General features: G+C 60.4%; 60 protein-coding genes (1 of these 60 only partly in view). 29 read left to right on the top strand and 31 right to left on the bottom strand.

Going from position 1 to position 55,311, the window contains the following annotated elements:
* Both JFT44_RS09445 and JFT44_RS09440 read left to right on the top strand, forming a co-directional pair.
* Window positions 1-371, top strand: partial view of a PA3611 family quorum-sensing-regulated virulence factor gene (locus JFT44_RS09445; protein ID WP_198830588.1) — the 3' portion only. 64 nt of this gene lie to the left of the window's left edge; only the last 371 of its 435 coding nucleotides appear in the window; its start codon lies beyond the left edge, outside the window; the stop codon is at window positions 369-371.
* 355 nt (window positions 372-726) lie between these two features.
* Window positions 727-1,839 carry a TIGR00730 family Rossman fold protein gene (locus JFT44_RS09440; RefSeq protein WP_057439358.1) on the top strand — a complete coding sequence of 371 codons (1,113 nt, stop codon included), beginning with the start codon at window positions 727-729 and terminating at the stop codon, window positions 1,837-1,839.
* Between the two features lie 107 nt (window positions 1,840-1,946).
* Here JFT44_RS09440 and recX read toward each other — a convergent pair whose 3' ends face one another.
* The 23 genes from recX to JFT44_RS09325 all read right to left on the bottom strand — a co-directional run bounded on the left by recX (window position 1,947) and on the right by JFT44_RS09325 (window position 17,372).
* Window positions 1,947-2,414 (bottom strand): recombination regulator RecX, encoded by a 468-nt coding sequence (gene recX / locus JFT44_RS09435; protein WP_057439357.1) that lies wholly within the window; start codon window positions 2,412-2,414, stop codon window positions 1,947-1,949.
* Between the two features lie 8 nt (window positions 2,415-2,422).
* Complete coding sequence (gene recA, locus JFT44_RS09430) at window positions 2,423-3,481, bottom strand: recombinase RecA (RefSeq protein WP_029295312.1); 1,059 nt, start codon at window positions 3,479-3,481, stop codon at window positions 2,423-2,425.
* Window positions 3,482-3,564: 83 nt separating this feature from the next.
* Window positions 3,565-4,065: a CinA family protein gene (locus tag JFT44_RS09425; RefSeq protein ID WP_057958628.1), complete on the bottom strand. Its 501-nt coding sequence runs from the start codon at window positions 4,063-4,065 to the stop codon at window positions 3,565-3,567.
* A gap of 81 nt (window positions 4,066-4,146) precedes the next feature.
* Window positions 4,147-4,650 carry a lysis system i-spanin subunit Rz gene (locus tag JFT44_RS09420; RefSeq protein WP_057958627.1) on the bottom strand — a complete coding sequence of 168 codons (504 nt, stop codon included), beginning with the start codon at window positions 4,648-4,650 and terminating at the stop codon, window positions 4,147-4,149.
* On the bottom strand, window positions 4,641-5,192 hold the full coding sequence (locus tag JFT44_RS09415) for a glycoside hydrolase family 19 protein (RefSeq protein ID WP_198830587.1): 552 nt from the start codon (window positions 5,190-5,192) through the stop codon (window positions 4,641-4,643). The genes JFT44_RS09420 and JFT44_RS09415 overlap by 10 nt, the downstream gene beginning before the upstream one ends.
* 17 nt (window positions 5,193-5,209) lie before the next feature.
* Window positions 5,210-6,220, bottom strand: a complete 1,011-nt coding sequence (locus tag JFT44_RS09410; protein WP_057439356.1) for a contractile injection system protein, VgrG/Pvc8 family — start codon at window positions 6,218-6,220, stop codon at window positions 5,210-5,212.
* Window positions 6,221-6,229: 9 nt separating this feature from the next.
* Complete coding sequence (locus JFT44_RS09405; protein ID WP_057439355.1) at window positions 6,230-6,442, bottom strand: tail protein X; 213 nt, start codon at window positions 6,440-6,442, stop codon at window positions 6,230-6,232.
* A complete protein-coding gene (locus JFT44_RS09400; protein ID WP_115128871.1) occupies window positions 6,435-6,818 on the bottom strand; it encodes a phage tail protein in 384 nt (127 codons plus the stop codon). The genes JFT44_RS09405 and JFT44_RS09400 overlap by 8 nt, the downstream gene beginning before the upstream one ends.
* Window positions 6,818-8,182 (bottom strand): tail tape measure protein, encoded by a 1,365-nt coding sequence (locus JFT44_RS09395; RefSeq protein ID WP_198830586.1) that lies wholly within the window; start codon window positions 8,180-8,182, stop codon window positions 6,818-6,820. The genes JFT44_RS09400 and JFT44_RS09395 overlap by 1 nt, the downstream gene beginning before the upstream one ends.
* 128 nt (window positions 8,183-8,310) lie before the next feature.
* Window positions 8,311-8,877: a phage tail assembly protein gene (locus tag JFT44_RS09390; protein WP_057439353.1), complete on the bottom strand. Its 567-nt coding sequence runs from the start codon at window positions 8,875-8,877 to the stop codon at window positions 8,311-8,313.
* A gap of 169 nt (window positions 8,878-9,046) precedes the next feature.
* Window positions 9,047-9,553, bottom strand: coding sequence for a phage major tail tube protein (locus JFT44_RS09385; RefSeq protein ID WP_198830585.1), 507 nt, complete (start codon window positions 9,551-9,553; stop codon window positions 9,047-9,049).
* Entirely contained in the window at window positions 9,553-10,719 is a 1,167-nt protein-coding gene (locus JFT44_RS09380; RefSeq protein WP_128593208.1) for a phage tail protein, read from the bottom strand. Before JFT44_RS09380 ends, JFT44_RS09385 begins: the two co-directional genes overlap by 1 nt.
* 2 nt (window positions 10,720-10,721) lie before the next feature.
* Window positions 10,722-10,925, bottom strand: a complete 204-nt coding sequence (locus JFT44_RS09375; protein ID WP_057444703.1) for a hypothetical protein — start codon at window positions 10,923-10,925, stop codon at window positions 10,722-10,724.
* A gap of 90 nt (window positions 10,926-11,015) precedes the next feature.
* Window positions 11,016-11,252, bottom strand: coding sequence for a tail fiber assembly protein (locus JFT44_RS09370; protein WP_198830584.1), 237 nt, complete (start codon window positions 11,250-11,252; stop codon window positions 11,016-11,018).
* 11 nt (window positions 11,253-11,263) lie between these two features.
* Window positions 11,264-12,016, bottom strand: a complete 753-nt coding sequence (locus JFT44_RS09365; protein WP_198830583.1) for a hypothetical protein — start codon at window positions 12,014-12,016, stop codon at window positions 11,264-11,266.
* A 33-nt stretch (window positions 12,017-12,049) separates the two neighbouring features.
* Window positions 12,050-12,583, bottom strand: coding sequence for a phage tail protein (locus JFT44_RS09360; RefSeq protein WP_198830582.1), 534 nt, complete (start codon window positions 12,581-12,583; stop codon window positions 12,050-12,052).
* Complete coding sequence (locus JFT44_RS09355) at window positions 12,580-13,218, bottom strand: phage tail protein I (protein ID WP_057439349.1); 639 nt, start codon at window positions 13,216-13,218, stop codon at window positions 12,580-12,582. The genes JFT44_RS09360 and JFT44_RS09355 overlap by 4 nt, the downstream gene beginning before the upstream one ends.
* Entirely contained in the window at window positions 13,215-14,210 is a 996-nt protein-coding gene (locus JFT44_RS09350) for a baseplate J/gp47 family protein (protein WP_057439348.1), read from the bottom strand. Before JFT44_RS09350 ends, JFT44_RS09355 begins: the two co-directional genes overlap by 4 nt.
* On the bottom strand, window positions 14,207-14,539 hold the full coding sequence (locus tag JFT44_RS09345) for a hypothetical protein (protein WP_057439347.1): 333 nt from the start codon (window positions 14,537-14,539) through the stop codon (window positions 14,207-14,209). The genes JFT44_RS09350 and JFT44_RS09345 overlap by 4 nt, the downstream gene beginning before the upstream one ends.
* Before the next feature lie 9 nt (window positions 14,540-14,548).
* Window positions 14,549-15,160 carry a phage baseplate assembly protein V gene (locus JFT44_RS09340; protein WP_198792080.1) on the bottom strand — a complete coding sequence of 204 codons (612 nt, stop codon included), beginning with the start codon at window positions 15,158-15,160 and terminating at the stop codon, window positions 14,549-14,551.
* A gap of 4 nt (window positions 15,161-15,164) precedes the next feature.
* Window positions 15,165-15,677: a hypothetical protein gene (locus JFT44_RS09335; RefSeq protein WP_057439346.1), complete on the bottom strand. Its 513-nt coding sequence runs from the start codon at window positions 15,675-15,677 to the stop codon at window positions 15,165-15,167.
* A 21-nt stretch (window positions 15,678-15,698) separates the two neighbouring features.
* A complete protein-coding gene (locus JFT44_RS09330; protein WP_057439345.1) occupies window positions 15,699-16,043 on the bottom strand; it encodes a phage holin family protein in 345 nt (114 codons plus the stop codon).
* 600 nt (window positions 16,044-16,643) lie between these two features.
* Window positions 16,644-17,372 (bottom strand): XRE family transcriptional regulator, encoded by a 729-nt coding sequence (locus JFT44_RS09325; RefSeq protein ID WP_198830581.1) that lies wholly within the window; start codon window positions 17,370-17,372, stop codon window positions 16,644-16,646.
* A gap of 197 nt (window positions 17,373-17,569) precedes the next feature.
* Here JFT44_RS09325 and mutS point away from each other — a divergent pair, with 197 nt between their 5' ends.
* Both mutS and fdxA read left to right on the top strand, forming a co-directional pair.
* The gene (gene mutS, locus JFT44_RS09320) at window positions 17,570-20,161 is read left to right on the top strand and encodes a DNA mismatch repair protein MutS (protein WP_198818150.1); all 2,592 of its coding nucleotides are present in this window, start codon (window positions 17,570-17,572) and stop codon (window positions 20,159-20,161) included.
* Window positions 20,162-20,303: 142 nt separating this feature from the next.
* Complete coding sequence (gene fdxA, locus JFT44_RS09315; protein WP_003222178.1) at window positions 20,304-20,627, top strand: ferredoxin FdxA; 324 nt, start codon at window positions 20,304-20,306, stop codon at window positions 20,625-20,627.
* A 498-nt stretch (window positions 20,628-21,125) separates the two neighbouring features.
* Here the strand turns inward: fdxA and apbC are convergent, their stop codons facing one another.
* The gene (apbC, locus tag JFT44_RS09310; protein ID WP_057958615.1) at window positions 21,126-22,220 is read right to left on the bottom strand and encodes an iron-sulfur cluster carrier protein ApbC; all 1,095 of its coding nucleotides are present in this window, start codon (window positions 22,218-22,220) and stop codon (window positions 21,126-21,128) included.
* A 171-nt stretch (window positions 22,221-22,391) separates the two neighbouring features.
* Between apbC and metG the strand changes: the two genes are divergently transcribed.
* The 8 genes from metG (at window position 22,392) to JFT44_RS09270 (ending at window position 29,300) form a co-directional block, all read left to right on the top strand.
* Entirely contained in the window at window positions 22,392-24,443 is a 2,052-nt protein-coding gene (metG, locus tag JFT44_RS09305; protein WP_057958614.1) for a methionine--tRNA ligase, read from the top strand.
* Between the two features lie 105 nt (window positions 24,444-24,548).
* Window positions 24,549-25,100 (top strand): Rnf-Nqr domain containing protein, encoded by a 552-nt coding sequence (locus JFT44_RS09300; protein ID WP_057439341.1) that lies wholly within the window; start codon window positions 24,549-24,551, stop codon window positions 25,098-25,100.
* Window positions 25,097-26,305, top strand: coding sequence for an electron transport complex subunit RsxB (gene rsxB / locus JFT44_RS09295; RefSeq protein WP_198830580.1), 1,209 nt, complete (start codon window positions 25,097-25,099; stop codon window positions 26,303-26,305). Before JFT44_RS09300 ends, rsxB begins: the two co-directional genes overlap by 4 nt.
* Window positions 26,292-27,257, top strand: coding sequence for an RnfABCDGE type electron transport complex subunit D (locus JFT44_RS09290; protein WP_374067583.1), 966 nt, complete (start codon window positions 26,292-26,294; stop codon window positions 27,255-27,257). Before rsxB ends, JFT44_RS09290 begins: the two co-directional genes overlap by 14 nt.
* Window positions 27,254-27,859 carry an RnfABCDGE type electron transport complex subunit G gene (locus JFT44_RS09285; RefSeq protein ID WP_198799661.1) on the top strand — a complete coding sequence of 202 codons (606 nt, stop codon included), beginning with the start codon at window positions 27,254-27,256 and terminating at the stop codon, window positions 27,857-27,859. The genes JFT44_RS09290 and JFT44_RS09285 overlap by 4 nt, the downstream gene beginning before the upstream one ends.
* Window positions 27,852-28,355, top strand: a complete 504-nt coding sequence (locus tag JFT44_RS09280) for an Rnf-Nqr domain containing protein (protein ID WP_169989559.1) — start codon at window positions 27,852-27,854, stop codon at window positions 28,353-28,355. The genes JFT44_RS09285 and JFT44_RS09280 overlap by 8 nt, the downstream gene beginning before the upstream one ends.
* 16 nt (window positions 28,356-28,371) lie before the next feature.
* Window positions 28,372-29,010: an endonuclease III gene (gene nth / locus JFT44_RS09275; protein ID WP_057958609.1), complete on the top strand. Its 639-nt coding sequence runs from the start codon at window positions 28,372-28,374 to the stop codon at window positions 29,008-29,010.
* 107 nt (window positions 29,011-29,117) lie between these two features.
* Window positions 29,118-29,300: a PA3496 family putative envelope integrity protein gene (locus JFT44_RS09270; protein ID WP_057439336.1), complete on the top strand. Its 183-nt coding sequence runs from the start codon at window positions 29,118-29,120 to the stop codon at window positions 29,298-29,300.
* A gap of 61 nt (window positions 29,301-29,361) precedes the next feature.
* Here JFT44_RS09270 and JFT44_RS09265 read toward each other — a convergent pair whose 3' ends face one another.
* From JFT44_RS09265 to JFT44_RS09255, 3 genes are all read right to left on the bottom strand, one after another.
* Complete coding sequence (locus tag JFT44_RS09265) at window positions 29,362-29,994, bottom strand: response regulator transcription factor (protein ID WP_032858436.1); 633 nt, start codon at window positions 29,992-29,994, stop codon at window positions 29,362-29,364.
* Between the two features lie 629 nt (window positions 29,995-30,623).
* Window positions 30,624-31,841, bottom strand: a complete 1,218-nt coding sequence (locus JFT44_RS09260; protein WP_029295244.1) for an argininosuccinate synthase — start codon at window positions 31,839-31,841, stop codon at window positions 30,624-30,626.
* A 129-nt stretch (window positions 31,842-31,970) separates the two neighbouring features.
* Entirely contained in the window at window positions 31,971-32,879 is a 909-nt protein-coding gene (locus tag JFT44_RS09255) for an OmpA family protein (RefSeq protein ID WP_057439335.1), read from the bottom strand.
* 156 nt (window positions 32,880-33,035) lie between these two features.
* Between JFT44_RS09255 and pyrC the strand changes: the two genes are divergently transcribed.
* Together pyrC and rnt are read left to right on the top strand one after the other, a co-directional pair.
* Window positions 33,036-34,082, top strand: coding sequence for a dihydroorotase (gene pyrC, locus JFT44_RS09250; RefSeq protein WP_170044114.1), 1,047 nt, complete (start codon window positions 33,036-33,038; stop codon window positions 34,080-34,082).
* Window positions 34,079-34,750 (top strand): ribonuclease T, encoded by a 672-nt coding sequence (rnt, locus tag JFT44_RS09245; RefSeq protein ID WP_198830578.1) that lies wholly within the window; start codon window positions 34,079-34,081, stop codon window positions 34,748-34,750. The genes pyrC and rnt overlap by 4 nt, the downstream gene beginning before the upstream one ends.
* Before the next feature lie 70 nt (window positions 34,751-34,820).
* On the opposite strand, the gene JFT44_RS09240 is transcribed toward rnt, so the two are convergent.
* Entirely contained in the window at window positions 34,821-35,423 is a 603-nt protein-coding gene (locus tag JFT44_RS09240; protein WP_003172097.1) for a peroxiredoxin, read from the bottom strand.
* A 235-nt stretch (window positions 35,424-35,658) separates the two neighbouring features.
* Here JFT44_RS09240 and JFT44_RS09235 point away from each other — a divergent pair, with 235 nt between their 5' ends.
* Together JFT44_RS09235 and bfr are read left to right on the top strand one after the other, a co-directional pair.
* Window positions 35,659-35,877 carry a bacterioferritin-associated ferredoxin gene (locus tag JFT44_RS09235; protein ID WP_057958606.1) on the top strand — a complete coding sequence of 73 codons (219 nt, stop codon included), beginning with the start codon at window positions 35,659-35,661 and terminating at the stop codon, window positions 35,875-35,877.
* Between the two features lie 201 nt (window positions 35,878-36,078).
* The gene (gene bfr / locus JFT44_RS09230; protein ID WP_057439332.1) at window positions 36,079-36,549 is read left to right on the top strand and encodes a bacterioferritin; all 471 of its coding nucleotides are present in this window, start codon (window positions 36,079-36,081) and stop codon (window positions 36,547-36,549) included.
* A gap of 66 nt (window positions 36,550-36,615) precedes the next feature.
* On the opposite strand, the gene grxD is transcribed toward bfr, so the two are convergent.
* Together grxD and JFT44_RS09220 are read right to left on the bottom strand one after the other, a co-directional pair.
* Window positions 36,616-36,954: a Grx4 family monothiol glutaredoxin gene (gene grxD, locus JFT44_RS09225; protein WP_032858447.1), complete on the bottom strand. Its 339-nt coding sequence runs from the start codon at window positions 36,952-36,954 to the stop codon at window positions 36,616-36,618.
* Between the two features lie 103 nt (window positions 36,955-37,057).
* Window positions 37,058-39,166 carry a molybdopterin oxidoreductase family protein gene (locus JFT44_RS09220; protein WP_198830577.1) on the bottom strand — a complete coding sequence of 703 codons (2,109 nt, stop codon included), beginning with the start codon at window positions 39,164-39,166 and terminating at the stop codon, window positions 37,058-37,060.
* Window positions 39,167-39,601: 435 nt separating this feature from the next.
* Here JFT44_RS09220 and argF point away from each other — a divergent pair, with 435 nt between their 5' ends.
* Both argF and JFT44_RS09210 read left to right on the top strand, forming a co-directional pair.
* Window positions 39,602-40,522 (top strand): ornithine carbamoyltransferase, encoded by a 921-nt coding sequence (gene argF / locus JFT44_RS09215; protein WP_115128901.1) that lies wholly within the window; start codon window positions 39,602-39,604, stop codon window positions 40,520-40,522.
* Complete coding sequence (locus JFT44_RS09210; RefSeq protein WP_057958603.1) at window positions 40,519-41,628, top strand: ABC transporter ATP-binding protein; 1,110 nt, start codon at window positions 40,519-40,521, stop codon at window positions 41,626-41,628. The genes argF and JFT44_RS09210 overlap by 4 nt, the downstream gene beginning before the upstream one ends.
* A 159-nt stretch (window positions 41,629-41,787) precedes the next feature.
* Here the strand turns inward: JFT44_RS09210 and ybaK are convergent, their stop codons facing one another.
* Window positions 41,788-42,258 carry a Cys-tRNA(Pro) deacylase gene (ybaK, locus tag JFT44_RS09205; RefSeq protein ID WP_057438370.1) on the bottom strand — a complete coding sequence of 157 codons (471 nt, stop codon included), beginning with the start codon at window positions 42,256-42,258 and terminating at the stop codon, window positions 41,788-41,790.
* 371 nt (window positions 42,259-42,629) lie between these two features.
* On the opposite strand from ybaK, the gene JFT44_RS09200 reads away from it, so the two are divergent.
* The 11 genes from JFT44_RS09200 (at window position 42,630) to JFT44_RS09150 (ending at window position 55,127) form a co-directional block, all read left to right on the top strand.
* Window positions 42,630-43,484 (top strand): MIP/aquaporin family protein, encoded by an 855-nt coding sequence (locus JFT44_RS09200; RefSeq protein WP_057958602.1) that lies wholly within the window; start codon window positions 42,630-42,632, stop codon window positions 43,482-43,484.
* Between the two features lie 78 nt (window positions 43,485-43,562).
* On the top strand, window positions 43,563-45,068 hold the full coding sequence (glpK, locus tag JFT44_RS09195) for a glycerol kinase GlpK (protein ID WP_029295173.1): 1,506 nt from the start codon (window positions 43,563-43,565) through the stop codon (window positions 45,066-45,068).
* A gap of 95 nt (window positions 45,069-45,163) precedes the next feature.
* Window positions 45,164-45,919 carry a DeoR/GlpR family transcriptional regulator gene (locus tag JFT44_RS09190; protein WP_057438366.1) on the top strand — a complete coding sequence of 252 codons (756 nt, stop codon included), beginning with the start codon at window positions 45,164-45,166 and terminating at the stop codon, window positions 45,917-45,919.
* Window positions 45,920-46,188: 269 nt separating this feature from the next.
* Window positions 46,189-47,727 carry a glycerol-3-phosphate dehydrogenase gene (gene glpD / locus JFT44_RS09185; protein WP_057958601.1) on the top strand — a complete coding sequence of 513 codons (1,539 nt, stop codon included), beginning with the start codon at window positions 46,189-46,191 and terminating at the stop codon, window positions 47,725-47,727.
* A gap of 377 nt (window positions 47,728-48,104) precedes the next feature.
* A complete protein-coding gene (locus tag JFT44_RS09180) occupies window positions 48,105-49,037 on the top strand; it encodes a glutamate/aspartate ABC transporter substrate-binding protein (RefSeq protein WP_029295166.1) in 933 nt (310 codons plus the stop codon).
* A 192-nt stretch (window positions 49,038-49,229) separates the two neighbouring features.
* Window positions 49,230-49,976 carry an amino acid ABC transporter permease gene (locus JFT44_RS09175; protein WP_057958600.1) on the top strand — a complete coding sequence of 249 codons (747 nt, stop codon included), beginning with the start codon at window positions 49,230-49,232 and terminating at the stop codon, window positions 49,974-49,976.
* On the top strand, window positions 49,976-50,647 hold the full coding sequence (locus JFT44_RS09170; RefSeq protein WP_057958599.1) for an ABC transporter permease subunit: 672 nt from the start codon (window positions 49,976-49,978) through the stop codon (window positions 50,645-50,647). The genes JFT44_RS09175 and JFT44_RS09170 overlap by 1 nt, the downstream gene beginning before the upstream one ends.
* The gene (locus JFT44_RS09165) at window positions 50,644-51,378 is read left to right on the top strand and encodes an amino acid ABC transporter ATP-binding protein (RefSeq protein WP_057438360.1); all 735 of its coding nucleotides are present in this window, start codon (window positions 50,644-50,646) and stop codon (window positions 51,376-51,378) included. The genes JFT44_RS09170 and JFT44_RS09165 overlap by 4 nt, the downstream gene beginning before the upstream one ends.
* Window positions 51,379-51,539: 161 nt before the next feature.
* Window positions 51,540-53,441, top strand: a complete 1,902-nt coding sequence (locus JFT44_RS09160) for a sensor histidine kinase (protein WP_115128904.1) — start codon at window positions 51,540-51,542, stop codon at window positions 53,439-53,441.
* Window positions 53,438-54,778, top strand: coding sequence for a sigma-54 dependent transcriptional regulator (locus JFT44_RS09155; RefSeq protein WP_057958597.1), 1,341 nt, complete (start codon window positions 53,438-53,440; stop codon window positions 54,776-54,778). The genes JFT44_RS09160 and JFT44_RS09155 overlap by 4 nt, the downstream gene beginning before the upstream one ends.
* Before the next feature lie 10 nt (window positions 54,779-54,788).
* Window positions 54,789-55,127: a GlpM family protein gene (locus JFT44_RS09150; RefSeq protein ID WP_057438356.1), complete on the top strand. Its 339-nt coding sequence runs from the start codon at window positions 54,789-54,791 to the stop codon at window positions 55,125-55,127.
* Window positions 55,128-55,311 lie beyond the last annotated feature (184 nt).

Raw genomic sequence — 55,311 nt, 5'->3', positions numbered from 1 at the left:
GCGCCCAGGCAGCCTCCCTGGTGGAGCTGCAAATGAACAAGAAACTGCAAAGCGTCGCGGCAGAAAGCAACAAGGACCTGCCCAGGGAAATTGATGAACAAACCCTGGAAGTGGCCTACACCGTCGAAGGCATGCAAATGATTGACCACCTGAGCGTCCTGCCAGAGCGCGCCGAACAGATGCGCGCCAACCCCAAGGCCGTGTATTTCCAGCTGGGACAGAGCGTCTGCCTGAATAAAGGCTATCGCGAATTGATGGCCAAGGGAGCGGTGATGCGCTACGAAATCACCGAAAACAAGACCAACCGCCCGGTGGCGTCGGTCAAGTTCGTCGAAGCGGATTGCCCGGCTCCGGCCAAGAAGAAAAAGTAAGTCCCTCCCCAAGCGCCAACATGGCCCCTGTTGAGCTGTGCAGCAGCCCTGGAACCTGAGTTGTCGGCCTATCTGCCAGACCTCAGGGGGGCTGCTACGCAGCCCAACGGCAGACAAGCCTCCTTGCCACAACCCTTCCTGCAAAACCTTGATCAATCCCTATTAAGTTATTGCCAGACAAGACTTTAGGGGCTCATGATCGAGCCATCCGGTAACATTTCCAGGGCAAAAAAGGTTGCCCTCGCGCGACTTGCAGTGCAAAGGTTTTTAATCACAAGGAACATACAGAGCCTGTTTCGTCGCCGTCAGCAGCCTGCAATAAGACGCCGGGGCTCTGTAACGAAGGAGAAGCTGAATGCCTGATCAACCGAATGACCTGCTGAATCGTCATTTTCCAGGAAACGGGACCGACCTCGCCCAGCAGGTCGAAGCGCAACTCAACCTGATTGCCCCCAGTAGCCCGAATATTTCGCTGTATCGCGACATGATCCTCACCGTGCTGCGCATGGCCCAGGACGACCGTGACCGCTGGAACGCCAAGATCACCTTGAAAGCAATCAATGAACTGGACCACGCGTTTCGTGTGCTCGAACAGTTCAAAAGCCGCCGCAAGGTCACCGTCTTCGGTTCGGCCCGCACCCCAGTGGAAAGCCCCCTCTACGCCCTGGCCCGCGAAGTGGGCGCGGCCCTGGCCCGTTCGGATCTAATGGTCATCACCGGTGGTGGCGGCGGCATCATGGCTGCCGCCCACGAAGGCGCCGGGCTGGCCCACAGCCTGGGGTTCAATATCACCCTGCCCTTTGAACAGCATGCCAACCCGACCATTGATGGCACGGAAAACCTGCTGTCGTTCCACTTCTTCTTTACCCGCAAGCTGTTTTTCGTCAAGGAAGCCGATGGGTTGGTGCTGTGCCCGGGTGGCTTCGGCACCCTGGATGAAGCCTTGGAAGTCTTGACCCTGATCCAGACCGGCAAGAGCCCGCTGGTTCCAGTAGTACTGCTGGACGAGCCCGGCGGTGGATTCTGGCAAGGCGCCCTGGACTTTATTCGCAGCCAACTGGAGGCCAACCGCTACATCTTGCCCACCGACCTCAAGCTGGTGCGCCTGGTGCACAGCGCCGAAGAGGCAGTGAACGAAATCAACCAGTTCTACGCGAACTTCCACTCCACCCGCTGGTTGAAACGCCAGTTTGTGGTGCGCATGAACCACCCTCTCAGCGAGCGTGCGTTGGCGCATATACAGACGGCATTCGCTGACCTGCGGCTGAGTGATGACTTCCAGCAATTGGCCTATGGGGGCGAAGAGCACGATGAAGCGCACTTCAGCCACCTGACGCGACTGGTGTTCAACTTCACCGGGCGTAATCAGGGGCGGTTGCGGGAGTTGGTGGATTACATCAACTTGCCGGAGAACTGGGCCCAAGCCCAGGGTAAAACACAGCAACGCGTAGCGCCGGAACCGGCGTGAGGCCGTAAAACGCAAAAAAGGCCCGCTATTTTCATAGCGGGCCTTTTGTTTTAGTGCTGTTTTATGTGGGAGCTGTCGAGCCCCTTTGATCGCCGCTTGCCGAAGAATCAGTCGTCCAGATCTCGGCCGCTCAACAAGCGGCTGATCATCTCCATTGAAAACCCGCGATAGCTCAAAAAGCGCCCTTGCTTGGCACGCTCACGGGCATCAATCGGCAGATGGCCGGCAAACTTGCGACGCCAGGTGTCTTCCAGTTGCGTTTGCCAACTGATGCCACACTCACGCAACGCCAGTTCAATATCGGCGCGCTGCAAGCCCCGCTGACTCAGTTCCTCGCGAATCCGCGCAGGGCCGTAGCCCGAGCGTGCCCGGTAGGAAACAAAACTTTCGAGATAACGGGCTTCGGAAAGCAGCCCCTCTTCCGTCAAGCGGTCGAGGGCTGTTTCGATCATTTCGGGAGGGGCGCCACGCTGACGCAGTTTACGCGTCAGCTCGACACGACCGTGCTCGCGTCGTGCGAGCAGGTCCATTGCCGTACGCCGTACGGCAACCAGCGTATCGAGTACAACTGTCATAGTTGGACTCAGATATCAGCGTCGGCTTCTGCCATGTCATCAACAGGTTCGCGGTTGGCTGCTGCCTTGACGTCTGGCGCCGGGGTCAGCAGCTTGTCGCGGATCTGCTTCTCGAGGGTCGCCGCGATATCCGGGTTGTCCTGCAGGAACTTGGCCGAGTTGGCCTTGCCCTGACCGATCTTGCTACCGTTGTAGGCATACCAGGCACCGGACTTCTCGACAAAGCCGTGCAGCACGCCCAGGTCGATCATCTCGCCGTTCAGGTAAATACCTTTGCCGTAGAGGATCTGGAACTCAGCCTGACGGAATGGCGGAGCCACCTTGTTCTTCACAACCTTGACGCGGGTTTCGCTACCGACAACCTCGTCACCTTCCTTCACCGCGCCGGTACGGCGGATGTCCAGACGGACCGAAGCGTAGAACTTCAGCGCGTTACCACCGGTGGTGGTTTCCGGGCTGCCGAACATCACGCCGATCTTCATCCGAATCTGGTTGATGAAGATCACCAGGCAGTTGGCGTTCTTGATGTTACCGGTGATTTTACGCAGCGCCTGGGACATCAGACGGGCTTGCAGGCCGACGTGCATGTCGCCCATTTCGCCTTCGATTTCAGCCTTTGGTACCAGGGCTGCCACGGAGTCGACCACGATCACGTCGATGGCGTTGGAGCGCACCAGCATGTCGGTGATTTCCAGGGCTTGCTCGCCGGTGTCCGGCTGCGAAACCAGCAGGTCGTCGACATTGACGCCCAGCTTGCCAGCATATTCAGGATCCAGGGCGTGCTCGGCATCGACGAACGCACAAGTGGCGCCCATTTTTTGTGCCTGGGCAATCACCGACAGGGTCAGGGTGGTTTTACCAGAAGACTCCGGACCGTAGATTTCAACGATACGGCCTTTTGGCAGGCCGCCAATGCCGAGCGCGATGTCCAGACCCAGAGAGCCAGTGGAAATAGCCGGGATCGCCTGACGGTCGTGATCGCCCATACGCATTACGGCACCCTTGCCGAATTGACGTTCGATCTGACCCAGGGCCGCAGCCAAGGCTTTCTTCTTGTTGTCGTCCATTAAAGTCCTCACGTAATCAATAAGGCCTGACGGCCAACACCTGTATAAGTAGACAGTATTGTTCCATAAAGATCGGGGATCGCCTACCCCTGATTTTCTATTTCTGCTGCAGCTCGTCGCAACAGCCCCTCTAATGCGGCTTTTACCGTTTGTCGGCGGACCTCGTCGCGGTTGCCGGGGAAGTGCTCGCACTCAGCCGTAACCTCGTCACCGACACCCCAGGCCAGCCAGACAGTGCCCACCGGTTTGTCCGGCGAGCCGCCATCGGGGCCCGCCACGCCGCTGACCGCCACCGCAAACCGCGCCAGGCTTTTTTCCTGGGCGCCCCGGGCCATGGCCTCGACCACTTCACGGCTCACCGCGCCGACCTTGGGGAACAGCCCCTCCGGCACATTGAGCTGACGGGTCTTCTGGCGATTGGAATAGGTCACATACCCGGCCTCGAACCAGGCCGAACTCCCCGGGATACGGGTGATGGCTTCGGCGATGCCACCACCGGTGCAGGATTCGGCGGTGGTGACGTGGGCATTGAGCACCTGCAAACGTCGGCCAAGTTCGGCGGCGAGTTGGGTAATTTCCTTCACGGTCGTCTCCAGGAAAGTGCGGGGGTTTGCCTACCCTACAGGAGCCCATCGGCCACGCAAGCTGCAGACGGCTTCAACAGATTACCGGGTGATGGCACTTACATACGCCTGGCAGGCCCGCAACGCGATCAGTCCGTTATCGCCGGCATCGGTGATGCCGATAATTCGTTGAGCATGCGCCGGGTCAAGTCGACCTCGCGGGGCTCCATGAACCACGCTGCCGGCGGCGGTGGCCGGCATTGCGCGGCCATTGGCGGGGTCGGTGGCGTCGAGAAGGACTGACAAGCGCACATCAGCAGTGGCCAACCGATCGCGCAGATAAACCTGGTGACGCTGTGCATCGCTCAACTCCCGCGTGTGTTGTTGATCGCTGGCGTGAAGCTGTTGCTCCAACGCCCGACGCCTATCCTGTTCGGCCCGGTATTGGCCCTGTGCTTCCTGGCTTTGCCGGTTGAGCAGGGCTGAATGCCGTGCGGCCTGGCGCTCAAAGGCCAGGCCATGACGCCAGGCCTGGACCTGCCAACTGGCTGCCGCCGAGATAGCCATCAGCAGGGCAACCGCCCATATGCGCCCGCTCAACGGCATAACACCGCCCTCGCCTTTTCCCACAACTGTTGGCGGTGCTCCAGTCCGTTGAGGCCACCATTGATACGGCGGGTGATGGTGGTGAATTGGTCCTGGTCCGCCAATTCATTCAAGCCATTGCTGTGCCAGAACCAGGCGGCGGATTCGGCCGCCCATTGCGGCTGCTCCAGCAGTTCGGGGAAATGCAGCAGACGTTCATCGCCAAACAGCGCCCGGCTGCAGGCCAGGTAATTGCGTCGCCCGGTAATCTGGATCAAGCCGCGGCCCCGGTACTTCTGGCCGTCACCGTCGGCGTCGGGAGTGTTGCCCAGGCGTGCAGCCAAGGCGCCCGTGTCGTATTTGCTCAGGTAGCGCTCGCCGCCCAGTTCACGCACGTAACGCAGCTCGCCGGACTCGTGCCCGACCTGGGCGATAAAGGCCGCCATCCGCTTAGGCCCGGTGATGTGTCGATGGAGCATGGCGGCGTTCAGCGCCAGAATAAAAACGCCCGCTTGGGCGCGGGCGTTAGGCAGGATCTGTTGCAACTGCGTCAGCGTGATCATCCTTGATCTCCAACCATTTAAGAGGCCAATCCACGGGCCATGATCGAACTGCGATACCCCGTCGTCGTGTCGCCTACATGGGTCACCTTGTCAATCGACCAGCGCCCCTGCATATAGCCCGGCCAGGTTTCATCCAGCAACAACAGGCCTTCGGCGGACAGCAACGGGTTACCAGGGCAGTCGATGGTGATGCTCAAACCTTCACGCCCCACCCGGCGCAACTCGCCCTGTGCCACTGAGCGCGCTTCGGTTTCACTCTGGCACCGTTGGCGCAACGTCTTGAACGGCGCGATCCCCACCTCGACCACGCGCTGGCGAGAGGCCGCGGCATCCCACCAACTGACACGGCACCCCTGGTATTTAGCGCGTGCATTTTCATCAACCCGGGCACTGATAAACGCCTGCTCGCCGGGACGGTTGTCATGGGTCACCGACAGCCGCACATCCGGCAGTTGCTGGCCCGAGAGCGACTTGACCTGGCCGCTTTCCGCCAGCACATACAGCTCGTTGACCGGCTTGGTCACCGCGTTGTAACGCCCGGCCAGGCGGGTGATAAAGCCCATGTCCGTCTCGTTGGACTGGTCGATATGATCAATCGCAATCCCATCCAGCGACGGCGCCACCCTGGGCGAAAACCCATGCCGCGTCGCCAGTTGGCGAAACAGCGCTCCAAGGGTCGTGGGCCCATGGCTGGCGGAACGGCGCTGGCGGTAGCCACTCTGGTCCATCACGCTGAACGGCGCCGCCGTGGCCACGATCACCAGGCGCATAGGAAACAGGTAAGGCGTGCGCTGGGTAATCACAAACTCGCCTTTTTCCACCAGCCCCGACTCGCGGTAACCCACGCGCAAACCGATCTTGGCGCCCAGGCTCGGCAGGCCTTCCAGGCCCTCGATATTGATGGTCAGTTCGAGGCGGTCGGATTCGATCCCCGCCGCGTCGGTGTGCTTCCACTGCATCAGCCGTGGGTTGATCAAGGCCGCGTTGGCGCCATAAATCTCCACGACCGGGGTAAATCCCATTGCCATGTTGCCTCCTTAATCCCAGGCCGAAACCGGCTTTGCAACACCCGGTTGCGCGTCCATCTCGGGCACGATTACCCCGATGCCCGCCGGCAACACTGGGCCATACTCGGCAAGCCCGGGGTTCAAGCGCCAGAGGGTTTCTTCGGCCGCGTCATCGCACCGCCCCAGCTCACGGTAGAGCAGCAGGTTGACCGAATCACCGGCAATACTTCGGACTCTACGCATTGATAAATTCCTCAAGCACCAGCGTCCACTTGATCACCATGGCAGTGCCGTCATCAATCACACTGGCCTGGTTTTCCGTGACCGCCGTAATGCGCCACAACCCCCAATTGCGGCCGATGCCATCGACCAGCGGCAGCGGTGCCCGTGCATCCTGCAAGGCGCGCAATTGGTCCAGGCGCTGCATGCCGACGGCCGCCATGGCGGTTCCATTGAAGGTCAGTTTTTCCAGCTTCTGACCGTTCTGTCGCGACTGGGGCTTGCTGGCAATAATCTCCAGGTCGCCCCAGCCACCATCGCTGCTGCGCTGGAGCGCGGAATAGGCGAACCCTCGGGACAGCCCGAAAATAAAGTCGCCCAACACCATCTGCTGTCGCATCAATCACCTCCGTCGGTCAGTGCCGCATTGCGCCGAACCGCCAGTGAATCGCTGAGCATCGGCACGCATTGGTTTTGCAGGCTTTGCAGGACCCGGTCGACCACCTGCTGGGCGTCGGCAGGGTTGACGCCGGTGATCTGGATGCTCGGCGCCAGGGTGACCTGGACGTTGTCCGAGCGGGCGCTGTTGAGCTCTTTGCTCACGGCATCGGGCGATGGCAGGCGGTCACTGGGGCCGAACAATTTTTCACCGAGCCAGTTACCGCCCTCGCCGCCCAACAGGCCACCGATAACGCCGCCCACCGCAGTGCCCACGCCAGGGAATACCAGGGTGCCAAGGGCCGCTCCGGCAGAAGCGCCGGCCCATGCGGCACCGGCGGTACCGAGGCCGCTGCCGACGGCTCGCATGTTGCCGCTGCGCACGCCCTGGACGACGTTGATGGCGGCATCGGCGGAGCGCAATGGCGTCAACCTGCGCACGCCGATAGACCCCAGCCGGCTCAGGGTTGGGACCAGGCGGGAGGCTCGGGCCTTGCGCAGGCCGAGGGCTGATGCACTCTTTAATAGCAACGCCTTGCCTGCGCTCAACCCACGGGTAGAAACCCTTCGCAGGCTGGCGCTTACGGAAGTCACCTGCGCCAGGAACCCCGTTTTCAGGCCGTCAAACACCTTGCCTGCGCGCTCGCCCAGGCTCCTCATGATTGCCAGGGGCCCAGTGGCGCTCCTGCCGGTCCCTGAGGTTTTTCTCGGCATCGGTGGGCTGGTGCGGCCAGTTCCGTTCTGCCTCACCGTTTTTCTTGACCCTTTGGGCCCGTAACGAGCCCGCCCGGTCAAGGGTTCGCTGGCGCCAGGGCAGCAGCAGTCCTTGCTATCGTCCCGGAACAATTTCCCGACGTAGGGCAACTTGCCCAGCGTTGCATCGACTACCTTGCCCGATACCCGGCTCTTGACCGTATCAAGCAAGCTTTCACCCACCCATTTGGAACTCTTGCTCAACCAGGACTCAGTCGCCGAGGCCTTGCCTTCGGGCGCAGCTTGCGGCGCACTGGTCATGGTTTCAGCGACCGTGCCGCCCAGCGGCCCACCCGTGATAAACAGGGTGCCATTGAGGGTTTCCAGGCTCTCGCGCAGGCGCACCTGTTCCTCGGTCAACGCGTGGATATGCAGGCTGGCGTTGGCCAGAGCCAGGCTTAGCTCAGACGGCGGCTCGGTTGCGACGCCCACACTGGAGGCGCCAACCAGACTTTCGTCCTGTGCTTCAAGCAGGCCCGGCAGTTGCAAGGCGCCACTTTCGGCCAGTGCGGGAAAGGTCATCCAGCGTTTGTCTTCGTCGGCGAGCTTGAGCGTGTATCGAGGGTCTTGCATCTCGCTCTACTCCTATTTGACGCCAAGGCGATTGATCGCGATGTCGTAGCGGCGCAATGCTTTTGCGGCATCCCATTCGAGAATTTCCGCTTCGTTTACCGAGTAAACCAGCGGTACAACGTCGAGGATTACTTCGATGTCGCGCTGCGAAAGAAGTCCGCCGGTTTGTTTAAAAAATCGTCGATGCGCTCCTGCAATTCCGTCCAGTCCGGCACTGTCAGGCCGTCCAGATCGGGGATCATCAGGCCGGTGCAGTGCGAGGTGATGAACTCGGCGCGCTCTTTGTTGGTGGCGAGTTTTTTCATCACTTTGGTGGCACGCAGGGCAGGCATTTCCAGGGTGACGCTGGTCAATACGCGGCCGGCCACTTCCAGTGGCAGCAGCAGTTGCACCTCCTCGCCAGGCTCGGTGGAACCTTCCAGAAAGAACGAAGCCGGGCGCGTCGACAGGTCGTGCACGTACTGGACGATGCTCACGTAGTCCGGGCGCTTGAGTTGGTCGAGTTCCTTTTCCGAGAGGCCGGTGGCCAGTTTGGCCAGCTCGAAGAACTGGTCGTCCTCATCGTCGCCCGCACGGGCCAGGGCCTGTTTTTGTGGGGCGTAGAACAAGGGTTTGAGTTGGATCTGCTCGATCGTCGCACCGCTGTCGGCGGTGATGGGCGCCAGCAGGATATGCAGGGGTGGCTTCCAGGCCATGGGCGAAATTCCTTGATGAACAATGTTGAACACGTGGACACGGTCAATGTGGGAGCTGACGGGCCTGCGATCGCGCTGTGTCAGTAGCCTCATTTGTCACTGGTAGACCGCTATCGCAGGCAAGCCAGCTCCCACACTGGCCGTGCCTATTTCCGATTCGTGGAAGGGCTTACGGCATCAACACCGCACGCCGGGCATCGCCGAGGATGTCGACGCCGTTGAGCACAAACTTCTGGGTGCGCACGTCGATGTCGATCACCGGCACGCCGTTGTCCAGGCGATGGTAGGTGCGGCAGGACAGATCCAGGGTGGTGGTGGCCTTTTCGCCCATCTTCAGCTTGGCTTCCTCCAGGGATTTGAGCTTGCCGCCGACGGTGTGGTAGGTGAAGTAGGTCTTGCCGTCCTGGTCCTGGCCCGCTTCGCGCACGTTGAGCAGGATGTCTTCGCCCAAGCGCACGCCCAGGGCCAGCATGATTTCGGGACCGGCGCCTTGCAGCACCAGCTTGGCGTTCAGCACCTTGGCGCTCTTGGCCATTTCTTCGGCGATAAAGCGCCCGCCGGACATGGGCTCCATCTCGAACTCGATCTTCGGCGGGGTGAATTCCTCAACGGTCGCCGACAGCGGCAGGCCCTGGAGGGTGGCCGCAATGGCCTGTCTGACTCGGTTGGTAAACATTAGAGAACGTCCTCCAGGAACTGCTCGATGATTTCATCGCGGGCATTGAGTTGATAAACCATGTGTTCGTTCGGCGCGTAGCGGCCGTAGTCGATCACGATGAACCAGGTGCCGTTCTTGTACTTCTCGACACTGTTGAGTTCCGGGTGCAGGTACACACTGCCGCCAGGGATGGTTTCGTCGGCCACCAGGGTTTGCAGCCAGTCGTTGATGCGCTTGACCTCCTGGTCCATGAACGACTTGGTCAGGTTGTGCGCCATGGCTTTCTGCCCGGCCTTGACCAGCTTGCGGCTGATGGCATCTTCCAGGCCGACATAGCTGATGAACTTGCCGGTGAGGGAGCGGTTACCCAGCAGCGAGAAGCCACCGAGGATGGTGCGCGCGTAGTAGCTCACGCCGTAACGGTTGAGCAGGTCGCCTTCGGTGGAGGTGTCGAGGATGTTGTACTCGACCACGCGGGACACGTCTTCGGCGAAGGTCACCTGGTTGCCCGGGCTTTCCCATTGCTTGACCTTGGCCAATGCGGCGATGGCCAGGGACGACGGCGCGAGGAATACGTTTTTCTTCGCCGCCTTGGAGTACACCGACGGCATGTTGTGCACCAGCAGGCAGCGGTCGAAACCCAGGTCGGCACCACCCAGCTCGCCGCTGTAGGTCACTTGGTCGGCGACGCTGGCGTCTTTGCCGTCCAGCACCACACGGGCCTTGATGCGCTTGCCGAGCGCGGCAAATTCACCGGCCACCGCCTTGGTCCCGGTAAAGCCCGGGGCACCGATGATGGTCAGGTCTTCAGGAACGCTGCTCAGCGCCGCGAGGCCCAGTTTGCGACCGGTTGCCGGCTCGTTGCCGCCGATCACGTTGTTGAGGGTATCGGCCGGGGTGGCGCCCTCTTCGACGATCACCACATACACCGGCACCTTGACCACTTTGAGGATCTGGTACACCGCATGAAACAACGTGCCCGACTCGGCGCCGGTCGGGTCCAGCAGCGCCTGGGCGGTGAAGCTGTTGATGCGAAACGGAGCGTTTTTCGGGATCGACAGGTGCGCATTGGGCGCGGTGCCGACCAGACCGATCACGTTGTCACCCAGGCCACCCATGGCCTCGGGGGATTCGCTGGCATTGACGGTGATGCCGTTATGCTCGAAGTTCAAAACCTCAGCCATGATTACTCAGCCTTCTTGGTGACGGCCTTCTTGGCCGGTGGGGTGTCTTGGGCGGCAGCCAGCACGCTGGTCAATTCCAGGCGGCCGGCGGTGCGCAGGGCGGTTGCTTCGACGTCCAGCAGGTCCAGTTCCTGGCCGACGGCGGACCAGTGGCCACCTCCGGTGGGGAATGGGATGAGGACGGTGTAGGTTTGGCGGTTGGCCATGGGGGGAATTCTCCGGATGCAAAAAGCGCAAAGCCCCTGCGGGAGGGGCTTTGGGCGGGCGAAAAAAAACCGCTGTCGCGGTGGGGTGAATTACTTCAGGAAGGCCGGCTTTTCAGGCCAGATCACGGCGTCCGGGTCGGCGCCCTGGTCGGGGATATCGCGCAGTGCCTTGCGGTAGGCGACGAACACCGGGCGGTCTTTATCCGCCATGGGGTAATCAGGCATCGCCGCATAATCGCTGGCGGAAAGATCGGCGTCGCGCGAGGCCCGAATGACACTCCATTTAATCAAAGGGTGCAGTTCAGCAGATGCAAATACAGGTTTCATCAAAGGTCTCCTTAACCCAAAGCCAGCATGCAGGACCAGTCAGTCGGATTAGTCACGACACCTGTACAGGCGCCAGCAAGCATGACCTCAACTGTCCCACCGACAGAAACACGTGCCGGGTGCATAATCATGTACTGACCAAACACGCCGGTCGGCTGTATTGCCAAAGAACACCAACGCCATTTGCCCGACTCGGCGCCGGTCGCCCACGCGCCCTTGATCTCGCCCTCAACCACCCGGACAAAGGCGCCCATCGTCAACATCGAGTTCAAAAGCAGGGTTCCGCCACCACTTAGCCGCCCAGCGTCGATGGAGTGTGGAAACGCAAGCCACGGGCTTCCGAGGTTGTCCGACCACTTCATCTGCCAGACATGGATAGCGTTTCGCCAGAAGTCGGCAGCCTGAATATCGAAGTCCGGGAACTGCTCGCGTACATCGTTTTGTACTTCTCGCATAAAGTCGACATCGGCCTGAGGGCGACCCGCACTCTGTGAGGTGGCGACGATCGAACGCAGTTTGGTAGTAGTGACCTGCTGATGAACATCCCAGCCATCAACCAAGTTGCCATTGGCGTCCGGGACCATGGTGAAGTTTTTCGTAATCGCCAACCTGGGCAACCGCTGATTCAAGCTGGCGAGCTGTTCGCGGTAGGTTTTTTGTGCGATTTCAAGGGCGCGATCAATCTCGCCAATCTTGCCCGTCACAACACCCGTCAGATTATTTGCCGCGCTGACAACCGCGGCCAATTGCTGTTCAGTACTCAATGTTTAAACTCCTTGTAGTGCATTGATCTTGTGTTAAGCCTTCGCTTCAAGCGCCATCAATCGAAATAAAACTCCGACTCCTCGCGCCATATTGTCGATGCTGGCCGCCGAGAGCGACGCCAACTCATCCACCATTAGGATGTTGAGGTTTTCCGAGCCCACGATCACGGTGACGCTATCCGCCGGCAACGGCGAAATATCCAACGTAAACTTCTGCAGCACCCGAGCAGCCGCCGCCTTATACGTCAGCAACTGCCCCGCCACCGAATACACGGCCAACAACGTCCCACTGGCGAGATAAAACCCAAACTCGCCAATCTCATACTCGCCATCGCCATCAAACAGCGCGGCCATGCGCAGTTGGCGCTGGCCCAGGTCTTCGTAGTCCACAATCGCTACCCGCTGGCGCTCATTGCACAGGGCGGTTTCGTTGCCGGTGGGGTTGTAGCGGCCGGTGCCGGCGGCGATGTGGGTGATTTCGCCTTTCAAGCCTTGGTTCTTTGCCTGCAGCACTTCATCCAATCCCTTGGAGGTGAAGCGCACCAGGCGCGTGATGTCATCGGTCATGGCTGCGCCCTGAGGTCGTAGTCGTTAATGGTGTAGTGCTGGGCCACGCCCGCACTGTTAAGCCTTGAACTGAGCATCAGTTCCGGCAGCGCGCCCCACAGCGACAACTCGCCGTCGCTCAACGCCCGGTGGGCGGCGCCGGTCATCGGCAGCCCACCGTGCACTTCATGCACCAGGGTGATGGTGGCCAGGTCGCGCTCGCTCTTGGCCGCGTTGATGCGGCGGATCAAGCGGTTGTGGTCGCCACTGGACCAACTGCGCCCGATGATTGCCTGCACGTCGAAGGTGTAGGGCTGGGCCTGCGGGCGCTGTTGGTACCAGGCCAGAATATTGGGGGTAAACCCCAGGGATTCGACCGCGTGGCTCAACGCCTTGGGCGTGCCGGCCTGGCGCTGGATTTGCCAGGACAGCGCCACCGTGAGGCGTTTTTCGGTTTCGTCGGCAGAGGCATTCCACTCACTGACGCCACGGTCGGCGGCCAGGTAAGGCAGGAACGGCGCAGGCGTTTGCAGCGGGTTCATCAGCGCCGGGAAGGGCGGGACGACCCGTTCGAGCAGTCGACCAAAGCCCAGGTCCAAAGCCTTCTCCAGCGGTGAGCTGTTGGCAGGCAACAGGCTGGGAGATTGTTCAGTCATAAGCTGCGCACCTCCACCTCGACACCCGTGCAATACGGGGCCTGGAACGCCGTGGTGATGATCGGCGCCAGCGGCTCGAGAATCTCCAGCTGCGCCGCCCCGGCGGTGTGGATGGTGTAGTCGATCCAGCTCGGGTCCACACGCCCTTCCAGGCAGTGACAGGACTCGGCATAGGTCTGCAGCAACTGCTGGGCCGCCACTTGTGTCAGCCCCGAGTCCGGGCCGGCGTTGATCTTGGCCACCACGCGGATCTTGTACGGCACGATCTGCGCGCCCTGCACCGTGACCCAATCGGTTTCCGGACGTACATCGGGCCGGGCGAAATGGCGCCGCACCCCTTCAAGCAAATCCGCCGACGGCGTGCCATTGCCGGTGCGGGACAGCACGGTGACCATGACTTGCCCAGGCGCGGTGCGCCGGGCGTTGCCGTCCTTGACCTGGGCGGCATAGCCATCCGGGTCGAAGGTATAGCTGACCGTCACCACCCCCGCAGCCGTACCGTGGACTTTCACCGCCGGCCGCTCGCCGAGGGTAAAGACCTCGCGCCGATACTGCATGCGCGAACCGGCAGCCGGTGCGTGGGGGGCCAGGTAGTAACGCAGACGGGCATCATCATCGCTTTCCAGGGTCGGCGGCACGGGCGGGAATGCCGCCGGGTCGCCGGGGTCGAGCACCTGGCGCTCCAGGCCCATATCGGCCAGGCGCGCATCCAGGTTGCTGCCGGTGGCCCACCACGCCAGCATCTGCTGGATGCGCGCGTTGTACTTGCGCTCATGGGTTTGCAGGCGCACACAAAACGCTTCCAGGGCCAGGGTCAGCAACTCGCTTTCGTTATCCAGGCTGACCTTGAGCTTGGCCGCGCTTTGCGGGGCGCGGGCGGCGACATAATCGACGACAAACGCCTTGAACTGCGCCAGCAGCGGCTCGAACTCGTCGACGGCGATCAGGTCGGGCGGCGCCAATTGGTTCTGCCCGGGGATCAACATGCTCATGTCACCACCTCGAAGGATTGCTTGCGGTTTTTCCAGGTGCCGGCAAACCGCAGCAACAGGCCAGCGCCCTGGCGATTGGCGACGATGACTTGCGGATCAAAATCGGCGATGCCGTTCTGTGGGTTGTAAAAAGCCTGGGCAGCGTGGCTTTGGGCGAGGATCAACAGGTCGTCGCCCAGGTTCTGCCCCAGCAGTTGCGGGATCAGCGAACCGTAGAGCGGGCGTTTCTGCCGTGTGCCCAAAGGTGTGGTCAGGGCCCGGGTGGCGCGCTGGACAAATTGCGGCCAGTCGTCCACCACGGCTCCGGTGTTTCTCTCTATTCCGATCATGGCAAATCCTTATGCCGTGCTGATAACTCGACCCTGGTGGTCCACCACCGGGCCACTCAAGTGAACGCCGGACGCATCCAGCAGCAGGCCGACTGCACCGACCTGCACGCTGATGTTTGCGGCGGTCATGACCAAACGGGCAGCGCCCAGACTCATTTCCACCTGCTCGCGAGAGCCAGTGAATGCCGTGGGGCCGTTGCTCCAATCCAGCACATGACCGGCGGCGTCGTAGGCGCTTTGCGTACCGTCCGGGTAACGCCGGCTCGTCAGGCTGGCGACACTGGACAGCGGCGGGAAGCGATCACTGTTCAGGCCAAACAGCGCCACCGACTGCCCCCCGCCCTCGCCGCCGCCGTAGTTGAGCAGCAGGCATTGCTCTCCCACCGTGGGGATTCGCGTTTCGGTATGCGCCCCAGCGCTGGGGTTGAAAAAGCGAATCGCCGGGGTCAGCAACTCGCCATGCCTGACCTTGCAGGTATTGCTGGCCGCGTCGACCTCCTGGCACACGCCGATCCGGCAAAAGCTCTCGGCCCGCCGATAGAGGTCTTCAAGCTGGGTTTCCATCTGCGCCAGGCGCTCGACGATGGGCGCCAATTGCAGGCGTAACAGTGCGTCGAACATGGGGCTACTCCTGTAGGGGCCGGTATTGATCGGGGTCGTCGATATTCGACACCTCCCAGGTGCGGGCAAACAGCGGCTTGCCCATAGGGTCGTCAAGCAGCGGCGGGCCGATGTAGAGGGTTTGGTTGAAGGACACGGTCCAACTGTCGTACTGGGTGTCGGCCCCCGCCTGGGTCGATGGCAGCGCGACAATGTTGACTGGCACATCGCACTGGGCCGCCGGCAACTGCCAACGGTTATCCAGCACCAGGTCCATCAGCCGGCTCGCCAGGTCACAGGCGTCAAAAGCTTGCGCGCCTTCGGCGGCCATGACCTTGAGCGAGATCGACAACACATGGGCCTTGCGTCCTTCAAGGGAACGTACGCCCGGGCCATTGCGCTCGACTGTGATTGCCACGGCGGTTTCATCCGCCGCCAGGATGCCCGGCGGGCTGCCCACCCGTAACGCCGGGAATGCCGTACGCAGGGCCTGGCCGATGGCTATTGGCAGTTGTGACGGTTTTTCAATGAGGGTCATGGTGTGGCTTCCTTGCAACGATCACTTTGAGTCCGGGGGCGAACCGGGCGGCTCATTCACCCCGATGCGCTTGGCGGCCCAGCGCTCGTAGAGGCCAATGGCGACGTCGGCACCGGCCATGGCGGTCAGGCAGCCGAGGGCGCCCGCCGTCCAGATCGACATGCCGGCGGCGTACAGCAGCATCAACGCCGACACCCCGCACACCATGCACGCCCCGGAACGCAGGGCCAGGCGGCGGACCAGCGACCAACCGCGGGCACCCTCCTTGTCGGCGCGCCACATCTCCCCGGACACGCCGCCGATCAGGGCCAGAATAATCACCAGCCAGATAGGCATTTCTGCCAACGCTTGCTGCTCGTTTGTCATGTCACGCCTCCTGGAATGCGTAAAACCGGCAGGTGGCCGGTGCTTTGATAAATAGATGGATGGGTGTGTCGGTAGGCATTCCAAAAAGCCCGGTAGCCCGGGCTTTTCAGTAATGCGGTCCTTGGATCTTTCGGCGCTACTGGCGCGGTACGGATCTTTCCTCGATGTTTTTCCGACCACGATCCCTGTCTGCCGGATAACTGCTTGTGGTGCTTTACGCTGCACACCCGGGTCAGTTGCCAACCCTCTGAACCGTCAAGGCCGGTTCATCGCTGCCTGTTGTAAAACCGTGAAACTAAAGAGCGTCGGCATCCTTGCCGGCGTTGCCTGGCGTCCTTGCCATCACTCGGTGGCGTCCATGCCAGTGTTGCGCGCCTTCCTTGTCTTCCTTGGCAGCATCCTTGCCGCCTCCACCAGACCTTGTTGGCTGGCTTGAGATGGAGAATATGCATGTATGCATATACAGTCAATGCACAAATGCATTTATTTTTACTCGGATAATGCATTGGCGCATAAACCCCTTGAGTGGTGGGCCCTGGGCGGTTTTCCATAGGCGAAAAAAAGCCCGCTCTCAGGCGGGCTGTTTCTTACAGAGAAGGGTTAGCGGGCGTACATGCCCCACCAGAAAACGTGACCGAGGATGCTGATCTGCTCTTCCTGGATATCCTGGAAGCTGTAGTCCTCATCCGGGTGCTCATCACGATTGAAACTGCGCAGGCGGATCCCCGAAGGCAGACGATAGAGCTGTTTGACCCGCAATTGACCGTTGTGATTGATGGCATACAAGTCGCCATCGACGATATCGCCGATCCCGCTCTTGCCGGCATTCACCCCCACCGTGGCGCCATCACGCAACACCGGCAGCATGCTGTTGCCGCGTACCGTCACACACTTGGCCTGGTCGAACTGCACACCGTTATGCCGCAGGCTGCGCTTACCAAAACGCAGGCTGGCCTTCTCGCTTTCCTCGATGACGAATCTTCCTGATCCAGCAGCCAATTCAACCTCGCGCAAAAAGGGGATCGACACCTCGTCATCATTAACGGGCGTGTCGTCGTCCCACAGGCTTATATCCTTGAGCTCCGAATGCATCGGGTCGCGCTCATCCTGCCACGCCGACCCCGCGCGCCCGCGCAACTGGTCGGTGCTCACCCGGAAGTAATCGGCGATCCGCGAGATGTGCTTGTCCGACGGATCAACGATCTTGCCGCTGAGAATCCGTGACAGAGTGGATTGAGGCACGCCAGTACGCCGGTGAAGCTCCGTGGGGGAGATCCTGTCGCGATCGAGCAGCTCTCTTAAGACGATTGAAACGTTGCGTTTTTGCATAACGGGGATAGTGACGGGAGTTTTTGGGGTTGGCAAATGCTAATTTGCATATTTTGTGCATGGGGTATGCGGGTGTACTGGCCGTTTGTGAACTGCGAAGCACGGACCTCGCATGTTAACCTTGCCGCCATCGCAAAAAATGCTGGGCCAAGCGCCCCCTTTGCCCCATCACTTTCAACGAATTTGCCTACTACCCAATGAGTAAAAACACCTCCGATCTGTCCTCCCACACTCCAATGATGCAGCAGTACTGGCGCCTGAAAAACCAGCACCCTGATCAGTTGATGTTCTATCGCATGGGCGACTTCTACGAGATCTTCTATGAAGACGCGAAGAAGGCCGCCAAGCTGCTGGATATCACCCTGACCGCGCGCGGGCAGTCGGCTGGGCAGGCGATTCCAATGTGCGGGATTCCTTATCATTCGTTGGAAGGTTATCTGGCCAAGCTGGTCAAGCTCGGTGAGTCGGTGGTGATCTGTGAGCAGATCGGCGACCCGGCGACCAGCAAGGGGCCGGTGGAGCGTCAGGTGGTGCGCATCATTACCCCGGGGACGGTGAGTGATGAGGCGCTGCTGGATGAGCGGCGCGACAACCTGATCGCGGCGGTGCTGGGGGACGAGCGGTTGTTCGGCCTGGCGGTGCTGGATATCACCAGTGGCAACTTCACGGTCCTGGAAATCAAGGGCTGGGAGAACCTGCTGGCGGAGTTGGAGCGCATCAATCCGGTGGAGCTGATGATCCCGGATGATTGGCCAAAGGATCTGCCGGCGGAAAAACGCCGTGGGGCCAAGCGCCGTGCGCCGTGGGATTTTGAGCGCGATTCGGCGCTGAAAAGTCTGTGCCAGCAATTCTCCGTACAGGATCTGAAGGGTTTTGGTTGCGAGACCCTGACCCTGGCCATCGGCGCCGCCGGTTGCCTGCTCAATTACGCCAAGGAAACCCAGCGCACCGCCCTGCCGCATTTGCGCAGCCTGCGCCATGAGCGCCTGGACGATACCGTGGTGCTCGATGGCGCCAGCCGGCGCAATCTGGAGCTGGACACCAACCTGGCCGGCGGGCGCGACAATACCCTGCAGTCGGTGGTCGACCGTTGCCAGACTGCCATGGGCAGCCGTCTGCTGACCCGTTGGCTGAACCGTCCGCTGCGCGACTTGACCGTATTGCAGGCGCGCCAGTCGTCCATTACCTGCCTGCTGGACGGCTACCGCTTTGAAAAGCTGCAACCGCAGCTCAAGGAAATCGGCGATATCGAGCGGATTCTTGCGCGGATCGGCCTGCGTAACGCCCGCCCGCGTGACCTGGCGCGCCTGCGTGACGCGCTGGGCGTGCTGCCCGAGTTGCAACAGGCGATGACCGAACTGGACGCGCCGCACCTGCAACAACTTGCTGTCACGGCCGGCACCTACCCGGAACTGGCTGCGCTGCTGGAAAAAGCCATTATTGACAACCCGCCCGCGATCATCCGCGACGGCGGCGTGCTGAAGACCGGTTACGACAGCGAGCTGGATGAGCTGCAAGCCTTGAGCGAGAACGCCGGGCAGTTCCTGATCGACCTGGAAGCCCGCGAAAAAGCCCGCACCGGCCTGGCCAACCTGAAGGTCGGCTACAACCGTGTGCACGGCTACTTCATTGAGTTGCCAAGCAAGCAGGCCGAGCAGGCACCTATTGATTACCAGCGTCGCCAGACCCTTAAAGGTGCCGAGCGCTTTATCACCCCTGAGCTCAAAGAATTCGAAGACAAGGCGCTGTCGGCCAAGAGCCGCGCCCTGGCCCGGGAAAAGATGCTCTATGAAGCCCTGCTCGAAGACCTGATCGGCAAGCTGGCACCGCTGCAGGACACCGCTGCGGCCCTGGCCGAGCTGGATGTGTTGAGCAACCTTGCCGAGCGCGCCCTGAACCTTGACCTGAACTGCCCGCGTTTTGTCGGCGAGCCGTGCATGCGCATCGTCCAGGGTCGCCACCCGGTGGTGGAGCAAGTGCTGACCACGCCGTTCGTGGCCAACGATCTGTCGCTAGACGACGATACCCGCATGCTGGTGATCACCGGTCCGAACATGGGCGGTAAATCCACCTACATGCGCCAGACCGCCTTGATCGTGCTGCTGGCGCATATCGGCAGCTTTGTGCCGGCGGCCAGTTGCGAGCTGTCCCTGGTAGACCGCATCTTCACCCGGATCGGCTCCAGCGATGACCTGGCCGGTGGCCGTTCGACCTTTATGGTGGAAATGAGCGAAACCGCCAATATCCTGCACAATGCCAGCGACCGCAGCCTGGTGCTGATGGACGAAGTGGGGCGCGGCACCAGTACCTTCGACGGCCTGTCCCTGGCCTGGGCTGCTGCCGAGCGCCTGGCCCACCTGCGGGCCTACACGCTGTTCGCCACCCACTATTTCGAACTGACCGTGCTGCCGGAAAGCGAGCCGTTGGTGGCTAACGTGCATCTCAATGCCACCGAGCACAACGAGCGCATCGTGTTCCTACACCATGTGCTGCCAGGGCCGGCCAGCCAGAGTTACGGCCTGGCCGTGGCCCAGTTGGCCGGTGTGCCGAACGATGTGATCCTGCGCGCCCGCGAGCACCTCAGCCGCCTGGAAACCACCGCCCTGCCCCACGAAACCGTGGTTGCAAGCCCAGCCAAGGCCACCAGCAAACCGGGTGTGCCCATGCAGAGCGATATGTTCGCCAGCCTGCCCCACCCGGTACTGGATGAGTTGGCAAAGCTTGACCTGGACGACTTGACTCCACGAAAAGCGTTGGAATTGCTCTATGCACTGAAGACACGGGTCTAACGCAGACGCGTGCAAGCTGATAGAATCTCGCGCGGTTTGGGATGCTGCGGGCTTTTAGCCTGGCCTGCAGACTATCGCTCCCAAACCTCGCGAGCCCTGCCAGAAGGGGTTTCGCTGCCGCCGCCTGAGGAGAAAACTAGAAATGACCTTCGTCGTCACCGACAACTGCATCAAGTGCAAGTACACCGACTGCGTAGAAGTGTGTCCGGTGGACTGCTTTTACGAAGGCCCGAACTTCCTGGTAATCCACCCGGATGAGTGCATTGACTGCGCCCTGTGTGAGCCAGAATGCCCGGCCGTTGCGATTTTCTCCGAGGATGAAGTACCGGAGGACATGCAGGAATTTATTCAGTTGAACGTCGAGCTGGCGGAAATCTGGCCCAACATCACTGAGAAGAAAGAATCGCTTCCAGATGCGGAAGAGTGGGATGGCGTTAAAGGCAAGATCAAAGACCTCGAACGCTAACAGCGTCGCGCCCCTCTAAAAGGCCCCTTGCGGGCCTTTTTGCGTTTTTGCGCGCGGGTCTTTTACTTTTCTGCAGGCAAAAAAAAGGGGCGGTTTGACCCGCCCACATTTTTTCCCTAGTCCCTGTGTTCCTTTTCATCGTCCTGATGAATCGCATCCTGCGAGGTTCCCTGAATCATCGTTCCGTGATGACTGTGTCAATCCGTGGACACAGGGCTGATAGTAGAGACTTCCCAGACAAGTTCAACGGGATCCATTCCCAAGCACACCCCGCCGTCGCTCTCGATCACAAATAAATAAGCGTTATATTTCAATGATATAGAAATATGTCCAGGTGATTCGAGGCATCCAGGTCCGGTTAAAAAACCAAACACTTACGAAAAAGTAAGCGAATGCTTACACCGTCCATTAGGGAAATGCGCACCCGCCCTCCCAAAAGGTTTACGCCAGACAAGAAAAAGCCCCGACAGGGTCGAGGCTTGTCTGCCTTCAGGTCGATCAGTCGTCGCTGACAGTGATGGTCGGCATTGCCTGGGCACCGGCTTCCTGCAAGACAATCCGCGCGCCTACATGACGGGCCAGTTCCTGATAGACCATGGCGATCTGCCCATCGGGTTCGGCGGCGACCGTCGGCTTGCCACCATCTGCCTGCTCACGAATGCCCATCGCCAGCGGCAACGAAGCCAGCAGCTCAACGTCATATTGGGTGGCGAGCTTTTCGCCGCCGCCTTCACCGAACAGATGCTCGGCATGGCCGCAGTTGGAGCAGATGTGTACCGCCATGTTCTCCACGACACCCAGCACCGGGATGTTGACCTTGCGGAACATCTCCACGCCTTTGCGCGCATCCAGCAACGCCAGGTCCTGGGGGGTGGTGACAATCACTGCACCGGCCACCGGCACTTTTTGCGCCAGGGTCAGCTGGATATCACCGGTGCCCGGCGGCATGTCGATCACCAGGTAGTCCAGGTTGCCCCAGTCGGTCTGCATCACCAGTTGCATCAAGGCCCCGGAAACCATGGGCCCGCGCCACACCATCGGGGTGTTGTCATCGGTCAGGAACGCCATCGACATCACTTCCACGCCATGGGCCTGGATCGGCACGAACCACTTCTGGTCCTTGATCTTTGGCCGCGAGCCTTCGGCGATGCCAAACATCACGCCCTGGCTCGGACCATAGATATCCGCGTCGAGGATGCCCACCCGCGCGCCTTCACGGGCCAGGGCCAGGGCCAGGTTGGCCGCCGTGGTCGACTTGCCCACGCCGCCCTTGCCGGACGCCACCGCCACCACGTTCTTGACGTTGGCCAGGCCGGGGATCTGTGCCTGGGCCTTATGCGCAGCGATCACACACTGGATGTCGACCTTGGCCGAGCGCACGCCGTCCAGGCCTTCAATGGCCATTTGCAGCATCTGCGCCCAGCCACTCTTGAACAGGCCTGCGGCGTAGCCCAGCTCAAGCTGGACCGTGACCTGATCGCCCTGCACCTCAATGGCCCGGACACAGCCGGCGCTGACCGGGTCCTGGTTCAGGTAGGGGTCGGTGTACTGGCGAAGAACGGCTTCCACCGCTGCGCGATTGACGGCGCTCATGGGCTACTCCCGGAAAAGACAGACTAAAACAGGCGGCTATCCTAACCGTTCCGAGGCGTGAGGGGCATGCTTTCGCGATATTGGAAAACCCTGAAACAGCCTCACGGGGTGAAATAAATTCCCCAGCGCTTTATAGTGGCCGACCTCCGTTTCATCAAGTAGCCGAGCCCCATGTCCGAGCCACGCAAGATCCTCGTCACCAGCGCCCTGCCCTATGCCAATGGTTCCATCCATCTTGGCCATATGCTTGAGTACATCCAGACCGATATGTGGGTGCGCTTCCAGAAGCATCGCGGCAATCAATGCATTTATGTCTGCGCGGACGACGCCCACGGTTCGGCCATCATGTTGCGCGCCGAAAAGGAAGGCATCACCCCGGAACAACTGATCGCCAACGTCCAGGCTGAACATAGCGCCGACTTTGCCGAGTTCCTGGTGGATTTCGACAACTTCCACTCGACCCACGCCGAAGAGAACCGCGAGCTGTCGAGCCAGATCTACCTGAAACTGCGTGATGCCGGGCACATTGCCACCCGCTCGATCACCCAGTATTTCGACCCGGAAAAGAAAATGTTCCTGGCCGACCGCTTCATCAAGGGCACCTGCCCCAAGTGCGGCACCGAAGACCAGTACGGCGATAACTGCGAAAAATGCGGTGCCACCTACGCACCGACCGATCTGAAAGATCCGAAGTCGGCGATCTCGGGCGCCACCCCGGTGCTCAAGGATTCCCAGCACTTCTTCTTCAAGCTCCCGGATTTCCAGGAAATGCTGCAAACCTGGACCCGTAGCGGCACCTTGCAGGACGCCGTGGCAAACAAGATCGCCGAATGGCTGGATGCCGGCCTGCAACAGTGGGATATCTCCCGCGATGCGCCGTATTTTGGTTTCGAGATCCCCGATGAGCCGGGCAAGTACTTCTATGTGTGGCTGGACGCGCCGATTGGCTACATGGCCAGCTTCAAGAACCTCTGCGACCGCACGCCGGAGCTGGACTTCGACGCGTTCTGGGGCAAGGACTCCACCGCCGAGCTGTACCATTTCATCGGCAAGGACATCGTCAACTTCCACGCCCTGTTCTGGCCGGCAATGCTCGAAGGGTCGGGCTACCGCAAGCCGACCGGCATCGCCGTGCACGGCTACCTGACGGTCAATGGCCAGAAGATGTCCAAGTCCCGTGGCACCTTTATCAAGGCGCGCACCTACCTGGACCACCTGTCGCCGGAATACCTGCGCTACTACTACGCATCCAAGCTGGGCCGTGGCGTCGACGACCTGGACCTGAACCTGGAAGACTTCGTGCAGAAGGTCAACTCGGACCTGGTGGGCAAGGTGGTCAACATCGCCAGCCGCTGCGCCGGGTTTATCCACAAGGGCAACGCTGGGGTGATGGTGCCGGTCAACGCCGCACCAGAGCTGACCGACGCCTTCCTGGCGGCCGCGCCAAGCATCGCCGACGCCTATGAAGCCCGCGACTTTGCCCGCGCCATGCGCGAGATCATGGGCCTGGCCGACCGCGCCAACGCCTGGATCGCCGACAAGGCACCGTGGTCGCTGAACAAGCAGGAAGGCAAGCAGGATGAAGTCCAGGCCATCTGCGCCACCGGCATCAACCTGTTCCGCCAGTTGGTGATCTTCCTCAAGCCGGTGCTGCCGTTGCTGGCCGCCGACGCCGAGGCGTTCCTCAACGTTGCACCGTTGACCTGGAATGACCACACCAGCCTGCTCAACAACCATCAGCTCAACGAATTCAAGCCGCTGATGACCCGTATCGACCCGGTCAAGGTGCAGGCCATGACGGATGCTTCCAAGGAAGACCTGACCGCCAGCCAGACCGACACCGGCAACGCCGCCCCAGCGGGCAATGGCGAGCTGGCCAAGGATCCGCTGTCGCCGGAAATCGACTTCGATACCTTTGCCGCCGTGGACCTGCGGGTCGCGCTGATCATCAAGGCCGAAGCCGTGGAAGGCGCCGACAAGCTGTTGCGCCTGACCCTGGATATCGGTGACGAGCAACGCAACGTGTTCTCCGGGATCAAAAGTGCCTACCCGGACCCGTCCAAGCTCGATGGTCGCCTGACCATGATGATCGCCAACCTCAAGCCACGCAAAATGAAGTTCGGCATCTCCGAAGGCATGGTGATGGCAGCCGGCCCCGGCGGCGAGGAAATCTACCTGCTCAGCCCGGACAGCGGCGCCAAGCCTGGCCAGCGCATCAAGTAACCGGAAAACCCTGTCGCGGTGATTGGCCGCGACAGGGCGGTTTGCGCTAGTACCCTCTCCCTGCTTGCCGGATAATCAGGCCCTGTTTGCTTAACCGGCTCGACCATGACCGAACTGCTTGTCGCCCTTCTCTGCGCTGCCCTGATCAGCCAATACCTGCTGCGTGTTGCGCTGCCTGGGGATCCGCCTTTGGAACGACGGCGGGTGCACGCCCTAGGGTTGGCGACCACACTCTTGGTCGCCCTCAGCGGCGCTTTCAGCTACCTGGTTGTTCACTTTGTGTTGCAACCCTTGGCGCTGGACGCTGTATGGCTGTTTGCTTATGTGCCGGTGGCGATCTTGTTGAGCCAGCCATTGCTGACGGTACTTTCCCGCCGCGTGCCCGCACTGCCCTTCGACGGGTTGTGGCTGCCGCTGCTGGCGAACGCCGGCGTGCTCAGCGTGGTATTCCTGGGCCCTGGCAATACCACCCAACTGATCTATAGCCTGGGCATCGGCCCGGCATTCTGGCTGACCCTCAGCCTGTTCAACGATTTGCGCCAGCGCATAGACCACAACGATATCCCCCAGCCCTTCAAAGGCCTGCCCGTGGACCTGTTCAGTGCCGGGCTGATGGCCGTGGCGTTGCTGGGCTTAAACGCAATGATCAAACCATGAGCCTGATTCAACGTATCGACGCCCTGCTGCCCCAGACCCAATGCGGCAAATGCGGGCACCCTGGTTGCAGACCCTACGCCGAAGGCATCGCCCGGGGTGAGGCTATCAACAAGTGCCCGCCAGGCGGCACGGAAACCATCGCCGAGCTGGCGCAGCTGTTGAACCTGGCGCCCCTGGAGCTGGACAGCACCCGTGGTGAAGCCCCCGCGCAGATTGCCTTTATCCGTGAGGCCGAGTGCATCGGTTGCACCAAGTGCATCCAGGCTTGCCCGGTGGATGCGATTGTCGGCGCGGCCAAGTTGATGCACACCGTGATCGTGGATGAATGCACCGGTTGCGACTTGTGTGTCGCGCCCTGTCCGGTGGACTGCATCGACATGCTGCCCTTGCCGCTGGCCACGGTGCTGCCAATTGTCGCGGGCTATGCCAGCACCGCCGAGGAGCGCCAAGAGCGCGGGACCAAGCGTGAGCGCGCCCGCCGCCGCTTCGAGCAACGCAACGCCAGGCTGCAACGCGAGGAAGAGCACAAGCTGGCAGAACGCCTGGCCCGCAGTAAACGCCCGGCCCCCAGCGCAGAGAGCAACGGCGACCCGCTGCAGGCTGCCATCGAGCGCGTGCGCGCGCAAAAAGACGCCGACATCGACGCCGCGCTAAAAAAGGCCAAGATCAACCTGGCGATGAGCCGGGCGCAACTGCATAAATCCCTGAAAGCCTTCGGCCATCCGCCGACCTTTGAGCAACAGTCGCAGTTGATCATCCTGCAACAGCAATTTGAATCCGCCGAACAGGCATTGGCCGCCCTTGAAACCAACGCCCCCGCTGTTGTGATCCCCCAGGCCAATAAAGATCCAGCGCTCAAACGCGCCAAAATCCAGTTGGCCATGCGTCGCGCCGAGCTGAAAAAAGCCCAGGACGCGCTTGCCGATGCCGAACAACTGGCCGTCCTGGGCGCAGCCCTGGCCGACGCTGAACAAGCCTTGCATGCGGCCGAAGAAGCCTCCGAGCAGCCCAGGCCTGATTTGCAACGTGTCGAGAAACGGCCCATCGACAGCCAACTGCGCCAATTGAAGACCGCCCTGGCCTATGCCCGCGCCGACCTGAACAAACTCGAACGCCAGCCCGCCAGCAGTACCAACGCGTTAATGGACGCCAGACAACGCCTGGCTGACGCTCAGCGGTTGGTGGATGAACATGTCGGGGCCTGACGTTGTTGAGCGCCAGCAACAGGCCATGCAGCGCCTATTGATGGCGGTAACGCCCGGCGTGCTGGTGCTGTTCTGGCTGTATGGCTGGGGCGTGTTGATCAATCTGTTGCTGGCGGGTACCTGTGCCTGGGCCGTCGAAGCCGGGGTGCGCCGGTTGCGCGGCCAGGGCGGTGGCGACCTCAGTGGCCTGGTCAGCGCGGTCCTGCTGGCCCTGGCGCTGCCAACTTACTGCCCGTGGTGGCTATGCGTGGGCGCTGTGAGCAGTGGATTGCTGCTGGGCAAACACCTGTATGGCGGCAAGCAGAACCCCTTCAACCCGGCCATGCTTGGTTATGCGCTGATGCTGCTGGCCTTTCCCCAGCCAATGACCCATTGGCCGGCATCCCACGGCCTGGACCTGCTGGCCGGCCTGCAACAGGTGTTCGGCCTGCACGGCGAGACCGCCGATGCCTGGGCCCGGGCCACGGCGCTGGATACGTTACGCATCAATAACAGCCTGACCATTGATGAACTGTTTGCCAGCAACCCGGCGTTCGGCCAGATCGGCGGCACAGGCAGCGAGTGGGTAAACCTGGCGTTTCTCGCCGGCGGCGTCTTTTTACTGCAGCAACGGGTATTCAGTTGGCATGCGCCGGTGGGCATGCTCGCCAGCCTGTTTGTCATCAGCCTGCTGGGCTGGAACGGCTCGGGCTCGGACTCCAATGGCTCGCCGCTGTTTCACCTGCTGACCGGGGCCACCATGCTCGGGGCCTTCTTTATCATCACCGAACCGGTGTCGGGCGCGAAAAGTGCGCGGGCACGCTTGCTGTTTGGGGTGGGCGTGGGGCTGCTGACCTACCTGATCCGCACCTGGGGCAGCTACCCGGATGGCGTGGCGTTCGCCGTACTGATGATGAACCTGGCAGTGCCGACACTGGAGCGCTGGGCACGGCCGCAGGCGGTGAAGGCATGACGCGCACCTGGCAAGCCTTGATCGTGCTGATGATCGCCGTCGGCGCGGTGGGCCTGACCGTTGGCCTGCAACAGCTGACGAGCAAGCCCATTGCCGCGCAGCAGCGTGAAATGCAAAGTCGGGCGTTGCTGGATGTACTGCCCGCTGGCAGTTATGACAATCACCCCCTGGAGCGCCCGCTGGGTATCGCCTCGGGAATGCTGGATAACAGTCAACTGCTGGGTGGTTACCTCGCGACCCTGGCCGGTAAACCCAGCGCCGTCGTGCTGCGCGCGCAGGTCGATGGTTACGGTGGACGTATCCAATTGCTGATTGCCATCGACCACAACGCCAAGCTGCTCGGGGTAAAGACCCTGGCCCACGCAGAAACCCCCACATTGGGCGGACCTATTGGCGAGCCCGGCAATCCCTGGCTTGCCTCGTTCAAAGGGTTGTCGCGGGAAAGTCCGCAGATATGGGCGCTGAAGAAAGACGGCGGCCAGTTCGACCACATGGCGGGCGCGACCATCACCTCCCGCGCGGTGATTAACGCAACCCATGATGCCTTGCGGTATTTTGACGAACATCGTCAGGCGCTGCTGGAGACTGCCAGCCATGACTAAACCATTCGCCCTTGGCAGCCTGTTGCTGATGCCTGCGCTGCTGGGTGTCAGCGCCACCCCGGCCGGCGCCGCTGCCTTCTGGGCTCTGTGGGTGCTGATCGTGACGCTGCATGGCTGGAGCTGCGCCTGGGTGCGTAATCGCCTCAGTGGCAATTGGCGGCTGATTGCCAATGTGTTGCTGGCCACCACCTGGGTCAGTTGCGCACACTTGGTGGCCCAGGCCCTGGCCTTTGGCCCGTCTATGGCCCTGGGAGCGTACCTGGGGTTAATTGGCGTGCAATGCGTATTGCTTGAACATGCCGGCCTGTTCGCCGCCAACCAGCGCAGGGCGCAGCTTCAGCTATTCACCGTTGCTACCGGGCTATTGGTTGCAATCACCCTCTCGCGCTTGTTACTCGGCAGCAGCATCGCCACCCTCGCCCCCACAGGGTTTATCCTGCTCGGGTTGTGGCTTGCCGGGTGGCAAGCCTGGACCCAACGCCGCAAACCACACTGAAGGAACCGCTCGCCCCATGAATGCCGCAAAACGCCTGGAGATCTTTCGTCGGTTTCACGAGGACAACCCAGCCCCCAAGACCGAGCTGGCCTACTCGTCGCCGTTCGAGCTGCTGATTGCGGTGATCCTGTCTGCGCAATCGACGGATGTAGGCGTCAACAAAGCCACGGCCAAGCTGTTTCCGGTGGCCAATACTCCAGCGGCGATCCATGCCCTGGGGGTGGAGGGACTGTCGCAGTACATCAAGACCATTGGCCTGTATAACAGCAAGGCAAAAAACGTCATAGAAACCTGCCGACTGCTGGTCGAGTTGCATGGCGGCGAAGTGCCACAAACCCGGGAAGCACTTGAAGCATTGCCCGGCGTGGGACGCAAGACGGCCAATGTGGTGCTCAATACAGCGTTTCGCCAATTGACCATGGCGGTGGACACACATATTTTCCGCGTGAGTAACCGCACAGGGATCGCACCGGGCAAGAATGTGGTGGAGGTGGAGAAAAAGCTGATGAAATTTGTGCCAAAGCCTTACCTGCTGGACTCCCACCACTGGTTGATTCTGCACGGCCGTTATGTGTGCCAGGCCCGCAAGCCGCGTTGTGGCAGCTGTCGCATCGAGGATCTGTGTGAATACAAGGAAAAGACGTCTGACGATTGAGCCGTCATTGCTTTTATTGATGAGTCGATTGAAAAAATCTTTTTTACCCGGTGCGCAATTGCCGATATAAGGAGCGCCAACGGCAGTCTTAGCCTGGAGTTAACCTTATGAGCACTGGCAAAGAACAACTGGATGTAGAAGATGACTTTGTGGCAACGGACACTGACGAAGTAGCCGAGGCGCCCGTAGAAGTGGCCAAGACCAATTTGAGCAAACGCCGCACCATCGACAATCTTCTGGAAGAGCGACGCCTGCAAAAACAGTTGGCCGATTACGATTTCGATCTCTAGCCAAACGATCACACAGAAGCCTCCGCCATGGAGGCTTTTCCTGCCTGTTGCTCCCTGCTTCTTAAACCAGGCCGTTGCGCTGAGCGAGCTCGATCAGGTCCACCAGGGACCGGGCATTGAGCTTGAGCAGCAGACGCGTCTTGTAGGTACTCACCGTCTTGTTGCTGAGGAACATGCCGTCGGCGATTTCTTTGTTGGTTTTTCCCTGGGCCAACTGCTGTAGCACCATCATCTCCCGGCCTGAGAGCCGTTCGACCATATCCGCCTCGCTGGTATTGCCCTGGGTGGACCGCACCGAGTTGAGTGCCTGGTTGGGGAAATAGCTGTAGCCAGACAGCACGGCCTTGATTGCGCTCAGCAGCTCGGTAAGGTCCTGCTGCTTGCACACATAGCCCGCCGCCCCCGCCTGCATGCAGCGCATGGAGAAGTGACCGGGTGCCTGGGAGGTCAGCACCAGCACCTTGAAGGGTTGCGCCTGCTTTGTGGAAGACAGGCGACAAATAACTTCCAAACCGTCAAGTTTGGGAATTCCAATATCCAGGATGACAATATCCGGCATATGCTCCCGCGCTAGTTGTAACGCGTCGACTCCGTTATCGGTCTCTGCAACGACCTCATAACCATGACGTTCCATTAGCATGCGTACAGCAAGGCGAATGACGGGATGATCATCCACGATCAGCACTTTATTCATGGGCAAGTCCAATTTCGCTGTTCGAATTATTCAGAGCCAGCACAATAGCCTAGTCGTTTCCTCCTTGGCATAGCACTCCCCCCCAAGTAACGACAAGCAGAGACCCAACCCACAAAGTTATGAGAATAGACCTACAAAAAAACGCCTCTATGGATGTGTCGGTTATTGTTCAGCCTTTCAGAACTTTCCGTGGGCAAACATATTTTGAGCAAAAAAAGCACCGTTTACCCTAGAAAAGTAAACATGACGCACGCCATTTTCAGGAAATGCCCCTTGCACGGGCCAGACCTGCGTGCCTCGACGCGGCCATTGCCCCTGCAAAAAAGTTCCCTCGGTGCAACAGTCATTAACAACACTTGGAATTATCTGACAGATATTTCCACAAATAAAATAGAACTCCATCTCTTTCCTACTAAACAACCGAATGATTTTAAACACAAACAAGGCTGCATGCCTGAAGCATCAACTTCCCGACACAAAAAAACAAAAGCAAAACTAATAAACAGCAACGCCCCAAACACATCGGCAAGACATTAAACACTGATAAACAAAACCCGGACCTCCTGAATGACGGACAAAAAAAATGGCCCCTTTTTCAAGGGGCCACTCTTTATGACGCTTCAGGTACTTCAGAACAACTTGCGGCCCTTGTTGGCCGCAATGCGCATGCGCAGTGCGTTGAGCTTGATGAAGCCAGCAGCGTCAGCCTGGTTGTAGGCACCGCCATCTTCTTCAAAGGTCGCGATATTGGCATCGAACAGCGACTCATCGGACTTGCGGCCGGTGACGATCACGTTGCCCTTGTACAGCTTCAGGCGCACCACACCGTTCACATGGACCTGGGAGGCGTCGATCATCTGCTGCAGCATCAGACGCTCAGGGCTCCACCAGTAACCGGTGTAGATCAGGCTGGCGTATTTAGGCATCAGCTCGTCTTTGAGGTGAGCCACTTCACGGTCCAGGGTGATGGACTCGATGGCGCGGTGAGCGCGCAGCATGATGGTGCCGCCCGGGGTTTCGTAGCAGCCACGGGACTTCATGCCCACGTAACGGTTTTCGACGATGTCCAGACGGCCGATACCGTGCTCGCCACCGATACGGTTGAGGGTCGCCAGTACGGTGGCCGGGGTCATTTCGACGCCGTCCAGCGCGACGATGTCGCCGTTGCGGTAGGTCAGTTCCAGGTACTGCGGCTTGTCAGGAGCGTTCTCCGGGGAGACGGTCCATTTCCACATGTCTTCTTCGTGCTCGGTCCAGGTGTCTTCCAGCACGCCGCCTTCATAGGAGATGTGCAGGAGGTTGGCGTCCATCGAGTACGGGGACTTCTTCTTGCCATGGCGTTCGATCGGGATGGCGTGCTTTTCAGCGTAATCCATCAGTTTTTCACGGGACAGCAGGTCCCATTCACGCCAAGGAGCAATCACTTTCACGCCAGGCTTCAGGGCATAGGCGCCCAGTTCGAAACGCACCTGGTCGTTGCCTTTGCCGGTGGCGCCATGGGAAATGGCGTCAGCGCCGGTTTCGTTGGCGATTTCGATCAGGCGCTTGGCAATCAGCGGACGTGCGATGGAAGTACCCAGCAGGTACTCGCCTTCGTAGACGGTGTTGGCGCGGAACATCGGGAAAACGAAATCGCGGACGAATTCTTCGCGCAGGTCGTCAATGTAGATCTCTTTGACGCCCATGGCTTGCGCCTTGGCTCGTGCAGGTTCGACCTCTTCGCCCTGACCCAGGTCAGCGGTAAAGGTCACCACTTCACAGTTATAAGTATCCTGCAGCCACTTGAGGATCACCGAAGTGTCCAGGCCGCCGGAATACGCGAGAACGACCTTGTTTACGTCGGCCATGCCATCACTCCACGGGGTTTTACGGAAAGGCGTCGATTCTACCGATCAAAACCGTGAAATTACAGGGGCGCGACAGCAAATGAAGATAAAGCGACAGATTATGTCGGGCGAGCGACGAATGGCCGATGCCTACGAGGTCGCCGCCGCATTCGCCGGGGCGGTGGCCTGGGGTGCCGGTTTCTCGGGGGCTGGCACCCGGTCGAGATGGATATTCACCCGTCGGTTCTTCGCCCGGTTGGCCGGGTTGGTATTGGGCACCAGCGGGTAGCGCTCGCCGTGGAAGCGCAGGACGATCTGCGATTCGGGAATGCCATTGGCCTTGAAGAAGTCCATCACCGCCAGGCCTCGACGCCGGGACAGGTCGCGATTGGTCAGGCGATTGCCGCTGTTATCCGAATGGCCGTCCAGTTCGATATGGTTGACCGTAGGGTCGGCCTTGATGAACTCAAGCATGACCAACAGCTTGGCCTTGGCCGCCGGGTCGAGGTCAATACCGCCACCCGGAAAGCCGACTTCAGCCTGTTTGACCTGCTCGAAATTCATCGGCAGCAATTTCGCAGTACATAACTGGTAATCGCTGTAGGCCTTGTTGAAGCGCACCGGCAGCAAGCGGATTTCCGAATAGCCACCATCCCGGGAATAGTGGCGCACAGTCGGGCTGCGGCCATCGAGCAAGCCATTGAACAGGCGCCCGGCCTGGGCCTGGGAGCTGTTGAACAGCACATCGCCGCTGCCCGCACGCACCGCACCGAGGTTGATATCACCGCGCCCCGGCTGCCACGGCGCCGCCGCCGCCAAGAGTGTTGCGGAGCCGACGCCCAGCGCGCTGTTGTAGGCCTTCAAGCGAAATGTCGCCTGCTCGCCGGCCCGGCGCACGAACTCACCCGAACCAAAATCGGCGATCGGCTGGCTCAAGCGGCACTCGAACTTGTCGCCTTCCACCTTCCACTCGATATTTTCCAGGCGCGTCTGGAAGGTCAGGGCCATCGCAGGCAGGCTGGCGAACACGCTGAGCAGGGCTAGATATTGCTGGCGCACGGGCGGCTCCACTGGTTTCTACAACACAACAAGGCGTCATACATCGTTAAGGCATACCCAGGGATATCGGTCGCGCCCTGCAAAACTTGATAGCGAGTGCCTGCAAGAGTCTTTTCCGGTAGCATTCCCACCAGATTGACCCGCCTGGAATCCCCAATGTCCGACCGCCTGACCCTGCTGCGTCCCGACGACTGGCATATTCATCTTCGCGATGGTGCTGCGTTGCCCCAAACCGTGGCTGATGTAGCGCGCACGTTTGGCCGTGCCATCATCATGCCTAACCTGGTACCTCCGGTGCGCAATGCCGCAGAAGCCGACGCCTATCGCCAGCGCATCCTCGCTGCACGACCGGCCGGCAGCCGCTTTGAACCGTTGATGGTGCTCTACCTGACCGACCGCACCCAGCCCGCAGAAATCCGCGAGGCCAAGGCCAGCGGTTTCGTGCATGCCGCCAAGCTGTACCCGGCCGGCGCCACGACCAACTCCGACTCCGGCGTGACCAGTATCGACAAGATCCTGCCCGCCATCGAAGCCATGGCCGAAGTGGGCATGCCGCTGCTGATCCACGGTGAAGTCACCCGTGGTGATGTCGATGTGTTCGATCGCGAGAAGATCTTCATCGACGAACACATGCGCCGTGTGGTCGAGCTGTTCCCGACCCTCAAGGTGGTGTTCGAGCACATCACCACTGCCGACGCCGTGCAATTCGTCACCGAGGCTTCGGCCAACGTTGGCGCGACCATCACCGCGCATCACCTGCTGTACAACCGCAACCACATGCTGGTGGGCGGGATCCGGCCGCACTTCTATTGCCTGCCGATCCTCAAGCGCAACACCCACCAGGAGGCACTGCTCGATGCCGCCACCAGTGGCAATGCGAAGTTCTTCCTCGGTACCGACTCGGCCCCCCACGCCCAGCACGCCAAGGAAGCTGCCTGCGGCTGTGCCGGCTGTTACACCGCCTATGCGGCGATCGAGCTGTACGCCGAGGCTTTCGAGGCACGCAACGCCCTGGACAAACTCGAGGCCTTCGCCAGCCTCAATGGCCCGCGCTTCTACGGCCTGCCGGCGAATACCGACCGCATTACCCTGGTCCGTGAAGACTGGACCGCCCCCACCAGCCTGCCATTTGGCGAGCTGACCGTTATCCCGCTGCGCGCCGGTGAAACACTGCGCTGGCGCCTGCTGGAGGAACACACGTGAGTGAAGACCATTACGACGACGAACAGGAACACAGTGGCGGCGGTTCGCGCCACCCGATGGCCGAGCGTTTTCGCGGCTATCTGCCTGTCGTTATCGACGTAGAAACCGGCGGTTTCAATTGCGCCACCGATGCGCTGCTGGAAATTGCCGCGACTACCATCGGCATGGACGAACAGGGCTTTGTGTATCCAGAACACACCCATTTCTTCCGCGTCGAGCCTTTTGAAGGTGCCAACATCGAAGCGGCGGCCCTGGAGTTCACCGGAATCAAGCTCGACCATCCGTTGCGCATGGCCGTCAGCGAAGAAGCGGCATTGACCGACATCTTCCGTGGCGTTCGCAAGGCCCTGAAGGCCAAGGGCTGCAAACGCGCGATCCTGGTCGGCCACAACAGCAGTTTCGACCTGGGCTTCCTCAACGCCGCCGTGGCGCGCCTGGACATGAAGCGCAACCCGTTCCACCCGTTCTCCAGCTTCGACACCGCGACCCTGGCTGGCCTGGCTTATGGCCAGACCGTACTGGCCAAGGCATGCCAGGCAGCCGGTATCGACTTCGACGGTCGTGAAGCCCACTCGGCTCGCTACGACACCGAGAAGACTGCCGATCTGTTCTGCGGCATCGTCAACCGCTGGAAGCAGATGGGCGGCTGGGAAGATTTCAGCGACTGATCAGGTCGCTAAATCCCACGCATAAAAAAACCGGCCCTCTCAGGCCGGTTTTTTTTACCGCGAATCTGGCTTACAGCTTGCCAGCGTTCTCGGTCAGGTAAGCCGCAACGCCTTCTGGCGAAGCGTTCATGCCTTTGTCGCCTTTTTTCCAGTTGGCTGGGCAGACTTCGCCGTGCTCTTCGTGGAATTGCAGAGCGTCGACCAGGCGGATCAGCTCTTCCATGTTACGGCCCAGCGGCAGGTCGTTGATGATCTGCGAGCGCACAACGCCCTTGTCGTCGATCAGGAACGCGCCACGGAAAGCCACGCCGCCTTCGGACTCAACGTCGTAGGCCTTGGCGATGTCGTGCTTCATGTCGGCAGCCATGGTGTATTTGACTTTGCCGATGCCACCATCATTGATGGCTGTGTTGCGCCAGGCGTTGTGGGTGAAATGGGAGTCGATGGACACGGCAACCACTTCAACGTTACGTGCCTTGAAGTCGTCCATGCGGTGATCCAGGGCGATCAGCTCGGATGGGCAGACGAAAGTGAAGTCCAGCGGGTAGAAGAACACCAGGCCGTATTTGCCTTTGATGGCTTCAGACAGCTTGAAGCTGTCAACGATTTCGCCATTGCCGAGGACGGCAGGTACGTCGAAATCCGGGGCTTGTTTGCCGACGAGTACACTCATTGGTTATCTCCTGATGGTAATTGAAGTAAATGGACCGCCCCTGAGTCTGCCGTGAATTGACGACAGGCCTGTGACGCGATCACGCTTCGTAAAGACCGACCATCATACCTGAAAAAAGCCGTTCGTCAGTGAGGGGCCCACGGCGGGCAAAGGTTTGAGAAAGCACTTTGACAATCATTCTCGTTAACATTAAGATCCATCGCACTTAAGCCTTAAACCGCGATGGTTCTCCCTTATGTATGTCTGCCTCTGCACTGGCGTCACCGACGGACAAATCCGCGAAGCGATCTATGAAGGTTGCTGCAGCTACAAGGAAGTGCGTGAAACCACCGGCGTTGCCAGCCAATGTGGCAAATGTGCCTGCCTTGCCAAGCAAGTGGTACGGGAAACCCTGACATCGCTGCAAACAGCCCAGGCCGCGATTCCCTACTCGGCAGAATTTACACACGCCTGAAGTGGCGTGTTTTAAAGAACCGGACTTAGCGTCCGGTTTTTTTATGCCTGTAATTCAAATAGTTAGCGCCAAGACGCGGAACACAAACATTCTTATTCCGATTAATTTTCATTTATTATTCAATAACTTAGGTTTGACACTAGTAGTTGTGCAGCTCAAACTCCGCCTTATATACAACGAATACAGGGCAGGACCCCAATCATGAAAGGCGACATCTCAGTCATCCAGCAACTCAACAAAATCCTTGCCAATGAACTGGTCGCGATCAATCAGTATTTCCTGCATGCACGCATGTATGACGATTGGGGCCTGGAAAAGCTCGGCAAGCGTGAGTACAAAGAGTCGATCAAGGCCATGAAGGACGCAGACGCGCTGATCAAGCGCATCCTGTTCCTCGAAGGTCTGCCGAACGTCCAGGACCTGGGCAAGCTGAACATCGGCGAGCACACCCTGGAAATGCTCAACAGCGATGTGGGCTTCGAGCGCAAGAGCCATGCCGACCTCAAGGCCGCCATTGCACATTGCGAGACCAAGGGCGACTTCGGCAGCCGCGAACTGCTGGAAGATATCCTCGAAGACCAGGAAGAGCATATCGACTGGCTGGAAACCCAGATCGGCCTGATCGACAAAGTGACCCTGGAAAACTACCTGCAATCGCAGATGGGTGAATAACCGCGCCAACAGGCACAAAAAAGCCCCGCTCTCGAATGAGAAGCGGGGCTTTTTATTGCGCGCGAATTACGCTTCGGTCTTGGCCGCTGCTTTTTCAGCTGCGTCCTTGATCAGCGCTTGCAACGAACCATCAGCCGCCATTTCGGTGATGATGTCGCTACCGCCGACCAGCTCACCGGCCACCCAAAGTTGTGGGAAAGTAGGCCAGTTGGCGTACTTCGGCAGGTTGGCGCGGATTTCCGGGTTTTGCAGGATATCGACGTAAGCGAACTTTTCGCCACACTGCATGACGGCCTGGGAGGCCTTCGCGGAGAAGCCGCACTGCGGGGCATTCGGTGCGCCCTTCATGTAAAGCAGAATGGTGTTGTTAGCAATCTGCTCTTTAATCGTTTCGATGATATCCATGGAACACCTCGGCTGGAACTTTGCGACTCACAGGTCGGCACGGTGGCGCATTGTAACGCAAAATCCCAGCGTGGTGCTCGGGCTCCCCGACAGACTCACTGCGTCACGCCGCCGCGACCTGCACCGGCACGCCGTTCAACGCCGCGTTACCTGACAGTTCGTCCAACTGACGCTCATCCGTCAGGTCGTTGGCACTCGCCCCCGGCTGCGCGCTGGCAATACTCATCTGCACACCCGGCCGGTCATGACCCCAGCCGTGGGGCAGGCTGACCACGCCGGGCATCATCTCCAGGCTGGCCAGTACGTGGACCTCGATCATGCCGATCCGCGAACTGACCCGCACGCGCTGGCCGTCACTCAGTTGGCGACTGGCGAGGTCATCCGGGTGCATCAGCAACTGATGCCGCGGCTTGCCCTTCACCAGCCGGTGATAGTTATGCATCCACGAATTGTTGCTGCGCACGTGCCGGCGGCCGATCAGCAGCAACTCATCAACCTTGGGCAACGGCAATGCGGCAAACCGCGCCAGGTCCGCGAGGATCACTGCTGGCGCCGCCTGCACCCGACCATTGGCGGTTTTCAAGCGTCCCGCCAGGTTGGCCTTCAGCGGTCCCAGGTCCAGGCCATGGGGATGCTCGGCCAGCATCGCCACCGACAGCTTGTGCGAGGAAGCATCGCCATAGGCCCCGGCCCGCAGGCCCAGGTCAATCATCTGCGCCGGCGCCAGGGTTGGCTTGAGCGGGTTGCCAGTGCGGGCCGCAAACGCCTGGGCCAGCCCGACAAAAATCTCCCAGTCGTGCAACGCGCCCTCGGGCTTGGGCAGGATCGCCCGGTTGAAGCGCGTGACGTTACGCACTGCAAACATATTGAAGGTGGTGTCGTAGTGATCGTTCTCCAGGGCCGAGGTCGATGGCAGGATCAGGTCGGCATAGCGCGTGGTTTCGTTGATATACAGGTCCACGCTGACCATGAACTCCAGACCGTCCAGGGCCTGCTCCAATTGGCGTCCGTTGGGGGTGGACAACACCGGGTTGCCGGCCACTGTCACCAGCGCACGGATTTGTCCTTCGCCCTCGGTGAGCATTTCTTCGGCCAAGGCCGACACCGGCAGCTCGCCGCTGTATTCGGGACGCCCGGACACCCGGCTCTGCCAACGGTTGAAGTGCCCACCAGACGTGGCGGCCACCAGGTCCACCGCTGGTTCGGTGCACAAGGCGCCCCCGACCCGGTCCAGATTACCGGTGACCAGGTTGATCAACTGCACCAGCCAGTGGCAAAGGGTACCGAACGCCTGGGTCGATACCCCCATCCGCCCATAGCAGACCGCCTTGTCTGCCGCCGCAAAATCCCGCGCCAACTGGCGGATCTGCTCGGCCGGCACCGCGCAGTGGGCGCTCATGGCCTCGGCGGTAAAGCCTGCGACAGCCCGGCGCACCTCCTCCAGGCCGTCCACCGGCAAGTGGCTGTCGCGGGTCAGGTGCTCACTAAACAATGTGTTGAGTAGCCCGAACAGCAACGCCGCATCCCCGCCGGGGCGCACAAACAGGTGCTGGTCGGCCATGGCCGCCGTTTCACTGCGTCGGGGGTCGACCACCACCACTTTGCCGCCCCGTGCCTGAATGGCCTTCAGACGTTTCTCCACGTCCGGCACGGTCATGATGCTGCCATTGGAGGCCAGTGGATTGCCGCCCAGAATCAACATGAAGTCGGTCTGGTCGATATCCGGGATGGGCAGCAACAGGCCATGGCCGTACATCAGGTGGCTGCTGAGGTGATGGGGCAGTTGGTCTACCGACGTCGCGGAGAAGCGATTGCGCGTCTTCAACTGCCCGAGGAAGTAGTTGCTGTGGGTCATCAAGCCGTAGTTATGCACACTGGGATTGCCCTGGTACACCGCCACCGCATTCTGCCCATGCCGCGCCTGGATCCCCGCCAGCCGTTCGGCCACCAGGGCGAAGGCCTCGTCCCAGGGGATCGGCTGCCACTCGCTGCCCACCCGCAACATCGGCTGGTGCAGGCGGTCGGGATCGTTCTGGATATCTTGTAGGGCCACGGCCTTGGGGCAGATATGGCCACGGCTGAAGGTATCCTGGGCGTCCCCTTTGATCGAGGTGATGGCAATGCTGCCATCATCCGAAGTGGTGGTTTCCAGGGTCAGGCCGCAAATGGCTTCGCACAGGTGGCAGGCACGGTGATGGAGAGTCTTGGTCATGGCCAGTCTCTTTATTAGGGCTTTGGCCTGACTATGGGCTGCGCCCAGCGGCGGCACCAGCATCGTTCGCCCCGTGAATCAATGGGCATCAGGCCAGACCATGGGCAAGCATGAGCAAATGTTTCAGAAACCGCCCACACCGCCCCAGAAACCGACGCAACCTGGCCCGGGGCCGCCATCACACATTGCAAAAGGTCGCGGCGCCAGTGTACAAATGACCCGCTGCTGTCCGTAAACAGGCCTCAAAAGTGCAATTCCCGCCCCTTTGAACACCCCTAAAAAACCGTAGCCTATTGGTAAGACGCGACATTTAATGTCAATATCGCGCCTTCCCCTATTTCGTCGCCCCGTGCGGCTTTCGCCGCAGGTCTCGCCCGTTGTCACAATAAACAAGGCTTTGAGTATCTGCGGTCTGTTGCAAAAAGGTAGTTAATGATGAGCGCAAGGCACTTTCTCTCCCTGATGGATTGCACGCCCGAAGAGCTGGTCAGCGTGATCCGTCGAGGCATTGAGCTTAAAGACCTGCGTAATCGCGGCGTACTGTTCGAGCCTTTGAAAAACCGTGTACTCGGGATGATTTTCGAGAAGTCGTCCACCCGTACCCGCCTGTCCTTCGAAGCCGGCATGATCCAGCTCGGCGGCCAGGCGATTTTCCTGTCGCCTCGGGATACCCAACTGGGCCGTGGCGAGCCGATCAGCGATTGCGCCATCGTCATGTCACGCATGCTCGATGCGGTGATGATCCGTACCTTCGCCCACAGCACCCTGACTGAATTTGCCGCCAACTCGCGAGTGCCGGTGATCAACGGGCTGTCCGACGACCTGCATCCGTGCCAGTTGCTCGCCGATATGCAGACGTTCCTCGAACATCGCGGCTCGATCCAGGGCAAGACTGTGGCCTGGATCGGCGATGGCAACAATATGTGCAACAGCTATATAGAAGCGGCGATCCAGTTCGACTTCCACCTGCGCATCGCCTGCCCCGAGGGCTACGAGCCGAGCGCCGAATTCCTGGCCAAGGCCGACGCCCGCGTGCAAATCGTGCGTGACCCGAAAGACGCGGTGATCGGCGCGCACCTGGTGAGCACCGACGTCTGGACCTCCATGGGCCAGGAAGACGAGACCGCCAAGCGCCTGGCCCTGTTCGCGCCTTATCAAGTCACCCGTGAATTGCTCGACCTCGCCGCCCCGGATGCGCTGTTCATGCACTGCCTGCCGGCCCATCGCGGCGAAGAAATCAGCCTCGACCTGTTGGACGACCCGCGCTCCGTCGCCTGGGACCAGGCAGAAAACCGCCTGCATGCGCAGAAGGCCCTGCTGGAATTCTTGGTCCCACCGGCGTATCACCACGCATGAGCCAGCCACTTCTGCTGAACCTGCGCAATCTGGCATGCGGCTATCAGGACCAACGGGTGGTGCAGAATCTCAACCTGCACCTCAACGCTGGAGATATCGGTTGCCTGCTGGGCTCCTCGGGCTGTGGCAAGACCACCACCCTACGGGCGATTGCCGGGTTTGAGCCGGTGCACGAAGGCGAGATCAACCTGGCTGGCGAAGTGATCTCCAGCGCCGGCTTTACCCTGGCCCCGGAGAAGCGTCGCATTGGCATGGTGTTCCAGGACTACGCGCTGTTTCCACATCTGAGCGTGGCCGACAATATCGGCTTCGGCATTCGCAAACACCCGCACAAAGAGCGGGTGGTCGCCGAACTGCTGGAATTGGTCAACCTGAAGAACCTGGGCAAGCGCTTCCCCCACGAACTGTCCGGTGGCCAACAACAGCGCGTGGCCCTGGCCCGTGCTCTGGCGCCGGAACCGCAACTGCTGTTGCTGGACGAGCCGTTCTCCAACCTCGACGGCGAACTGCGGCGCAAGCTCAGCCATGAAGTGCGCGACATCCTCAAGGCCCGTGGCACCAGTGCGATCCTGGTGACCCATGACCAGGAAGAAGCCTTTGCGGTGAGCGACCATGTCGGCGTGTTCAAGGAAGGCCGCCTGGAGCAGTGGGATACGCCCTACAACCTCTATCACGAACCGCTGACGCCCTACGTCGCGAGTTTTATTGGCCAGGGTTATTTCATCCGTGGCCAATTGAGCACTCCGGAGTCGGTCACTACCGAACTGGGCGAGCTGCGCGGCAATCGTGCCTATACCTGGCCAACCGGCTGCGCGGTGGATGTGTTGCTGCGCCCGGATGACATCGTGTATGCACCGGACAGCCCGCTGAACGCGCTGATCGTCGGCAAGACCTTCCTGGGTGCCTCGACCCTGTACCGCCTGCAGTTGCCGACCGGCGCCCAGCTGGAGTCGATTTTCCCCAGCCATGCCGATCATCAGGTGGGTGTACACGTGGGGATCCGCGTGGCGGCCGAGCATCTGGTGTTGTTCCAGGCTTCGGGGAGCACGGCGGCGCAGATCCCGCAGGTGGAGTCCGGTGTGCGGCGCTACAGCACCGCCGGCTGAACAAACCGAGTCAAAAATGTGGAAGCGAGCTTGTGTGGGAGCCGGGCTTGCCCGCGATGCAGGCGCCTCGGGCTGTCAGCTACAGCGAGGTGAGGCTATCGCAGGCAAGCCAGCTCCTACAGAGGCTGGCTCACACATCTGATTCCTCCGTTCTTGAAATCACGCCCGGCCAATCGGCGCAAATTTACCCTGGGTATGCTCGGCCAACACCGCCGCCGCCAACTCCACTTCCAACCCTCTCCTGCCTGCGCTGACAAAAATTGTCGCAAAAGGCTCTGCGCTCACATCAATGAAGGTGCGCAAGCGCTTCTTCTGCCCCAAAGGGCTGATCCCACCCAACAAATAACCGGTCGAGCGCTGCGCCGCCGCCGGGTCGGCCATCTCGACTTTCTTTACGCCCGCCGCGTGAGCCAGGGCCTTCAAATCAAGACTTCCGACGACCGGCACCACAGCCACCAATAATTCGCCTTTTTCGCTGCTGGCAAGCAACGTCTTGAACACCTGCGCCGGGTCGAGGCTCAACTTTTCCGCGGCCTCCAGGCCATAGGATGCCGCCTTGGGGTCATGTTCATAACTGTGGATGCGATGTTCGGCGCGAACTTTTTTCAACAAGTCCAATGCAGGTGTCATGGAGGCTCCAGGCTTGGGGAAAACGTGGAAAAACAGACCGCCGATTCTAGGACAAACCCAGGCAAAACGCTCTAGTGCAGGGGGTCGTGCGACGAATCCGCGCAGATCCTGGCCACGCTTGCCGCCAGCCCCGCCGATGGGTTGCCGAGATCATTCATCACGCGAATAGTTTGAAAATGACCAACCGTTCACTTTCGACCTTTGACAGCGGCGTTTCTTGTCTATATTTTTTCGTTTCCGAATACTGTAAGAATCTATCCACAGTGTCCGAGCAGTAAGCCGTGAGCAGGATGGGGATCCTGACCACGGTGAAAATCGCGCATCGCCCGTTGTGGCACAGCGCCAGACAAGAAAAAAAATCGAGGTTTTCAATGACAACTGCTCTTCAACAGCCTTCACTCTCCAGCCAATGCATGGCCGAGTTCCTCGGCACCGCGTTGCTGATCTTCTTCGGTACCGGTTGCGTCGCTGCGCTCAAGGTCGCGGGTGCCAGCTTTGGCCTGTGGGAAATCAGCATCATCTGGGGGATCGGCGTGAGCATGGCGATCTACCTGAGCGCCGGCATTTCCGGGGCTCATCTCAATCCAGCCGTCAGTATCGCGCTGTGCATCTTTGCCGATTTCGACAAGCGCAAACTGCCCTTCTATATCATCGCCCAGGTTGCCGGCGCCTTTTGCTCCGCCGCGCTGGTCTACACGCTCTACAGCAACCTGTTTTTCGATTACGAACAAACTCACCAGATGGTTCGTGGCTCCGCAGCCAGCCTGGAACTGGCCTCGGTGTTCTCCACCTACCCGCACGCCCTGCTGAATACGGCCCAGGCGTTCCTGGTGGAAATGGTCATCACCGCGATCCTGATGGGCGTGATCATGGCCCTGACCGACGACAATAACGGCTTGCCCCGCGGCCCCCTGGCCCCGCTGTTGATCGGCTTGCTGATCGCCGTGATCGGCAGCGCCATGGGCCCGCTGACCGGGTTTGCGATGAATCCGGCTCGGGATTTCGGCCCCAAGCTGATGACCTTTTTCGCCGGTTGGGGTGAAATGGCTTTCACCGGCGGGCGCGATATTCCTTACGTCCTGATTCCGATCATTGCACCGATTGTCGGTGCCTGCCTCGGCGCTGCGGCCTATCGCGGGTTGATTGCCCGCCATCTGCCCAACGCCGCAGCTGCTACAACTGATGCAGCCGAAACCGCCACCAGCGGCAACACCCGAACTTCTTGAAAGCGGTAGCCTGAGCCCTTCTGCCCCTTGCGGCCCAGGCTACTTACCCACTCCTTTTTTCCGTCCAAGGCAATCGACATGACCGACACACAGAATAAGAACTACATCATTGCCCTCGATCAGGGCACCACCAGTTCCCGGGCGATCATCTTTGATCGTGACGCCAACGTGGTGTGTACCGCCCAGCGTGAATTCGTCCAGCACTACCCGCAAGCCGGTTGGGTCGAGCATGACCCGATGGAAATCTTCGCCACCCAGAGCGCCGTGATGGTCGAGGCCCTGGCACAAGCCGGCCTGCACCACGACCAGGTCGCCGCCATCGGCATCACCAACCAGCGTGAAACCACCGTGGTCTGGGACAAGATCACCGGCCGCCCGATCTACAACGCCATCGTCTGGCAATGCCGGCGCAGCACCGAAATCTGCCAGCAGCTCAAACGCGACGGCCATGAGCAATACATCAGCGACACCACCGGCCTGGTCACCGACCCGTACTTCTCCGGTACCAAGTTGAAGTGGATCCTCGACAACGTCGAAGGCAGCCGCGAACGCGCGCGCAACGGCGAGCTGCTGTTCGGCACCATCGACAGCTGGCTGATCTGGAAATTTACCGGCGGCAAGACCCACGTCACCGACTACACCAACGCTTCGCGCACCATGCTCTTCAACATCCACACCCTGGAGTGGGATGCGAAGATGCTGGAGGTCCTGGACATCCCGCGCGAGATGCTGCCGGAAGTGAAGTCCTCCTCGGAAATCTATGGCCGCACCAAAAGCGGGATTGCCATCGGCGGCATTGCCGGCGACCAGCAAGCCGCCCTGTTCGGCCAGATGTGCGTTGAGCCGGGCCAGGCGAAAAACACCTACGGCACCGGTTGCTTCCTATTGATGAACACCGGCGACAAAGCGGTCAAATCCCAGCACGGCATGCTCACCACCATCGCCTGCGGCCCGCGTGGCGAAGTGGCTTACGCCCTCGAAGGCGCTGTGTTCAACGGTGGTTCCACCGTGCAGTGGCTGCGCGATGAGTTGAAGATCATCAATGACGCCCACGACACCGAATACTTCGCCAACAAGGTCAAAGACAGCAACGGCGTGTACCTGGTACCGGCGTTCACCGGTCTCGGCGCTCCGTACTGGGACCCCTACGCCCGTGGCGCGCTGTTCGGCCTGACCCGTGGCGTACGTGTCGATCACATTATTCGTGCAGCCCTGGAGTCGATTGCCTACCAGACCCGCGACGTGCTCGACGCCATGCAGCAGGACTCCGGCGAACGCCTCAAATCCCTGCGGGTAGACGGCGGCGCAGTGGCCAACAACTTCCTGATGCAGTTCCAGGCCGACATCCTCGGCACCCAGGTCGAGCGCCCGCAAATGCGCGAGACCACGGCGTTGGGCGCTGCCTACCTGGCCGGCCTGGCCTGTGGCTTCTGGGGCAGCCTGGATGAGCTGCGTGGCAAGGCAGTGATCGAACGCGAGTTCGAACCACAACTGGACGAGCCCGCCAAAGAAAAACTCTACGCCGGCTGGAAAAAAGCGGTCAGCCGCACCCGTGACTGGGAACCCCACGAAGGCGCTGAATAAGCCAAGCGTAGGACCCACATCGGGTTGTAACTGGCAGGGAGCAGATTCCTGCGTCATCATGGGCCACTTTTGTATGGCAGCCCACAGGACGCCCAATGAATCTGCCTCCCCGTCAGCAACAAATCCTCGAACTGGTCCGCGAACGCGGCTACGTCAGTATCGAGGAAATGGCGCAGTTGTTCGTTGTTACCCCGCAAACCATCCGCCGCGATATCAATCAGTTGGCCGACGCCAATCTGCTGCGTCGCTACCACGGCGGCGCCGCCTATGACTCCAGTGTCGAAAACACCGAGTACGCCATGCGTGCCGACCAGATGCGCGATGAAAAGCAGCGTATCGGCGAAGCCATTGCCGCACAGATCCCCGATCATGCCTCGCTGTTCATCAATATCGGTACCACCACCGAATCCATTGCCCGGGCGCTGCTCAACCACAGTCACCTGAAGATCATCACCAATAACCTCAACGTCGCCATGATGCTCAGCGCCAAGGACGACTTCGACGTGCTGCTGACCGGCGGCAATGTACGCCGTGACGGCGGCGTGGTGGGCCAGGCCAGCGTGGACTTCATCAATCAGTTCAAGGTCGACTTCGCCCTGGTGGGTATCAGCGGTATCGACGAGGACGGCAGCCTGCTGGACTTCGATTACCAGGAAGTGCGGGTTTCCCAGGCGATCATTGCCAACGCACGCAAGGTGATCCTCGCGGCGGACTCCAGCAAATTCGGGCGCAACGCCATGATTCGCCTGGGGCCGATCAGTTTGATTGATTGCCTGGTCACCGATCAGCAGCCGGTGCCGGCGCTGGTGCAGTTGTTGAGCCAGAACAAGATTCGCCTGGAAGTCGTCTGAGCGCCCCCTGAGCTCGCTGGCGCCTGGACCTGCGCCATCGCGGGCAAGCCCGCTCCCACAGGAGCGGGCTTGCCCGCGATGGCGGCCCAGGGCCACAACTCTCTTGAGCCAGCACCCGGCTCAATGTTCACAATTTTTCCTTTTCCCGCCCTTCGATGAGTTTTTTCAATCGAAGTCAGCTGGCTGTGCCCGCGTTTATGAGCTACCATTTTCGCAAATGAACATTAATGTTCGAATTCCAATATTAAAAAAGATCGCGAGGCCAGCCGATGACCCCTTCTACCTTGCCTGCTCCACCCCTTGCCGAAGTCTATGATGTTGCCGTGATTGGCGGCGGGATCAATGGTGTAGGCATCGCGGCAGACGCAGCCGGTCGCGGCCTGTCGGTATTCCTTTGCGAAAAGGATGACTTGGCCAGCCACACCTCGTCTGCCAGCAGCAAGCTGATCCATGGCGGCCTGCGCTATCTTGAACATTACGAATTCCGCCTGGTGCGCGAAGCCCTGGCCGAACGCGAAGTGCTGCTGGCCAAGGCCCCGCACATCGTCAAGCAGATGCGTTTTGTGTTGCCCCATCGCCCGCACCTGCGCCCGGCCTGGATGATCCGTGCCGGCCTGTTCCTGTACGATCACCTCGGCAAGCGCGAGAAACTTGCAGGCTCCAAAAGCCTGAAGTTCGGCGCCGACAGCCCGCTGAAAAGCGAAATCACCAAGGGCTTCGAATACTCCGATTGCTGGGTCGACGACGCGCGCCTGGTTGTACTCAACGCCATGGCCGCCCGGGAAAAGGGTGCACATATCCACACCCAGACCCGTTGCGTCAGCGCCCGTCGCAGCAAGGGCCTGTGGCACCTGCACCTGGAGCGCGCCGATGGCAGCCTGCTGTCGATCCGCGCCAAGGCTCTGGTGAACGCGGCCGGCCCATGGGTCGCCAAGTTCATCAAGGATGACCTCAAGCTCGATTCGCCGTATGGCATCCGCCTGATCCAGGGCAGCCACCTGATCGTGCCGAAACTGTACGAAGGCGCCCATGCGCACATCCTGCAGAACGAGGATGGGCGTATCGTCTTCACCATTCCGTACCTCAATCACCTGACCATCATCGGCACCACCGACCGTGAGTACACCGGCGACCCCGCGAAAGTGGCGATCACCGAAGGTGAAACGGACTACATGCTCAAGGTGGTCAACGCCCACTTCAAGCAGCAGTTGAGCCGCGACGATATCGTGCACACCTATTCCGGCGTGCGCCCGCTGTGCAACGACGAGTCGGATAACCCGTCGGCCATTACCCGCGACTACACCCTGGCACTGTCCGGCAGCGGCGAAGAAGCGCCGATCCTGTCGGTGTTCGGTGGCAAGCTGACCACTTACCGCAAGCTGGCCGAGTCGGCCCTGGCGCAACTGGCCCCCTACTTCCCGCATATCAAGCCGAGCTGGACCGCCAAGGCCAGCCTGCCCGGCGGTGAAGACATGAGCACGCCGGAAGCCCTGGCCACCGACATTCGCAGCAAGTTCGAGTGGATCCCCAGCGAGATCGCCCGCCGCTGGTCGACCACCTATGGCAGCCGCACCTGGCGCCTGCTCGAAGGCGTGCAATCGCTGGCCGACCTGGGCGAGCACCTGGGTGGCGGCCTGTACACCCGGGAAGTCGACTACCTGTGCGCCGAGGAATGGGCGACCCAGGCCTACGACATCCTGTGGCGGCGCACCAAACTCGGGCTGTTCACCACCCCCGAGGAGCAGGAGAACCTGCAGCTTTACTTGGTCAAGGTCGAACAGAACCGCAGCAAGATCGAAGCAGCCTGATGCATCCAGCCCCTGCGCCGAAAGGCCCAGGGGCTTTTTTATGGACGTCTTGATGTGAAATGCGATCAATGTGGGAGCTGGCTGGCCTGCAACAACGGGCGGTGATCGCCGGCAGCCAATGCCTACAGATTCGGTTTTCCGAACGTGGTAACGCCACCTATTCGGTTTGCCGGATTTAAACACCGGATAAACCTCGTCATATAAAGTTAATCGCCATATAAATCATACAGTTAGACTTTTAATCAGAGTCTGGCACGACTCATGCTCTACACTTGGTACGTGTTTGTCTGAGATGCTTCAGGAGCCGTCACAGGCATTCGCTGTATCGAAAGAGCCGTCCAGGCTTCATAAAAAAAACAAATGTCGAGGAAGTATTGATGCGTATCGTTCCCCATATTTTGGGCGCAGCTATCGCTGCTGCTCTGATTAGCACTCCAGTCTTCGCCGCCGAACTGACCGGCACGCTGAAGAAAATCAAAGAGTCGGGCACCATCACCCTGGGCCACCGCGACGCCTCCATTCCGTTTTCCTACATTGCGGATGGTTCGGGCAAACCAGTGGGCTACTCCCACGACATTCAACTGGCCATCGTCAAAGCTGTCGAGAAAGACCTCGGCATGAAGGAAGGCGAGCTGAAGGTCAAATACAACCTGGTCACTTCGCAAACCCGTATCCCGCTGGTGCAGAACGGCACCGTGGACGTTGAGTGTGGTTCCACTACCAACAACGTTGAGCGTCAGCAGCAAGTCGACTTCTCCGTCGGCATCTTCGAAATCGGTACCCGTCTGCTGTCCAAAAAGGACTCGACCTACAAGGATTTCGCTGACCTCAAGGGCAAGAACGTCGTGACCACCGCCGGCACCACGTCCGAGCGCATCCTCAAGTCCATGAACGCTGACAAGCAGATGGGCATGAACGTCATCTCCGCCAAAGACCACGGTGAGTCCTTCCAGATGCTGGAAAGCGGCCGCGCCGTTGCCTTCATGATGGACGATGCGCTGCTGGCCGGTGAAATGGCCAAGGCCAAGAAGCCTACCGACTGGGCCGTGACCGGCACGCCGCAATCCTTCGAAATCTATGGCTGCATGGTTCGCAAAGGCGATGCACCGTTCAAGAAGGCTGTGGATGACGCTATCGTCGCCACCTACAAGTCTGGCGAAATCAACAACATCTACACCAAGTGGTTCAGCTCGCCGATCCCACCAAAAGGCCTGAACCTGATGTTCCCGATGAGCGACGAACTCAAGGCCCTGATCGCCAATCCGACCGACAAAGCAGCCGACGACAAAACGGCTGAAAAAAAGTCCTGATTCCGAACTAACCTTATCTCCTGAGGGAGCCAACCCTCCCTCAGGCGTCTGTTACTACCTGCTGGCATTATTTGGAACACTCGACCTGGCGGTTTCCGAGCCGATCGCGTGTGCCTGACGTTCACCGTCAGGCGGGAATGGATCTTCCCCAAGCGGGTGCTTGTACATCGATTGATTTCGGGGGAGACCCTAATGAATTACAACTGGGACTGGGGCGTATTCTTCAAGTCCACCGGCGTGGGCAGCGAGACCTATCTCGACTGGTTCATCTCCGGTTTGGGCTGGACCATCGCCATCGCCATCGTGGCGTGGATCGTCGCCTTGCTGCTGGGCTCGATACTGGGTGTGATGCGCACGATGCCTAACCGCCTCGTAGCCGGCATCGCCACCTGCTATGTGGAACTGTTTCGTAACGTGCCACTGCTGGTACAGCTGTTCATCTGGTACTTCCTGGTGCCCGACCTGCTGCCGCAAAACCTGCAGGACTGGTACAAACAAGACTTAAACCCAACCACCTCGGCCTACCTGAGCGTTGTCGTGTGCCTGGGCCTGTTCACCGCCGCCCGCGTATGTGAACAAGTGCGTACCGGTATCCAGGCGCTGCCCCGTGGCCAGGAAGCCGCCGCGCGCGCCATGGGCTTCAGCCTGTCGCAGATCTACTGGAACGTGCTGCTGCCCCAGGCCTACCGGATCATCATTCCGCCGCTTACCTCGGAATTCCTCAACGTGTTCAAGAACTCCTCCGTGGCGTCCTTGATCGGCCTGATGGAACTGCTGGCGCAAACCAAGCAGACCGCCGAGTTCTCGGCCAACCTGTTTGAAGCCTTCACCCTGGCCACGCTGATCTACTTCACCCTGAACATGAGCCTGATGCTGCTGATGCGCCTGGTCGAGAAGAAAGTCGCTGTGCCCGGCCTGATTTCCGTGGGGGGCAAATAATGGAATTTGATTTCAGCGGCATTATCCCGGCCATGCCTGGCCTGTGGAACGGCATGGTCATGACCTTGAAGCTGATGGTCATGGGCGTGGTCGGCGGTATCGTTCTCGGTACTATCCTGGCCTTGATGCGCCTGTCCTCCAGCAAACTGCTGTCCAGCCTGGCCGGCGCCTATGTGAACTACTTCCGCTCGATCCCGCTGCTGTTGGTGATCACCTGGTTCTACCTGGCGGTGCCGTTCGTGTTGCGCTGGATCACCGGCGAAGACACGCCAATCGGTGCGTTCACCTCCTGCGTCGTGGCCTTCATGATGTTCGAGGCGGCGTACTTCTGCGAAATCGTGCGGGCCGGCGTGCAGTCGATCCCCAAGGGCCAGATGGCTGCGGCACAAGCGATGGGCATGACCTACGGCCAGACCATGCGCCTGATCATCCTGCCCCAGGCGTTCCGCAAGATGACCCCGCTGCTGTTGCAGCAGAGCATCATCCTGTTCCAGGACACCTCGCTGGTCTACACCGTGGGCCTGGTGGATTTCCTCAACTCCGCCCGTTCCAACGGCGACATTATCGGCCGCTCCAATGAGTTCCTGATCTTTGCCGGTGTCGTCTACTTCATCATCAGCTTTGCCGCCTCGCTGCTGGTCAAGCGTCTGCAAAAAAGGTTTGCCGTATGATCTCTATCAAGAACATCAACAAGTGGTATGGCGACTTCCAGGTGCTGACCGATTGCAGCACCGAGGTCAAAAAAGGCGAAGTGATCGTGGTGTGCGGGCCCTCCGGCTCGGGCAAATCCACCCTGATCAAGTGCGTCAACGCCCTGGAACCGTTCCAGAAAGGTGACGTTGTGGTCGATGGCACCTCGATTGCCGACCCGAAGACCAACCTGCCGAAACTGCGCTCGCGCGTAGGCATGGTGTTCCAGCACTTCGAACTGTTCCCGCACATGACCATCACCGAAAACCTGACGGTTGCGCAGATCAAGGTGTTGGGCCGCAGCAAGGCAGAAGCCGAGAAGAAAGGCCTGCAATTGCTGGAGCGTGTAGGTCTGTCGGCACATAAGGACAAGCACCCGGGCCAACTGTCCGGCGGCCAGCAGCAGCGCGTGGCGATTGCCCGTGCTCTGGCAATGGACCCGATCGTCATGCTGTTCGACGAACCGACCTCGGCCCTGGACCCGGAGATGGTCAACGAAGTACTGGACGTGATGGTGCAACTGGCCCAGGAAGGCATGACCATGATGTGCGTGACCCACGAAATGGGCTTCGCCCGCAAAGTGGCCGACCGCGTGATCTTCATGGATGCCGGCAAGATCATCGAAGACTGCCCTAAAGAAGAGTTCTTCGGCGATATCAGCGCCCGTTCCGAACGTGCGCAGCACTTCCTCGAGAAAATCCTGCAGCACTAAGCACAACACAGCGTCCACTGTAGAAACCGGGCCCTGTGGGAGCGGGCTTGCCCGCGATTGCGGCATATCAGTCAACCTCTGTGGCTGACCTACCGTCATCGCGGGCAAGCCCGCCCCCCACACCGGTCCAGGCAAGCGCTGGTTGACCCAAGGCATCTGTGATGAAATGCGACCCCACCCTCTATCGCGCCGCACCGCCATCCCTTGCCGTGAAGCCTCGTCTGATTCGCCAGCTGTTCCTGCCGCCCCTGATCATCCTGTTGATGATCGGCCTGGGTTTTATCGGCTTCTGGACCAGCGAGTACTACGGCATCCGGACCCTGGGCGAGAACGGCGAGCGCCAGTTGGAGCTGCATGCGCGCACGGTCGAGAGTGAGATCAGCAAGTACACCTACCTGCCCAGCCTGCTGGAGCTGGAATCCAGCGTCTCCAAATTGCTGGCCGACCCGAACCCGGAACACCGGCAAGCGGTCAACGAATACCTCGAAGGCCTGAACCGGCGCAGCCGCAGTCGGGCGATTTATGTGATGGACACCACCGGCCGCGTGATGGCCACCAGTAACTGGCGCGATGTCGACAGCTACCTCGGTGAAGACCTGTCGTTCCGCGCCTATTTCCAGAATGCCGTACGTGGCCAGCCCGGCCGTTTCTATGGCATCGGCAGCACCAATGGCGAGCCTGGCTACTACCTGGCCCACGGCCTGGAAGAACACGGCAAGATCATTGGTGTCGCAGTGGTCAAGGTGCGCCTCGAAGCGCTGGAAGAACGCTGGCAGCGCGCGCGTCTGGAAGCCTTTGTCAGCGACGAGAACGGCATCATCATCCTCTCCAGCGACCCGGCACGCCGGCTCAAGGCGGTGCGCCCGCTGAGCGACGATACCAAGGAGCGCCTGGCCCGCAGCCTGCAATATTACTGGGCGACCCTCAACGAACTGCAACCCCTGGCCCGCGAACAGCTCGACACTGGCACCGAAAAGCTGACCTTCCCGGCCAACAGTGAAGTGGTGGCCGACGACCGGGAAGTCACCTACCTGGCCCAGACCCGGCCCCTGAACGACACACCGTGGAATTTCACCCTGCTCACCCCGCTCAACGACCTGCGCCAGGCCGCGATCAACCAGGGCATCCTCGTTGCGGTGGCCTTTGCCCTGGTGGCGTTCCTGCTGATTGCCTGGAATGAGCGGCGCAAGGTAATCGCCACACGCCTGGCCGCCCGCGAGGCCCTGCAGGAAGCCAACAACCAGTTGGAGCGGCGGATTGCCGAGCGCACCACCGACCTGCGCGCCAGCAACGAACGGCTCAAGGCGCAGATCCGCGAGCGGCGCCAGGCCGAAGAAACCCTGCGCCGGGCCCAGGACGAATTGGTCCAGGCCGGCAAATTAGCGGCCATCGGCCAGATGTCCACCAGCATCGCCCATGAACTGAACCAGCCGCTGGCGGCCCTGCGCACCTTGTCCGGCAATACCGTGCGCTTCCTCGAGCGCGGCGCCCTGGATACTGCCAGCACCAACCTCAAGACCATCAATGAACTGATCGACCGCATGGGACGCATCACCGCCAGCCTGCGCTCGTTTGCCCGGCGGGGCGACGACCAGGGCGAAGCCAGTCTGGGCAAGGCCGTGGATGCGGCGTTCCAGGTCCTGGGCAGCCGCCTCGACAGCCTGCCGCTGACCGTACACCGTCAGTTCAGCCAGGCCATGTTGCAGATCGACCAGACGCGCCTGGAGCAAATCCTGGTCAACCTGATCGGCAATGCCCTGGACGCGATGCACGCCCAACCCGCCCCGCAGCTGTGGCTGGAAAGTGACATCAGCGAAGGCAAATACCGCCTGCGGGTGCGGGACAACGGGCATGGCATCGACCCTGAGACCCGCAAGCATTTGTTCGAACCCTTTTTCACCACCAAACCCGGCGAGCAAGGCTTGGGCCTGGGCCTGACCCTGTCGGCCAGCCTTGCCGCAGCCACCGGCGGCAACCTGGCCGTCGAGCATCCGGCCGCTGGTGGTACAGCCTTTGTCCTGAGCCTGCCCCTGGCAGGCCATCAACCCGGCGAGTCGATATGAACAGCCAACCCAACACCGAGCTGACCGTGCTGATTGTCGAAGACGATCCCCATGTGTTGCTCGGCTGCCAGCAAGCCCTGGCCCTGGAAGATATTCCCAGCGTCGGCGTGGCCAGCGCAGAAGAGGCACTCAAGCGTGTCGGCGAGAACTTTGCCGGCATTGTGATCAGTGACATCCGCCTGCCCGGCATTGACGGCCTGGAGCTGTTGACCCGCCTCAAGGCCCTGGATAAAAGCCTGCCGGTGGTGCTGATCACCGGCCACGGCGATATTTCCATGGCAGTGGGTGCGATGCGCAACGGTGCCTATGACTTCATGGAGAAACCCTTTTCTCCGGAGCGCCTGGTGGACGTGGTGCGCCGCGCCCTCGAACAACGTGGCCTGGCCCGGGAAGTCTGGGCGCTGCGCCGGCAACTGGCCGAGCGTGACTCCCTGGAAGGCCGGATCATCGGACGATCGCCGGCGATGCAGAACCTGCGCGAGTTGATCGCCAACGTCGCCGACACCTCGGCCAACGTGCTGATCGAAGGCGAGACTGGCACCGGCAAAGAGTTGGTCGCCCGCTGTCTGCACGACTTTAGCCGCCGCCACGCCCACCAGTTCGTCGCCCTGAACTGCGGCGGCCTGCCGGAAAACCTGTTTGAGAGCGAGATTTTCGGTCACGAAGCCAACGCCTTCACCGGTGCGGGCAAACGGCGGATCGGCAAGATCGAGCATGCCCACGAAGGCACGCTGTTCCTCGACGAAGTGGAAAGCATGCCGATGAACCTGCAGATCAAACTGCTGCGGGTCTTGCAAGAGCGCACCCTGGAACGCCTGGGTTCGAACCAGAGCGTGGCGGTGGATTGCCGGGTGATTGCCGCGACCAAGTCCGACCTCGACGACTTGAGCCGCGCCAACCAGTTCCGCAGCGACTTGTATTACCGCCTGAACGTGGTGACCCTGGAACTGCCGCCGCTGCGCGAGCGCCGCGAAGATATCCTGCAGTTGTTCGAACACTTTCTACAGCAATCATCCCTGCGCTTCGACCGCATCGCCCCGGAGCTGGACAACCAGACCCTGTCCAGCCTGATGAGCCATGACTGGCCCGGCAACGTACGTGAACTGCGCAACGTCGCCGAACGTTTTGCCCTGGGCCTGCCCGCCTTCAAGAAAAGCGGCGCCAGCCCCGACAACCATGGCCTGGCCTTTACCGAAGCGGTGGAAGCCTTTGAACGCAACCTGCTCAGCGACGCCCTGCAACGCAGCGGCGGCAACCTGACCCAGGCCAGCCAGGAACTGGGAATGGCCAAGACCACCCTGTTCGACAAGGTCAAGAAATACGGCCTGAGCCATTAAGGAGTCATGCGTGGATTTAGTCTTCAAGGCCGCCCTCGGAGCGGCGGTGGTGTTGCTCCTGGCGGTGCTGGCCAAAACCAAGAACTATTACATCGCCGGCCTGGTGCCGCTGTTTCCGACTTTTGCACTGATCGCCCACTACATCGTCGGCAAGGGCCGCTCGGTGGACGACCTGAAGACCACCATTGTGTTCGGCATGTGGTCGATCATTCCGTACTTTGTGTACCTGGCGACGCTGTATGTGATGGTCGACCGCATGCGCCTGGAGGCCTCCCTGGCGGTGGCCGCGGTGGCGTGGCTGATGGCGGCGACGGTGCTGGTGAGTGTGTGGATTCGAATTCACGCCTGACACTCCACGGCTCCACTGTGGGAACTGGATCCACTCGGTACACCCATAAAACCGAGTTGCCTGCATCGCAGCCTCGCTAAAGCTCGACAGCTCCCACATTTGATCCCTGTGATTCCCCAATCCCTTATGGGAGCTGTCGAGCCCCGGCGAGGCTGCGATGGGATCGACTCGGTACATCTGCAAA

This window comes from Pseudomonas sp. MF5691 (assembly GCF_016405645.1).
GTDB lineage: Bacteria > Pseudomonadota > Gammaproteobacteria > Pseudomonadales > Pseudomonadaceae > Aquipseudomonas > Aquipseudomonas shahriarae.
This window is presented reverse-complemented; position numbering and strand designations above follow the sequence as displayed.

Excerpts from the sequence above, each read along its gene's own strand:
- JFT44_RS09325 (WP_198830581.1), bottom strand. The coding sequence starts at position 17,372 with ATGCAAAAACGCAACGTTTCAATCGTCTTAAGAGAGCTGCTCGATCGC.
- JFT44_RS09340 (WP_198792080.1), bottom strand. The coding sequence starts at position 15,160 with ATGTTCGACGCACTGTTACGCCTGCAATTGGCGCCCATCGTCGAGCGC.
- JFT44_RS09220 (WP_198830577.1), bottom strand. The coding sequence starts at position 39,166 with ATGACCAAGACTCTCCATCACCGTGCCTGCCACCTGTGCGAAGCCATT.
- JFT44_RS09300 (WP_057439341.1), top strand. The coding sequence starts at position 24,549 with ATGACCGAACTGCTTGTCGCCCTTCTCTGCGCTGCCCTGATCAGCCAA.
- JFT44_RS09240 (WP_003172097.1), bottom strand. The coding sequence starts at position 35,423 with ATGAGTGTACTCGTCGGCAAACAAGCCCCGGATTTCGACGTACCTGCC.
- JFT44_RS09155 (WP_057958597.1), top strand. The coding sequence starts at position 53,438 with ATGAACAGCCAACCCAACACCGAGCTGACCGTGCTGATTGTCGAAGAC.
- JFT44_RS09385 (WP_198830585.1), bottom strand. The coding sequence starts at position 9,553 with ATGTTTACCAACCGAGTCAGACAGGCCATTGCGGCCACCCTCCAGGGC.
- JFT44_RS09210 (WP_057958603.1), top strand. The coding sequence starts at position 40,519 with ATGAGCCAGCCACTTCTGCTGAACCTGCGCAATCTGGCATGCGGCTAT.
- mutS (WP_198818150.1), top strand. The coding sequence starts at position 17,570 with ATGAGTAAAAACACCTCCGATCTGTCCTCCCACACTCCAATGATGCAG.
- glpD (WP_057958601.1), top strand. The coding sequence starts at position 46,189 with ATGACCCCTTCTACCTTGCCTGCTCCACCCCTTGCCGAAGTCTATGAT.
- JFT44_RS09410 (WP_057439356.1), bottom strand. The coding sequence starts at position 6,220 with ATGGCAATGGGATTTACCCCGGTCGTGGAGATTTATGGCGCCAACGCG.
- JFT44_RS09375 (WP_057444703.1), bottom strand. The coding sequence starts at position 10,925 with ATGGCCAACCGCCAAACCTACACCGTCCTCATCCCATTCCCCACCGGA.
- recA (WP_029295312.1), bottom strand. The coding sequence starts at position 3,481 with ATGGACGACAACAAGAAGAAAGCCTTGGCTGCGGCCCTGGGTCAGATC.
- JFT44_RS09160 (WP_115128904.1), top strand. The coding sequence starts at position 51,540 with ATGAAATGCGACCCCACCCTCTATCGCGCCGCACCGCCATCCCTTGCC.
- JFT44_RS09380 (WP_128593208.1), bottom strand. The coding sequence starts at position 10,719 with ATGGCTGAGGTTTTGAACTTCGAGCATAACGGCATCACCGTCAATGCC.
- JFT44_RS09360 (WP_198830582.1), bottom strand. The coding sequence starts at position 12,583 with ATGACCGATGACATCACGCGCCTGGTGCGCTTCACCTCCAAGGGATTG.
- JFT44_RS09175 (WP_057958600.1), top strand. The coding sequence starts at position 49,230 with ATGAATTACAACTGGGACTGGGGCGTATTCTTCAAGTCCACCGGCGTG.
- argF (WP_115128901.1), top strand. The coding sequence starts at position 39,602 with ATGAGCGCAAGGCACTTTCTCTCCCTGATGGATTGCACGCCCGAAGAG.
- bfr (WP_057439332.1), top strand. The coding sequence starts at position 36,079 with ATGAAAGGCGACATCTCAGTCATCCAGCAACTCAACAAAATCCTTGCC.
- nth (WP_057958609.1), top strand. The coding sequence starts at position 28,372 with ATGAATGCCGCAAAACGCCTGGAGATCTTTCGTCGGTTTCACGAGGAC.
- JFT44_RS09290 (WP_374067583.1), top strand. The coding sequence starts at position 26,292 with ATGTCGGGGCCTGACGTTGTTGAGCGCCAGCAACAGGCCATGCAGCGC.
- JFT44_RS09235 (WP_057958606.1), top strand. The coding sequence starts at position 35,659 with ATGTATGTCTGCCTCTGCACTGGCGTCACCGACGGACAAATCCGCGAA.
- JFT44_RS09260 (WP_029295244.1), bottom strand. The coding sequence starts at position 31,841 with ATGGCCGACGTAAACAAGGTCGTTCTCGCGTATTCCGGCGGCCTGGAC.
- recX (WP_057439357.1), bottom strand. The coding sequence starts at position 2,414 with ATGACAGTTGTACTCGATACGCTGGTTGCCGTACGGCGTACGGCAATG.
- JFT44_RS09335 (WP_057439346.1), bottom strand. The coding sequence starts at position 15,677 with ATGACCCTCATTGAAAAACCGTCACAACTGCCAATAGCCATCGGCCAG.
- JFT44_RS09395 (WP_198830586.1), bottom strand. The coding sequence starts at position 8,182 with ATGCAAGACCCTCGATACACGCTCAAGCTCGCCGACGAAGACAAACGC.
- JFT44_RS09415 (WP_198830587.1), bottom strand. The coding sequence starts at position 5,192 with ATGATCACGCTGACGCAGTTGCAACAGATCCTGCCTAACGCCCGCGCC.
- JFT44_RS09350 (WP_057439348.1), bottom strand. The coding sequence starts at position 14,210 with ATGAGCATGTTGATCCCCGGGCAGAACCAATTGGCGCCGCCCGACCTG.
- JFT44_RS09345 (WP_057439347.1), bottom strand. The coding sequence starts at position 14,539 with ATGATCGGAATAGAGAGAAACACCGGAGCCGTGGTGGACGACTGGCCG.
- JFT44_RS09170 (WP_057958599.1), top strand. The coding sequence starts at position 49,976 with ATGGAATTTGATTTCAGCGGCATTATCCCGGCCATGCCTGGCCTGTGG.
- apbC (WP_057958615.1), bottom strand. The coding sequence starts at position 22,220 with ATGAGCGCCGTCAATCGCGCAGCGGTGGAAGCCGTTCTTCGCCAGTAC.
- JFT44_RS09400 (WP_115128871.1), bottom strand. The coding sequence starts at position 6,818 with ATGCGACAGCAGATGGTGTTGGGCGACTTTATTTTCGGGCTGTCCCGA.
- ybaK (WP_057438370.1), bottom strand. The coding sequence starts at position 42,258 with ATGACACCTGCATTGGACTTGTTGAAAAAAGTTCGCGCCGAACATCGC.
- JFT44_RS09420 (WP_057958627.1), bottom strand. The coding sequence starts at position 4,650 with ATGCCGTTGAGCGGGCGCATATGGGCGGTTGCCCTGCTGATGGCTATC.
- JFT44_RS09285 (WP_198799661.1), top strand. The coding sequence starts at position 27,254 with ATGACGCGCACCTGGCAAGCCTTGATCGTGCTGATGATCGCCGTCGGC.
- grxD (WP_032858447.1), bottom strand. The coding sequence starts at position 36,954 with ATGGATATCATCGAAACGATTAAAGAGCAGATTGCTAACAACACCATT.
- JFT44_RS09405 (WP_057439355.1), bottom strand. The coding sequence starts at position 6,442 with ATGCGTAGAGTCCGAAGTATTGCCGGTGATTCGGTCAACCTGCTGCTC.
- fdxA (WP_003222178.1), top strand. The coding sequence starts at position 20,304 with ATGACCTTCGTCGTCACCGACAACTGCATCAAGTGCAAGTACACCGAC.
- JFT44_RS09265 (WP_032858436.1), bottom strand. The coding sequence starts at position 29,994 with ATGAATAAAGTGCTGATCGTGGATGATCATCCCGTCATTCGCCTTGCT.
- JFT44_RS09355 (WP_057439349.1), bottom strand. The coding sequence starts at position 13,218 with ATGACTGAACAATCTCCCAGCCTGTTGCCTGCCAACAGCTCACCGCTG.
- JFT44_RS09330 (WP_057439345.1), bottom strand. The coding sequence starts at position 16,043 with ATGACAAACGAGCAGCAAGCGTTGGCAGAAATGCCTATCTGGCTGGTG.
- JFT44_RS09370 (WP_198830584.1), bottom strand. The coding sequence starts at position 11,252 with ATGAAACCTGTATTTGCATCTGCTGAACTGCACCCTTTGATTAAATGG.
- metG (WP_057958614.1), top strand. The coding sequence starts at position 22,392 with ATGTCCGAGCCACGCAAGATCCTCGTCACCAGCGCCCTGCCCTATGCC.
- JFT44_RS09270 (WP_057439336.1), top strand. The coding sequence starts at position 29,118 with ATGAGCACTGGCAAAGAACAACTGGATGTAGAAGATGACTTTGTGGCA.
- JFT44_RS09280 (WP_169989559.1), top strand. The coding sequence starts at position 27,852 with ATGACTAAACCATTCGCCCTTGGCAGCCTGTTGCTGATGCCTGCGCTG.
- JFT44_RS09180 (WP_029295166.1), top strand. The coding sequence starts at position 48,105 with ATGCGTATCGTTCCCCATATTTTGGGCGCAGCTATCGCTGCTGCTCTG.
- rsxB (WP_198830580.1), top strand. The coding sequence starts at position 25,097 with ATGAGCCTGATTCAACGTATCGACGCCCTGCTGCCCCAGACCCAATGC.
- glpK (WP_029295173.1), top strand. The coding sequence starts at position 43,563 with ATGACCGACACACAGAATAAGAACTACATCATTGCCCTCGATCAGGGC.
- JFT44_RS09200 (WP_057958602.1), top strand. The coding sequence starts at position 42,630 with ATGACAACTGCTCTTCAACAGCCTTCACTCTCCAGCCAATGCATGGCC.
- JFT44_RS09165 (WP_057438360.1), top strand. The coding sequence starts at position 50,644 with ATGATCTCTATCAAGAACATCAACAAGTGGTATGGCGACTTCCAGGTG.
- JFT44_RS09390 (WP_057439353.1), bottom strand. The coding sequence starts at position 8,877 with ATGGCCTGGAAGCCACCCCTGCATATCCTGCTGGCGCCCATCACCGCC.
- pyrC (WP_170044114.1), top strand. The coding sequence starts at position 33,036 with ATGTCCGACCGCCTGACCCTGCTGCGTCCCGACGACTGGCATATTCAT.
- JFT44_RS09440 (WP_057439358.1), top strand. The coding sequence starts at position 727 with ATGCCTGATCAACCGAATGACCTGCTGAATCGTCATTTTCCAGGAAAC.
- JFT44_RS09190 (WP_057438366.1), top strand. The coding sequence starts at position 45,164 with ATGAATCTGCCTCCCCGTCAGCAACAAATCCTCGAACTGGTCCGCGAA.